The following is a 53,950-nucleotide window of genomic DNA, read 5'->3' as shown; positions in this document are numbered from 1 at the left end:
GGGAGCGCAGGTGGGCGGACAGCTCCGTGCCGTCGTCGCCGAGCCCGCCGAGGTAGACGACGCGTTCCAGGTCCGCGTCGGCGGCGGCCGCGGCGAACGTGCGGGCCGCGGCGGCGTCCTTGGCCTCGAAGTCGTCGGAGTCCAGGGAGTGCACCAGGTAGTACGCCGCGTCCGCGCCGTCGAGGGCCCCGGCGACGCTGTCCGGGTCGAACACGTCACCCCGCACGGGTGCGCCGCCGCCGTCGTAGCGCTCGGGGTGGCGGGTCATCGCCCGCACGTCGTAGCCGAGGTCCACCAGCGCCCGGGCGAGGTGCGACCCGATGAACCCCGACGCCCCGGTCACCACCACTGTCTTCGTCACCTCCACCTGGTACCCCGCGGCCGCGGACAGACCGCAAATCGACGCAGGGGGCTACCCTCGACGGCATGTTGCTCGCGAAGCGGACCAGTGTCTGGCGCGCGCGGTACGAGGTGAGCCAGGACGGTCACCGGGTGGCGCGGTGGGACGGCTCGCTGTGGCGCGGTGGCGGCGACCTCGAGGTGGCGGGGCAGACCTTCCACGTGCGCGGCAACGCGTGGGGCAGCCGCTTCTCGATGCTCGACAAGGCCGGTGGCGTGGTGGCCGCCGCGGACCGGGTCGGCCGCAAGCGGTGGACGGTGACCGCCGGCGGCACCACGTACGAGTTCCAGCGCGCCTCGGTGTGGAGCCAGGCGCAGGACCTGTACGCCGGCGGCCGGCAGGTCGGCTCGGTCCGCAAGGTCAGTTTCTGGGGCAGCGATGTCGCCGTCGACCTCCCCGGCGTGCCGCTGCCCGTGCAGATCTTCGTCCTCGGCGTCATCGTGACCATGTGGCAGGCCCAGGCGGCCGCGGCCGGCGGTGGTGGCGGCGGCTGAGCGGGCGTCAGGAGAAGTGGGTCACCGGGCGGTCCAGGAGTCGGCCGTCCAGGTGCACGTCGACCTTTTCGTTGTAGAAGCTCACCAGGCCCGCGATCGGCAGCAGCGCCGCGGTCGGGAAGTCGTAGGCCCAGGCCAGGTCCTGGTGGACGCTCCCGCCGGCGAGCACCGACCAGTAGTCGCTGGTGCGTCCCTTGTACGGGCACGCCGTGCGGGTCGGTGACGGCTGCAGGCGGGTGAAGTCGACGTCGGTCCGGTTGAGGTAGTACCGCGTCGGCAGGCCGGTCTCGAAGACCAGCACCGGCGACGACGACTCGGCGAGGGTGACCCCGTCGAGGGAGATCCGCACGGCTCGGGTGGAGCGCAGCGCGTCGACCCGGCTGTACGGGTTGCGGGGATGGACGAACACCTGCTCGTCCTCCTCGAACCAGGCGTCCAGGGCGTCCCACTCCAGCCGGGCGAGGCCTTCGAGCGGGCCGTCGGCGTAGACGCGGCCGGCCGCGGGGCGGTCCTGGTCGCCGGCGCGCAGCCCGATGCGGCGGGCGCTGCCGCGCTTGAGCCGCTGGACGTGGTGCTCGTCGACGATGGCGGCCGGGTCGAGGTCGGTGGCCGGGACGTAGTACTGCGGGTAGTGGGGCACCTCCCACACGTACACGGCGCGGGTGGTGTCCAGGACGGTCCGGCCGGCGAGCACGGCGCGCACCCGGCGCGGCACCGGCTCGGTGTGGTCGACCGGCACGATCATCTTCGGGTAGTCGGCTGTCACACCTGTCTGCCTACCACCACCCGGCCGATCCGGTCGCGCATCGGCCGATCTTCGAGGGCCGCGATCGCCTCCTCGACGAGGCGGCTCAGCGGGTAGCGCAGCTCGGCGTCGAGCGCTTCGGCGGCGCTCGTCGTGGCGGCCATCTCGGCCTCGATGACCGGCAGCAGCCCGCGGGCGCGGTCGGTGAGGTGCACGATGCGCTGCCGGGCGTCCGCCCCGGTCTCCAGGCGGACCAGGTCCTGGCGGGCCATCTCCGCGACGGTCTGGCTGGCCGCGGAGTGGGTGACCCCGATCGCCGCGGCCAGGTCGCGGATGGTGGCCGGGCCGCCCTGGACGAGGGTGCGCACGACCGGGGCGAACCTGGGCCGCACCTCGGGCAGGCCGAGGTCGGCGTAGACCCCGGCGACGTCGCCGTCGAGCAGTTCCAGGAGGTGCCGCAGCCGGCTGCCGAGGAATGTCACAGCACTAATATAACAGCGCTGTTGTATCGTGCTGGACATGTACCCGTTCATCGACCCGTACGACGAAGGCATGCTCGACGTCGGCGACGGCAACCTCGTGCACTGGGACGTCGCCGGCAACCCCACCGGCCTGCCGGCGCTCGTCGTGCACGGCGGGCCGGGCTCGGGCTGCGGCCCGCACACCCGGCGCTACTTCGACCCGGACCGCTACCGGATCGTGCAGTTCGACCAGCGCAACTGCGGCCGCAGCACCCCGCACGCCTCCACCCTCGCCGCGGACCTGCGGCACAACACCACCGGGCACCTCATCGCCGACATGGAGCTGCTGCGCGAGCACCTGGGCATCGAGCGGTGGCTGCTGTTCGGCGGGTCGTGGGGCTCGACGCTGATCCTCGCGTACGCCGAACGCCACCCGCAGCGGGTCTCCGGCATCGTCATCGACGGCGTCACCTCCACCCGCCGGCGCGAGATCGAGTGGCTGTACGAGGGCGTCGGCCGGTTCTTCCCCGCGCAGTGGGCGGCGTTCCGCGACTTCGCCGCGCCCGGCGGCGGCGACGTGGTCGCGGCGTACGCACGCCTGATGGACTCGCCGGACCCGGCCGTGCGCGCCGCGGCCGCCGAGGCCTGGTGCGCCTGGGAGGACGCCGTCGTCTCCCTCGAACCGAACGGCGTGCCCGACGTGTACAGCGGCCGCCCCGACGACGCGAAGCTCGCCATGGTCCGTATCTGCACCCACTACTTCGCGCACGCGGGCTGGCTGGAGGAGGGCGTCCTGCTGCGCGAGGCGGACCGGCTCGCCGGGATCCGGGGCGTCCTGCTGCACGGCCGGTTCGACATCAGCAGCCCGCTGGAGACGGCATGGCTGCTCGCGCAGCGCTGGCCGGACGCCACCCTCACCGTCGTGGAGGACTCGGGCCACACGGGCAGCGGCACCATGCGGACGCTGATCCGCGAGGCGCTCGACTCGTTCGTCCGGTGACGATGCCGCCGCCCGTGCGGCGCGGTTGGTGCCGGTGCTCGCGGCGCTTGGCGACGGCGCTCGCGGCGCTTGGGTGCCGGTGCTCGCGGCGCTTGGGTGCCGGTGCTCGCGGCGCGTTTGGCGGCGGCGCTCAGGCGGCGCGTTTGGCGACGGCCTCCCGCCAGATGAGGCCGACGATGCTGGGGCGCACCTCGGTCGTGATGACGGCCATCGCCTGCCGGACGAAGCCGGTGCCGGCCAACTGCCCGACCATGCTCGCCGCGAGGTCCGCCCGGGCGGTGAACAGTCCGTCCGCGACGTCGCGGGCCACGGTGAACCGGGTGACCGCCGGATGGTCGAACAGGCCGGACGGGCGCACCAGGGTCCAGTCCAGGTCGCTGTCGCGGACGAGGGCCTCCATGCGGCGCATGTCGTCGTGCACGGTGCGGCCCATCCGCCGGTTGAACAGCGGATCCATGACCGTGTTGAAGAACCGCTCACCGGTGGGCCGCCACGCCGGGTCCATGACGCTGGAGCTGACCGCGAGCAGCCGCTTCACGCCGTGCCGGTGCATGGCCTCGACGATGGTGGCGGCGCCGCGGGAGTACAGGGTGACCGGCCGCCGGGTCAGCGGCGTGCCGAGCGTGGACAGCACCGCGTCGGCGCCGGCCACGGCCCGCCGCACGGTGTCCGGGTCCAGGACGTCCCCGGCGACGACGGCCAGCCCCGGCCGGGGACGCAGGGCGCCGGGGCGGCGGCTGACGGCGGTGACGTCGTGCCCGGCGGCGAGGGCCTGCTCGACGATGAGGCGCCCGGTCGGACCGGTGGCGCCGAAGATGACGGTTCGCATGCGTTGACCGTGCCGCGGGCCCGGGGCAGTATTCAACTGTGCTGAATAAAACCCGTGGCCGTCCCCGGGGCCGCCCGGACACCAAGGCGCGCATCGCGGCCGCCGCCCGCGAGCTGTTCCTGCGGCACGGGTATCGCGGCACGACCGTCCGCGCGGTGGCCGCCGCGGCCGGCGTGGACCAGGCGCTCATCAGCTACCACTTCGGCTCCAAGCAGGGCCTGTTCGGCCAGGCGCTGGACCTGCTGTGCGTGGAGCCGGCGGCGCTCGACGCGGCGCTGCGCGGCGACCGGGCCGGCCTCGCCGACCGGCTGCTGCTCGCCGTCACGACGCTGTGGGACGCCGCCGACCCCGCCGAGCACCGCGTCGCCGGCCAGGACGACGCCACGATGCGCGTGCTGCGCGACTACCTCGACTGTGACCTACGCGTCCGCATCGCTGAATTTCTCGGCGGCGCCGACGCCACCGACCGCGCCACCGCCGCCGTCGGGGTCCTGGGCGGTCTCATCTTCACCCGGTACCTGCACCCGGTCCGCTCGATCGCGGCGCTGCCCGCAGCGCAGGTGCGCCGGGTGTTCGGCCCGGCGCTGCACGCCGCGCTCTTCCCGCCACCCGCCACGCCAGGCGCCGCCGGGCGCCCCGCGACGCCGCGCCGGGTCGCCACCGCTTGAGGATGCTGAGCGGCCGGCGGTGGCGTCGGGTGGCTGCCGTCGCGGCGCCGGTCAGTCGTGCCTTGGTGCCGGCGTGCGTGCGCGGGCGGCGATGAACGCGAGGATCCGCCGCCACGCGTCGTCCTGCGCGTCGGCGAACCCGTCGAGCTGCCCGTCGAAGAAGCCGTGCGGCGCGCCCGGGTAGACGACGATCTCGTGCGGCACCCCGTGGCCGGTCAGCGCGGCCCCGAACGCGTCCACCTCGGCGGGGCCGATGCCCTCGTCGCCGCCGCCGAACAGGGCCAGGACCGGGGCGACGAGGTCGGCGGCGCGCTGGGTCGGGCCGGGACGGCCGAGGAGGAGGCCGGGCATGCCGTACAGGCCGATCACCCCGGCGAGCCCGAACCGCTCCGCGGCGGTGAGGAACGCGAACCGCCCGCCGAGGCAGAAGCCCAGCGACACCACCGCGTCCGCCCCGGCGGTGCGCAGGTGCGCGGTCGCGGCGGTGAGGTCGGCGAACAGGTCCGCCTCGCGCAGCCGCATGAGGTGGGGCATCAGGGTCGCCATGTCGCCCCAGCCGTCGCCGCGGGCGGCCGGGTCGGCCCCGGCGGACCGGCCGAAGTAGTCGACGGCCAGCGCGGCGTGCCCGTGCTCGGCGAGGCGGGTGGCGAGCTGCTCGTAGAACCCGGACAGCCCGCGGTTGTCCGGCAGCACCAGCACCCCGGACCCAGCCGGCACACCGGGCCGCGCCAGGAACCCGGCGAAGCGGGTGCCGTCGGCGGACTCGAGGACGACCGGCCCGGCCTCGACGCCCGCGTCGGGCCCGGCGAGCAGCGGCGGACGGGCATCAGCCTCGTAACACACGAAAATCTCCCATCGATCGGCGAACCTTCCGCGCCGAACGATAGGAGACATCCACGCACATCATATCAAATTGGTCGATCCAGATCCAGTACCGACGGGTCCGGGCCGGGTCGGCCGTCCGGTCAGTCCTGCGGCGGCCCGTCCAGCAGCGGCCAGACCTCGACCACACCCTGCGCGACCGCGCACGGGGTCCGCGCCACCAGCTCGATCGCCTCCTCCAGCGTCGCCGCCTCGATGATGCCGAAGCCGGCGACGGGCAGCGCGGCGGACATGAACGACCCTTCGACCACCCGCACCCCGGCCGCGTCGTGATTGCGCACCTGCACCGGGGAGCCCGCGATCCCGGCCTGCGCGCCGGCCTCGAGCATGCGCGCGTCGTGCGCGTGGGCCTCGTCGCGGACCGCGGGGTCGGTGCGCTCGTACCCCGACTGGTCGCCGTATCCAATGGTCACGAACCGTGCCATGGCCGCCTCCTCACGTCCCGTCGATCGTATGCGCGGTCCGGTCACGCCGCAGGTCGTGCGCGCGAAAACCGGTTTTCGGCGGCGGCGCGACGGTCGTATCGTCGAGGGGTACGCGGAACGACAACGACACGGCAGGAGCGCGCGATGAGGATCAGGACGGCCACGGCCATCGATCCCGTCAGCGATCGGCCGCGGTGGCGAGGATAGACCGACGTCTCCTCGACGCCGTCCGCCCCGCACGGAGGCGGGCGGTTTTTTTGTACCCCTTGGTGGCGTAGCTCAGCCTGGTGAGAGCGCGGCCCTGTCACGGCCGAGGTCGCCGGTTCGAATCCGGTCGTCATCGCAACACCACGGGAGGTCCACCTCCCGGCGCCCCGTCGAGGCCGAAGTGGTAGAGGCACCTCGCTGATAACGAGGAGACAGCGCGTTCGACTCGCGCCGACGGGACCGTGCCCCGCGCACCGGCTTCGCCGGTGCCCCCCAGTGGGGCAGCTCCGCTCTACCCACACCCCGCAAGACCGGCTCGGTGTTGGGCGGGAAGCGAAGGTGCCTCCGTCGTGGGGCGGTGCCGGCGACAGCCCCACGGCGGTGCGACGGGTCGGCGGTGGCGGGCGGCGAAATCGCGGAAGCGGGACACCGCGGTCGAACCGCGGCCTCGATGTCGGGCTCGGCGTGCCGGTCGGGTCGGGGAAGCGAGGTGCTTGCGGCGCGGCGGTCTCCTGCGCGCTTGCGTGGCCCATGTGCGCGGGTCCGAGCAGGCAGACGACAGCCCCGCGGCGTGACGGACCCGGTCAGCGGTGGCGGGCGGCGAAGTCGCGGAAGCGGGACACCGCGTCGCCGGTGACGGCGGTGCCGTGGCCGAACACGGCGACCTGGAAGTCGAGCTCCGCGAGGCGGACGGCGCTGCGCAGCGCGAGGGCCGGGTCGGCGCTCACGGCACGAGGCGCGGCCCGTACGCGGCCGAACACCGCGCTCGCCGCGTCGCCGGCGAAGAGCACGCCGCCGGCCCGGTCGAGCAGGAACGACACGTGGCCCGGGGTGTGGCCGGGGGTGTGGACGGCGGTGATCCCCGGCACGCCGGTCGGGCCGTCGCCGTCCAGGGGGTGGTCGACCGGCGACGGGGCGGCCTTCAGGAACGGTGCCGACAGGCGCATCACCCAGTGGTGGACGGGTTGTGGCAGCTCGCCGGTGATGACGGCGACGTCGGCGCGGTGCGCGACGACCCGGGCGCCGGTGCGCTGCCGCAGGTCGGCGAGTGAGCCGATGTGGTCGGGGTGCTGGTGCGTCGTCAGGATCGTGTGCAGGTCGTCCAGGTCGTGCCCGGTCCGGCGGATCGCGAGGGCCAGCTTGCCGGCCCGGCGGGGCAGGCCGGTGTCGACGAGGACGAGCCCGTCGTCGACCTCGATGAGGTGGGCGTGGACGTAGCCGGACCTGAGCTCCCACACACCGTCGACGATCCGCCGCACCCCTGGCCTCCTCACGCCGGCATCCAGCTTGCGGGCCGGTGCGGTGGGGAGGCCAGGGGTTGTGGGCGATTCATCCTTCCGCGGCCCCGGGGACCGCGCCGGGCGGTCAGCCCAGGTAGTGCTGCCACGGGCCGGTGATGGCCAGCGTGATGCCGGGGACCTGGATGTTGACGAACAGGACCTTGCCGTCCGGGGAGAACGTCGGGCCGGTGAACTCGGAGTAGACCGGGGCGCCGTTGGAGGTGCCGGTGCTGAGCATGTTGCGGGCGATGGCGTACGTCGGGCCGCCCGGCACCGAGCTGAGCACGTGCGAGGCGCGCACGCCGTCCTCGGCGAGCACCAGGGTGCCCCACGGGGTGACGGTGACGTTGTCGGGGCCGTCGAAGGTCAGGTCGGCGTACTTCGGCGCCGGGCCCTCGCCCTCGGCGGCGGGGTTGTGCGGGAAGTACGAGACGAGCGTGATGGTCTGGTCGGCGTAGTTGAAGAACCAGACCATGCCGTCGTGCTTGGTGGCGTCGGCCGGCAGGTCGTTGGCGCCGAAGGCGAAGCTGTTGACGATGTAGCAGCCCTTGCGGGTGCTCCACACGCCCTCGAACTTCTTGCCGCGGGTGACGGTGCCGTCGGCGAACTGGGTGCGGACCGGCTTGGTGGTGGCGTCGCGGTCGGGGACCTCGACCCAGGTGACCTTGAAGGGCCGGCCGAGCTGGGCGGAGGTCAGGTACGCCACGTCGGGCAGGATGCTGCCGTCGTCGAGGCGGATCTGCATCGCCTCGAGCTTGCCGGCGGTGTCGCTGAGCGTGTTGGCGATGCCCAGGCCGAGCCGCTTGCCGTCGGTCGAGCTCCACCGGTAGAAGAGCCCGTTCGGGCTGCTGGCGTCCTCGGACAGGTACACGTGGCGCAGGTCGGGGTCGATGGCGAGGGCCTCGTGGTCGTACCGGCCGAACGCCTTGATCGGCTTGGGCAGCTGCTTGCCGGACTCGGCCTGCAGGACCTCGAAGACGTAGCCGTGGTGCTTCTCGTAGGTGCCGGTCCGGCCGCCCGCGGACCAGGTGGCGCCGGCGTTGATGGTGGTCTCCTCGCAGGTGAGCCAGGTGCCCCACGGCGTCACGCCGCCGGCGCAGTTGCGCACGGTGCCGGAGATGCCGACCCACTCGCCGGTGCGCCGGCCCAGGCCGTCGGTGGTGATGACGGTGCAGCCGCCCGCGTTGGGGGCGCCCGGGTCGTACACGGTGCCGGCGATGTGCGGCACGCCGTAGACGGACTGGTGCGGGGTCAGCTCGTGGTTCTGGATGAGGGTCAGCTTGTTGTGGCCGTCGGCGACGACACCGGTGCCGTCGTGGTAGGCCGGCGTCGGGCCCTGACCGCCCGACATCTGCGTGCTGCCCTCGCGGGTGACGATCGTGTACGAGAAGCCCTCGGGCAGGGCGAGGATGCCGTTCGGGTCGTCCTTCAACGGCGGGAACGGGCGGCCGCCGGACGACGGGCCACCGCCGGGGCGGTTCCCCTCGTGGGCGGCGGCGGGGTCGGCGAGGGTCGGCAGGACCCCGGCGACGGTGAGGCCGACGCCGGCGGCGGCCCCACCACTGAGAATCTGACGGCGAGAAACAGACACGCTGGCACGCTCCAAAGCGACTGCTGGACGGTTCGTCCAGGAGCCTTGGACACGTGTGCGACGCGCGGCGAAACGCGAGGTGAACCTCAGGCGTCGGTCAGTCCCACCAGAAGTGCCAGGCAGGCGTATCGACCAGGCTCTTCGCGTAGTCCTCGAGCCGGCGGTCGCCGGTCACGTTGTCGGGGCAGAACGCGAAGTGCTCCGCGGCGATCGCCGCGGCCTCGTCGGGGGTGGCCGGCGGCGCGCCGACGCTGAGGAACAGCTCGGCGAAGCCGAGGCCGACGACCCTGGCCCCGAAGCGGTCCTCCCAGCTGCGCAGGACGGCGGAGATGTGGGCGGTGTCGCCGGTGTGGTTGGCCGGGCCGTCCCAGCCGGCGACGGTGGGGGCGTCGGCGCCGCGCCCGGCGGCGACCAGGCCGAGCCGCCACGGGCGCCGCGAGGCGAGCAGCGCCGCCGCCTCCCGGTCGGCGGCCGCGTCGGCGTCGGCGGCGGTGCCGCCCCGCCCGGGCGCCAGGCCCGGCCAGGCGCCGTGCCCGGCGGCGTGGTGCGCCCACCACGCGGCGAGCAGCCCGTCGGGGTCGTGCCCGGCGGGGTCGGACATCTCGCCGGGGAGGAGCTCACCCTCGACCCACGGGCGCGACGCGTCGTGGCCGAGGGGCGTCAGCAGCAGCGGCCACAGCCCGGTGGCGGCGTGCGCGGCCCGCAGCTCCTGCCACAGCCCGGGCGGGGGTGCCGTCTTGCTCAGCCAGAGCACCGCGGGCTCGTCGTCGTCGAGGTCGGGCCGGATGTGCTTGCCGGCGGGCAGCGGCACCGTGAGGGCCTTGACCCGGGCGGGCAGCGTCAGAGGCTTGGCGGACACCGTCCCGACCGTAGTCGATCGGCGAAGCTAAATACATCCGGTGACCGGTGCGCCTGCGTCAGCGCGCCCCCCTGGCCGCCATGAGCAGCTCGACCAGGTCCAGGGCCGCCTCGACGGACCAGACGCAGCTGAACGCGGCGAGCGCCGCCGGCAGCAGCCGCAGCACGCCGGTGGCGGGCCACGGGCGCGGGGTCAGCAGCAGCGACACCCGGCGCGGCACGGTCCCGCGCGGGGTCGCCACGTGCAGCATCGACCAGCGCGTCCCGGCGGCGGTCGCGCCGGTCCCGGCGGTCGCCAGGGCCGCCACGCCGATCGCGTGCGCGACCGTGCGGCGGCTGCCGACCTCCTCGGCGGCCCGCTCGTCGGCGGCCCGCTCGATGAGGTAGTCGACGTGCCGGGCGACCCACCACAGCGCCGGGTGGGCGGCGGCGGCCATCCCGGCGAGGCGGGCGAGGCGGTGGTGCCGGCCGGCCAGGTGCGCCCGCTCGTGCGCGAGCAGCGCGTCGAACTGCCGGTCGGTGAGCAGCTCGCGCATGCCGGTGGTGACCACGACGTACCCGGGACGGCCGGGCACCGCGAACGCCCGCGCCGTCTCGTCGGGCAGCACGACCAGCGGCTCGGCGGGCGCGGCGCGGCCGAGCTTCAGCACGTCGTGGTGGTGGCGCCAGCGGCGGGTGACGGACACGGCGACGGCGGCGGACAGGGCGACGCTGAGCCAGGGCACCCACGGCTCGGCGGCGGTGTCGGCCGTGACGACCCGGGCCGACCACCCGAACGCGTGCCCGACCGCCGGCACCTGGGCGGCCGCCTTCATCGCGAACAGCAGCAGGTTGACGGTGCTGGCGGCGGCGACCACGGCCGCGGACCAGGCGACCGCGAGGGCGGCGGTGGCGGGCGGGAGCCGGTCGGCGAGCAGCCGCACGACCAGGACGACCAGCGGCGGCACCACGACCACCGACCATACGAAATGATCGAACATGGGACTCCGTCCAGACCGGCCGACCTGCGCCCGACTGTAGCGATCCCGCGGCGGCGTCGTGGGGGCGCAGGGTCGATAGAGTCGTGCCGGTGAACGCAGCACCGTCCGCGGGCGACCGGCGGCGCCGGCCCGGGCAGCTCGAGGCGCAGGTGGTCACCGTCCTCGGCGCGGCACCCGGCCCGCTGACTCCGGGTGAGGTCCGCGACCTGCTGGACCCGACCGGCGCGCTGTCCTACAGCGCCGTGGTCACCACCCTGACGCGGCTGCACGAGAAGGGCGCCGTCACCCGGCACCGCGACGGCCGGGCGTTTCGCTACGGGGCGCTGCGCGACGCGGCCGGGCTGGTCGCGGAGCGGATGAGCCGGCTGCTGGCCGAGGAGCCCGACCGCGCCTCCGTGCTGCGCCGCTTCGTCGGCACCCTGGACGACCGCGACGGGGAGATCCTGCGCGCGCTGCTGCGGGAGCACCCGGAGGTTTAGCCTCTGCTAACTTCTACGTCGTGTAGAAGTACGGCGGGAGGTGCCTGGCGATGGTGCTGGACGACGTCCTGCTGGCCCTGCTGGGCGGCCGCGACAGCAGCGCGTGGGAGCTCAGGCAGCGCCACGACGAGATCTTCGGCAGCGCCCGCCGGATGGACATCGTCCGGGTGATGGCGGCCGTCACGCGGCTGGAGCGCTCCGGCTTCCTGCGTGTCGACGCGGCCGTGCCCGCCCGGATGGCCAGCGGCAACCGGCGCACCTGCTCGCTCACCGCGGCCGGGCGCCAGCGCCAGCGGGCCTGGTTGTGCGACCTGACCCCCGAGGTCAGCATCGAGGACGTGTACGTGCGGGGCATGCTCGCCGTGGAGGCCGCCGACGAGGCCACGTTCGACACGTTCGTGCGCAACGGTCTCGCGGTGACCCGTGCGCGGATGCTGGCGCTCGGTGACGACGCGGCCGGCGCGGCGGCCGTGACCCGCGCCAAGGCCGCCTTCGAACGCGAGACCGTCCGGGCCCTCGCCATGTGGCTGCACCAGCTGCCGGACCACCGCTACCCCCGGTCCGCCGCCGGTTGACGGGCGCCGCCCGGGTAACGTCCAACGGGTCGGGCTTCCAGCGGACCAAGGGACGGAGCGGCCCATGGCTCGCCATCACGGCCGGATCGGCCCGCTGCCCACATGGGCCGTCGCGGTCGGGGCGGTGCTGCTGCTCGCCGCCGGCGCGGCGCTGTGGTTCGTCGCGGCCGGCCGCGGCTCGCCCGGCGCCGTCCCGCGCCCGCCGGGCACCGGTGCCGCGCCGGGCTCCCCGGCCGGCGGGTCGCCGTCGCCGAGCGCCGACTGCGCCGCGACGCTGGTGGCGAAGCTGACGCCGGAGCAGCGGGTCGGCCAGCTGGTGATGATCGGCACGCCGATCGGCACGCCGCTCAACGCGGTGCAGCCGATCCAGCGGTACCAGCTGGGCGGCATCTTCCTGGCCGGGCGCAGCACCGCGTCGGCGGCGACGCTGCGGCAGGCGATCGGGCAGCTGCAGGCGGCCGCGAAGCCCGCCGGGCTCGGCCTGCAGATCGGCATCGACCAGGAGGGCGGCCAGGTCCAGACGCTGAAGGGCGCCGACTTCCCGGCGATCCCGTCGGCGGTCAACCAGGGCAAGCTGGACGACGCGACGCTGCGCAGCCGCACGGCGGAGTGGGCCGGGCGGCTCAAGGCCATCGGTGTCACCATCGATCTGGCCCCGGTCGCCGATGTGGTACCGGCGAACGTCGGCAAGGCCAACCCGCCGATCGGCGGCTTCGACCGGCAGTACGGCTCGACCCCCGAGCCGGTCGCCGCCGACGTCGCGACGGTCGTGGCGGCGATCCAGGGCGCCGGGGTCCTCACGACACTCAAGCACTTCCCGGGGCTGGGCCGGGTCCGGGTCAACACCGACACCTCCACCGGTGCCCGCGACGACGTCACCACCGCCGACGACCCGGCGCTGCAGCCGTTCACCACCGGCATCCGGGCCGGCTCGGCGGCGGTCATGATCTCCTCGGCGACGTACCCGAAGCTGGACCCGGCGAACGTGGCGGCGTTCTCCGCGCCGATCGTCACCGGGCTGCTGCGCGAGCAGCTCGGCTTCGACGGGCTCGTGCTGTCCGACGACCTCGGCGCCGCCGTCGCGGTCAGCGGCGTGCCGCTGGGCCAGCGCGCGGTGCGGTTCGTCAAGGCCGGCGGCGACGTGGCGCTGTCGGTGCGGCTGTCCGACGCCGGCCCGTGGACCGAGGCGCTGCTCGCCGCGGCGAAGAGCGACCCGGCGTTCGCCGCCCGGGTGCAGGAGTCGGCGACCCGGGTGGTGCGCGCCAAGGTCCGTGCCGGCCTGGCTCGCTGCGACGGATGACATGCCGGCCACCTTCCCCTCGCACGCCGCCGCCGTCCTGCCGCTGAAGCTCTGGCGGCCGGCCTGGTTCGACGGTGTCGCGCTGGTCATCGGCTCCGCGGCGCCCGACCTGCCGTACGCCCTCGGCCGCAGCGAAGGGCCGCCGTACACCTACGGCCACACCTGGTGGGGCGTGCTCGCCTCGGTGCCGGTCACGGTGGCGGCGACGCGCCTGGTGCGTCGGGCGGCCCCGGAGGTCGCCGCGCACCTGCCGGGGCTCGGCCCGTTCGCCGTCGGTGACTACGGCACGCTCGGCGGCGTGCGGCACCCGTGGTGGGTCACGGCCGGCTCCGCGCTGGTGGGCGCGGCCAGCCACGTCGCGTGGGACCACGTCACGCACGGCTCGGTGTGCGGCACCGCCGTCGGCATCGCCCGGCTCGACCGTGAGGTGCTGCCGGGGGTACCGGCGTGGATGCCGCTGCACCTGGCCTCCAGCGCGGCCGGCGCGGCGGGGTGGCTGGCGCTGTCCGCCCGCCTGGGCCGGCGCCGGCGGCTCGTGGCCTGGCACGGGCCGGCCCCGGCGGTGCGGCGCCGGCCCGCGGTGTTCTGGGGCGCGGCCGCGGCCGCCGCGACGGCCGGTGCGGCGGTGGCCGGGCTGGCGCCGGTCCGCCGGGCGCGGATCGTGCCGTTCCTGCCCCCGCTGCCCCGGCCGTCGGTGCTGTCCGGCCAGCTGCTGGGCATCGCCGCGACGGCGCTGATCGCCGCCGCCGCGGCGCACCGGGCGGTGACCGGCCGCGGTGCCGGTTCCGTCAGGCGGGCCGGCGGCGGGCCACGTACACGACGTTGACGGCGTAGCGGTCGGTGCCGGGCAGCACGCTCGCCGCCGAGTCGACGCCACGGGCGATACGGTCCAGGCCGCGCCGTTCGTACCAACCCTGGGTGAGCATCGAGAAGCCGCGCCGTTCGATGATCTCGAAGCCGTGCCGGCGCAGCAGCCGCTCGACGTCGTCGTGCGACAGCTCGGCGAACCAGCGCTGCCCGCGCAGCCGGCGGGCCCGCAGGTGCCGCAGCGAGCGGGCGTTGCCGTGGTTCTCGATGACGAGCAGGCCGGCGCCGGCGTCCGGCAGTGCGAGGGCGGCGAAGGCGAGGGCCCGGTCGCGGACCGCGTCGTCGACGTTGAGCAGCAGCCGGAACATGGTGACCAGCGCCGGCCCGTCCGCCGGTGCGGGCCGGGGCACGGGGCCGTCCGCCGCGACCGCGTGCAGCTGCGCCCGCGTGCCGACCTCGGCCGCCTTGGCCAGCATGTCGGTGGAGGTGTCGTACCCGTGCGCCTGCCGCACCAGGCCGTGCAGGCTGCGGATGGCCCGGCCGGTGCCGCAGGCGAAGTCGTGCTGGACGGGCCGCTGCGCCGGGAACGCGCGGCGGACCAGTGCCCGCAGGTAGGCGCGTTGCCGCTCGTTGATCCGTGACGCGTAGCTGCCAGGTGCGTAGGTGACGTGCTCGTACTTGTCGACCGCGCCGGTGTCCTGGAACACCTGCGCGTAGTTCGTGCCCAAAGCTGATCCCCGTTCGGTCGGTACCGCTACCTCTGCAACTGCTCTGTGACGATGCGGATACGGGCGGTAATCAGCCTTGCGTGAGTGTTGCCGCCGGATCCGGCGCGGCAGGGGTGGATATCGTGAGCCGGTGAGGAAGCCACGGCGGGCGTGGGGGTCGCTGGAGGGCGACACGATGGCGGTGCTGTGGGCGGCGGACGGGCCGTTGACGCCGGCGCAGGTGCGGGCGGCGCTCGCCGGCCGCCGCGACGGCGCCGGCCTGGCCTACAACACGGTGCTGACGACCCTCACCAGGATGCACGGCAAGGGCCTGCTGCTGCGCCGGCCGCCGCGGCGCCCACGAGCAGGCCGGTCTGGTTGGCGCTGCCGTGCAGGCCGGCGGCGCGCTCCAGCGGCACCTCGCCCAGGCCCGCGGCGCCGGGCACCAGGACCTGACCCGCGCAGTCGGCCGTGCCGCGGACCGCGCCGACGGCGGCCACCAGGCCGGCGAGCGCACCCAGCGGGAGCAGGCCGATGACGTCGAGGGCGGCGACGGCGCACAGCACGACCGCTGCCGCGGCGTTGCCCAGGACGTACGTCCGCCGGGCGCCGGCCCGGTCGACCAGCGGTCCACCGAGCGCCTGCATCGCGACGTACGGTGCCAGCTCGGCGAAGGCGATCAGGCCCGTGCGGGTGGCGCTGCCGGTCGAGGTGAGCACCAGCCAGGGGATTGCCAGGGCCGACATCGACGTGCCCAGCACCGAGACGAGCTGAGCGACCAGCAGCCCGGTCAACGGCCGTCGTGACGCCGGCTCCATCGCGGCCTCCCCCATGCGCGGCACCCTTGCCGTCCACCACAGGTGGAGCGGCTGTGATTTGTAAGTACGCTGAGGGTATATACGCGGCGTATACTCTCAGCGTATGGTGGTCGCATGAGCGTTCCCCTCACGCTGCTGGGGCTCCTGGAACGGGAGCCGAGCCACGGATATGACCTCAAGCGGGACTACGACACGTTCTTCGGCCGCGGCAAGCCGCTGTCGTTCGGGCAGGTCTACGCCACGCTCAGCCGCCTGGCCCGGGACGGCAAGGTGGTGATCGGCGACGTCGAGCCCGGTGAGGGGCCCGACCGCAAGCGGTACGTCATCACCAGCGCCGGCGCGACCGAGGTCGACTCGTGGCTCACCGAGCCGGTCGAGCCCGAGCCGCACCTGCAGACAGTCCTGTTCGCCAAGGTCGTGCTGTCGCTGATGCTGGGTCGCTCCGCCGAGGACTACCTCGACCTGCAGCGCAGCGCGCACCTGCGCCGCATGCAGGAGCTCACCGACATCAAGCGCGCCGGCAACCTGGTCGACGCGATGCTCGCCGACCACGGCCTGTTCCACCTCGAGGCCGACCTGCACTGGATCGAGACGACCGTGGCCCGGCTCGACGCGCTGACCAGGGAGGTGCGGCGATGACCGCGATCATCGAGGCCCGCGACGCGCACCTGGCGTTCGGGCAGACACCGGCGCTGCGCGGCGCCACCCTCGCCGTCGGCGACGGCGAGATCGTCGCCGTGATGGGGCCCAGCGGCTCCGGCAAGTCCACCCTCCTGCACTGCCTCGCCGGCATCCTGGTGCCGGACCGGGGCGAGATCCTGTTCGACGGCGCCCGTGTCGACCGGCTCGACGAGACCCGCCGCAGCACCCTGCGCCGGGACCGGTTCGGGTTCGTGTTCCAGTTCGGCCAGCTGGTGCCGGAGCTGACCGCGGAGGACAACGTGGCCCTGCCGCTGCTGCTCGGCGGCGCCCGCCGCGCCGACGCGGTCCGGCGGGCCCGTTCCTGGTTCGCCAGGCTCGGCCTGGACGGGCTGGAGCAGCGCCGCTCCGGCGAGCTGTCCGGCGGCCAGGCGCAACGCGTCGCGCTCGCCCGGGCGCTGGTCGCCGAGCCCCGGGTCCTGTTCGCCGACGAGCCCACCGGCGCGCTCGACTCGCTCACCGGCGAGCAGGTCATGGACCTCATGGTCGACGCCGCCCGCGCCAACGGCACCACCGTCGTCATCGTCACCCACGAGGCCAGGGTCGCCGCGTACGCGGACCGCCAGGTCATCGTCCGCGACGGGCGCGTGCACGCCCTCGCCGGCGCCCGGGGCGCGTCGTGATCCGCTTCGGGCTGCGGCTCACCCTCGCCGGCGGGCGGGAGGCCGCCGTCCGGCTCGCCGTCATGGCCGGCGCCGTCGCGCTCGGCGTGTGGCTGCTGCTGAGCACGCTCGCCGGCGTCAACGCGGTCGACGCGCAGTTCGCCAGGTTCGCCGCGCTGAGCCCGCAGCCGGGCGCCGCCGCCGATGCGCCACTGTGGTGGGCCGAGCGCGGCGACTACTTCGACGGCCGGTCCATCACCCGCATCGACGTCGCCGTGACCGGCACCGGCGCGCCCGTACCGAAGGGCCTGCCGCGCCTGCCCGGACCGGGGGAGTACTACGCCTCCCCGGCCCTCGCCCGGCTGATCGCGGCGACCCCGGCCGACCAGCTCGGCGCCCGGTTCCCCGGCCGGCAGGCGGGCCTCATCGGCGCCCCGGCGCTGCCGTCGCCGGACAGCCTCACCGCCGTCGCCGGCGGGACCCCGGACGTCGTGTCGCAGCTGTACCACGCCCGCCGCGTCACCGCCTTCCCCACCGAACCGCCCGGCATCCCCACCGCCGCCGTCGACCTGATCCTGTCCGTGGTCGCCGGCGGCCTGCTCTTCCCCGTGCTCATCTTCATCGGCACCGCGACCCGGCTCACCGCCGCCCGCCGCGAGCAGCGCTTCGCCGCGATGCGCCTCATCGGCGGCACGCCCCGGCAGATCTCCGTCGTGGCCGCCGTCGAGGCGACCGTCGCCGCGCTGCTCGGCACCGCCGCGGGGTTCGCGCTGTACTTCGCCTTCCGCGTCCAGCTGGCCCGGATCCCGTTCACCGGCATGCCGTTCCACCCCGACGACGTGACCCTCGGCCCGCTCGTCGCCGCCGCGGTCGCCGTGGGCGTGCCGGTCGGCGCGGCGCTCGCCGCCCGCGTGGCGCTGCGCCGGGTCCGCATCTCCCCGCTCGGCGTGGTGCGGCGGGTCACGCCGAAGCCGCCGCGCTGGTTCCGGCTGATCCCGCTGCTGCTCGGCGTCGCGGAGCTGGCGTTCTTCATCGGCCGGGTGCCGGAGGACTCCACGGCGCAGGTCGCGGTGTTCCTGCCCGGGCTGCTGCTCATCATGGTCGGACTGGTGCTCGCCGGACCGTGGCTGACGATGGCCGGCGCGCGCCTGCTCGCCCGCCGGGCGCAGCGGCCCGCCACCCTCATCGCCGCCCGCCGCCTCGCCGACAACCCGGCCGCGGCGTTCCGCGCGATCAGCGGCGTGGTGGTCGGCCTGTTCGTCACCACCGTCTCCGTCGGCATCATCCAGACCCTCGCCGCGGAGCGCGGCACGCACGTCGACGACCTCGCCGCCTCGACGATGGTCGCCCGCTTCGAGCGCGACCCCGACACCGTCCCCGCGCCCGTCGTCGCGGCACTGGCCGCCGGCCCCGGCGTCCGCTCCGTGACGGTGGTCCGGGACAACCCCGTGTACGACACCGACTACGCCGGCGTCGCGTCCTGCGCCGACCTCGCGCGGGCGCCGCAGTTCGGCCGCTGCGCCGACGGGGCCGAGGTCGCCCTGGTGTGGGAGGACTTCATGGGGTACCGCGCCGCGCACGGGCCCGGCGTCGTCTGGCCCGCGGCCGCCCTGACCGCGGCGCAGCTGGCCGCGCGGCCGGTCATCTCCGTCGTGGTCGGCACCGACGGGTCCACCGCCACGCTGGAGCGCGCCCGCACCGCGCTGCAGCTGGCGTTCCCCGACCTGCGGATCATGCCGGCCACCGACTGGGACCGGGCGAACGACCAGAACTCGCAGCTGGCCGGCTTCGAGCAGCTCGCCGCCGTGGTCATCCTCGCCAGCCTGCCGATCGCCGGGTGCAGCCTCGCGGTCAGCGTCATCGCCGGTCTCACCGACCGCAAACGGCCCTTCAGCCTGCTGCGGCTGACCGGGGTGCCCCTCGGCGTGCTGCGGCGGGTGATCGCCCTGGAGAGCGCCGTGCCGCTGCTGGGCGCGGCGGCGCTGGCGATCGGGGCGGGGCTGCTCGGCGCGCAGCTGTTCCTCACCGCGCAGATGGGCTACCACCTGCGGCCGCCGGGCCTCACGTACGGCGCGATCGTCACCGGCGGGCTGCTGCTGTCCCTGGGCATCATCGCCGCGACGTTCCCGCTGCTGCGGCGCATCACCGGGCCGGAGACCGCCCGCAGCGAGTGACACCCTCCGCCGCCGGGGCGGGCGATCGGCGCCCGCTTCGGCGGTGCCCGTCCCGGTGGGTGCCCCGTTTCGGTGGGTGCCCGTTTCGGCGGGTGCCCGTTTGTTCAGGTCAGGCCCGCCTCGGTGAGGGCCCGGGCGACGATGCGGGCGGAGCCGTCCGAGTACTCCCGGACCTCGTCGCGGGCGGCGGCCGCCGGCACGATCCGCCGGTGGCCGACCTCGTGCGCCGGCCGCCAGTCCCCGACGAGGACCTCGGCGCACCAGAACGAGCGCACCAGCACCAGGCCGAGCTCGTGCCCGGCGACGCACTCGGAGCGCACGTGCCCGAGCAGCCGGGCCTCGGCGACACGGACGCACGCCTCCTCCCGCATCTCCCGGCACAGGGTCTCCAGGTCGGTCTCGTCGCCCTCGGGCCGGCCGCCCGGCAGTCCGAAGTGGACACCGTCGTGGCTGATGAGCACCAGCTCGGCGCCGGCGAGACAGACGCCGTTGGCGCCATGGGCCCGGCCGGCCGGGCGCTCGCCGGGCGGGTGCCACGACACCAGCCAGTCCTGCCCGTTGCCGCGGGCGGCCAGCGGTGCGCCGTCGGTCGCGGGCGCGGTCCGCCCGAGCGGGTTCGGCTGCGGCATCAGCCCAGGCTATCGGCCACCGTCGACCTACGATGTCCCGATGGCGTTCTACCTACCGCTCGGCGACGGCCGGTTCGAGTCCACCGAGCACACCCGCGGCCCGTGGGACCCGGCCGCGCAGCACGCCGGGCCGCCGGCGGCGCTGCTGGGCCGGGCCGTGGAGTCGGTGGCGCCGCCGGGCATGCGGGTGGCGCGGCTGACGTACGAGATCGCCCGCCCGGTGCCGATCGCCGTGCTCGAGGTGGCCGTGCGGGTGGTCCGGCAGGGCCGCAGCGTCGCGCTCGTGGAGGCGTCGATCGACCCCTTCATGAGCTGCTCGGCGCTGCTGATCCGGGCCGGCGAGGACCTGGTGCCGGCGGCCACGCCACCGGTCGCCGTCCACCTCGACGGGGCGAGCGTGAAGCCGCTGTACCCGACGACGCACGACATCGGCTACCACACCGCGATGGACTTCCGCTTCTCCGAGGGCTCGTTCCTGGAGCGCGGCCCGGCCACCGCCTGGATGCGCATGCGTGAGTCCCTTGTGGACGGTGAGGAGCCGAGCCCGCTCAGCCGGGTGCTGGTCGCCGCCGACTCGGGCAACGGCATCAGCAACGAGCTGGAGCTGAACAGGTTCCTGTTCGTGAACGCGGATCTGACCGTACACCTGCTGCGTCACCCTCTCGGGGAATGGGTGTGCCTGCGCTCGGCCACGTCGATCGACGCCGCCGGGATCGGGCTGGCCGACACCGCCCTGCACGACCAGCACGGGCCGATCGGCCGGTCGGTGCAGAGTCTTTTTGTCGCACCGCGGCGGTAGGGTGATGTTCGTACAGATGATCGAAGGATGGCGTATGGTGATCGAATGACGGAGGGGATGCTCAGCGAGCGGCAGCAACGTGTCCTGTCGGTGATCCGGGGCTGGGTCGAGGAGCACGGCTACCCGCCCACGGTGCGCGAGATCGGTGCCGCGGTCGGCCTGGTGTCGACGTCGTCGGTGTCGCACCATCTCAAGTCGCTGGAGCGGCTGGGGTTGCTGCGCCGGGACGGGCGTTGGCCGAGGGCGATGGACGCCCGGGCCGTTGACGCGGACACTGGCGCGCCCGCGCCGGACGACGACGGTGTCGTGGTGCCCGCCGCGGACCGCTTCGGCGGTGGGGCAAGGGCTGGACTGCCGGCGGGGCCCGCGGTGCCGGTGCCGGCGCGAGCCGGGGGTCGTGGTTCCGGTGGGGTGATCGGGGGCGGCCAGCTGGACCCGGGCGTCAGCGTGCCGGTGCTCGGTGCGATCGCCGCCGGCCAGCCGATCCTCGCCGAGGAGCAGTCGGACGACGAGCTGACCCTGCCCACCTCCATCGTCGGCCACGGCAGCCTGTTCGCCCTGCGCGTCAAGGGCGACTCGATGATCGAGGCCGCCATCTGCGACGGCGACTTCGTCGTGGTCCGCCGCCAGCCCGTGGCCGAGACCGGCGACATCGTGGCCGCGATGATCGACGGCGAGGCGACCGTGAAGGTCTACCGGCTCCGCGACGGCCACGTCGACCTGGTGCCCCGCAACCCGTCGTACGACGTCATCCCCGGCGACGAGGCGGTCATCCTCGGCCGAGTCGTCAGCGTGCTGCGCCGCCTCTGACGCCCGCCCGACTCCGCGCCATCTCAACGAGGGGATCGTGGAGATGGCGCTGCTGGCCTGCCTCAGCCTTCGTCGCCGGGGCGGCGCCACAGCCCGGTGCGGCGCCGCAGGCACGGTGCGGCGTCACAGGCCCGGGGCGGCGCTACAGCCCGGGGCGGCGTCAGAGCCCGGTGCGGCGCTACAGCCCGGGCCGCGCCGCGCCGGCGGTGGTGCCGGGCGCCGTCGCCGGCGGTGGAGCCACCGGCGGGCAGGTCGCGCTGCGGGCGACGGCTGTGACTCTGGCGTGCATCCTGCGCTGGTCTGCCCGCGCCGCGCTGGTCTGCCCGCGCCGCGCTGGTCTGCCCGCGCCGCGCTGGTCTGCCCGCGCCGCGCTGGTCTGCCCGCGCCGCGTCGCGCTGGTCCGCGTCGCGCTGGTCCGCGTCGCGCTGGTCCGCGTCGCGCTGGTCCGCGTCGCGCTGGTCCGCGCCGCGCTGGTCTGCCCCGCCTTGCGTCGCGCCGCCTCGTGGGTGTCGTGTCGTCGCGGGGTGCCGTCTCGTTCGTGTCGCTCAGTTTCGTGCCGCGCCGGCCTGGTTCGCCTTGTGCTGTGCCGTCTTGTGCCGCGTCGTGCCATGCCGCGCCGCCGCTCGTGTCGCACCGTCCTGCTTCGCCGTGGGTCGTGCGTGCCGTGCTGTGCTGCGGTCTCGTGTCGCGTCGTCCTGACCCACTGCGTCGTGCTCGCCTGCGTCGCGCTCGCCTGTGCCGTGCTCGCCTGTGCCGTGCTCGCCTGTGCCGTGCTCGCCTGTGCCGTGCTCGCCTGTGCCGTGCTCGCCTGCGTCGCGGTCGCCTGTGCCGTGCTCGCCTGCGTCGCGATCGCCTGTGCCGTGCTCGCCTGTGCCGTGCTCGCCTGCGCCGTGCCTTGGCGCGTCATCCTTCTGGCCGCGTCGCGCCGTGAAGGCTCGGCGCTGTCCTGTCGTGGACTTGCGCCGCGCTGTCCTGCGTTGTCGGTCTCGGGCGTGGCCGGCGTCCGGCGGTGCCCGGGGGGAACGAGGGTGCGCGGGGCAGGGCGGTCGCCGACGGAGGTGAGGGTTGCGTTCTCAGGGGTCGACCGGGGCCGGTCCCTGATGCCGGCGAGGGTCGCGAAGGCGCAGGCTTGAAGCACAACGAAGGAACGTGGCGTGAAGGAGCGAGAACGATGGAGACCGTGCACCAGTCGATGCGACAACAGGGCCTGGTCCGGCCGGCGCGGGGCCGGGTGCTCGGCGGCGTGTGCGCCGGGCTCGGGCAGCGCTTCGGGATCGACCCGTGGCCGGCGAGGCTGCTGTTCATCCTCATCCTGCTGCTGATTCCCGGCAGCCAGATCCTCGTGTACCCGATCCTGTGGATCATCATGCCGGCCGAGCCGGTCGCGGTGACGCCGCCGGCTGGGACGATGTGGGCCACGCCGGTCGACTGACGGCGCGGCGGGCCGGCGGCGGCGCGCTCAGCGGTCCGGTCGGGTGTAGCGGTGCTTCACCTGCGGCGGGAAGTACTCCGGGTCGCCGGTGGGGCGCAGCTCGACCCGTGGGGTCTGGTACGCGGGCGGCACGTAGTTGGCGAACTCGCTGTTGAGCCGGAGCAGCTCCTCCCGGATCGCCCCGGCCAGCAGCCCGGCCCGGTCAGGGTCCGCGGAGGTGGCGCCGGGGGCCAGCTCGGCCACCACCGACAGGTGGCGCTCCTCGTCGTCGCCGGAGACGACCTGCAGCACGAACTTGCCGGTCACCCAGTCGCTGATGCCGGGGCGTTCCAGCGCCACCGTGACGTTCTCCGGGTAGATGTTGGCGCCGAAGTACGAGACGGTGAACAGCGACCGGCCGAAGACCCAGACGAACGGTAGCCGTGGCGCGGCGGCGGCGTCCAGGCCGGCCGCCGGGTCGAAGCCCAGCCCGCGGCAGAACGAGAGCATCGCGTCGAACGGCAGCAGGCCGCCCTCGTCGGCGATGTGGTAGCGGACCAGCGGGATCCCGCCGTCGCCGGTGAACAGCAGCGTCCCGTCGTGGTGGGTCTCGAAGTAGCGGGTGGTCGGGTCGTACTGCACGAGCGTCGGCAGCCGCGGGTCGCCGAACAGGTCGCGGGCGGCGTCGGGGCGACCGGCGAGGAAGCGCCGGATCGCGACGCTCAGCGGCGTCTCGGTGCCCAGGACGCCGGCGTCGGCGGTGCCGTACAGCGAGACGGAGTCGGCGAGGGGGTCGGTCATGCCGGCCCGGGAGCCGACGAGCGTGCGCCACTCCTCGCTGAACACCTCGCCGGCGAGCAGCAGCCGGATGCGGTACGCGGGCCAGTCCACGCCGCGCTGGCGGCCGGCGTCGACGACGTTCTTCACGAACGGCGGGTAGCCGGCCAGGACCACCTGCTCGAAGTGCGGCCCGAGCTCCCGCACGACCCGCAGGATCTCGTCGAGGTTGTTGCCGGGCGTGGCGACCGTGATGGGGTACCCCTTCGCGGCCAGGTGCCGGCAGGCGGCGGCGGTGTACATGCCGCCGACCCAGGAGCCCAGCGCGAAGCAGACCACGACCAGGGTCCGCCGCCGGTCGGCGCGGAAGCTGCCGGCCAGCGCCTGCTCGAACCGGCGGGCGACGACCAGCTCGTCCAGCACCGAGCGCGGCCACACGGTCGGCTCCCCGGACGACCCCGACGACACGGCGACCGTCTCGGCGGCGTCGAGCCGCCCGTCGCGGCACAGCTGGGGCAGCGGGTACCGGCGGTGGTACTCGGCCTTCGTCAGCAGCGGTACCCGCGCGAAGTCGTCCGCCGAGACGACCGCCGCCGGGTCGACGCCGTGCGCGTCCAGGAACGAGCGGTAGGCGGGGACGCGGGTGGCGACGTCGTGGAAGAGGCGCAGCGCGGCCCCGGCGCCGTCGTCGGGGGTGCCGGCCGCGCCCACCAGCGGTGCGGCGTAGAAGTCGCGCAGCCCGGCGAGCACCCGTTGGGCCCGGTCATCCATGGTGAACCCCGTCCTTCGAGCTCAGGCGGCGATGTGGTGGGCGGCGGAGAGCCGGCTCGACAGCTCGGCGCTGCGTGCCGCGAACGGCCGCCAGTGCTCCGGGGTGCGGTCCAGGTGCCGCCGCGCGTCGGCCTCCCGGCAGGCCCGCTGCGTCCAGGTGGCCAGGCGCCCGCCCCGCACCTCGAAGCGGACGAGGAGGCCGTCGGCCCAGCCGTACACGTCGCTGTCGGGATCGGTGGGCACGGTCGCCTTCTGCTCCGCGACGAGCCAGTCGATCGCCTCGAGCTCCTGCTGGATCCGCTCGGCGAGCTCGAAGGCGAGCCCCGCCGCCGCCCGGTCGCGCTGCTCGACGAGCAGGCGGTGCACCGCGTCCACGGCGTCCGGGCGGCGCTGCAGCACGGCGACCGTGGCGGCCAGCAAGGTCTCGCGGTCGGCCGCGTCGACGCCGCGGATGCGGGCCATGTCCCGCGCGGCGCCGGTGAGGCGCTCGTCGGTGTACCCGAGCGGCAGCACCCGGCCCAGCCCGGCCACGGCCAGCCGCGCCTTCGTCCCGCCGAGGTACGGGCCGAACACGTCGGGGCCGCGGTCGGCGCCGAACGGGCCGTGGTCGACCACGAGCCGGGGCGCGCCCCGCCGGTCGACGCGCAGGTAGATGGGGACCTCGAGGCCGCCGCGGACGCGGTTCCAGCGCGGCTTCGAACGCTCCAGCAGGTTGCGCTCCAGCCACGCCGCCTCGTGGACGGAGTCGCAGGCGACCGCCTCGACCCGCACGATCTGCGCGACCATCCGGGACAGGTGGCGCCGGCCGCGCAGGCTGGTCCAGTAGGAGCCGACCCGGTGCCGCAGCTCGGTGGCGCGGCCGATGTAGAGGACCCGGTCGCGTTCGTCGCGGAACCGGTACACACCGGGCGTGTTGGGCAGGCTCGCTGCCGCCGTGCGGGCCGCCGTCGTCACGCCCGGCATTCTACGGTCCGCGTCCGTGCGGCCCCGGCGCCGTCGCCCCGGGCGGGCTGCCGCAGACTGCTGGGCATGCCGGAGATCGTGCAGCTGCTGGCCTCGCCGTCGCACCGGTACGTCGGCCGCCCCGCCGACGGCCCGCTGCCGGCGCCGCCGGGTGAGCTGGTCGACGAGATCCGGATCCGGGCCGGGCTGGGTGTCGTCGGCGACCGGTACTTCGGCAAGGAGGCGCACCGGCAGGCGAGCGTGACCGTCATCGCGCGCGAGTCGCTGCCCCCGGGGGCCGGGCTGGTCGAGGTCCGGCGCAACATCATGGTGGCCGGGCTCGCCGTCGACGACCTCGTCGGCGCGGTCCTGACGCTGGACTCCGGCGACGGCCCGGTCCGGCTGCTGGTCCGGCGGGCGGCGCACCCGTGCGCGTGGATGGACGTCATGGTCGGGCCCGGCACGTGGAAGGCGCTGCGCGGCAAGGGCGGCGTGCGGTGCGAGCCGCTGGACGACGGGGTCCTGCGGGTCGGCCCGGTGGCGGTCACCGTGCGGCGCTGAGCTCCCGGCGGATGGCGTCGAAGTGCGGCGAGCGCACCAGCTGGCGCCACGGCAGGAACAGCGGCTCCGGCAGGTCGTCGAAGTCGTGCCAGGCGAGGTCGGTGCACTTGTCGGGCTCCAGGATCGCCGGCTCGCCGGCGACGTGGTCGCTGAGCATCCAGACGGTGACGTAGTGCCGGCCCTCGCCGGGGAAGACGTCGTTGGTGACGGCGCCGAAGCGGACGTTGCCGATCTGGACGCCGGTCTCCTCGGCGACCTCGCGGACCGCGGTGTCCTCGAACGACTCGCCGAACTCGAGGTGCCCGCCGGGCACCGACCACGTGCCGGCGCCGTGCGCGCCGCGGCGGCGCCCCATGAGGAACCTGCCGCCGCGGCACACGAACACGCCGATCCCGACCCGGACCCCGGCCGCGCTGTTGATCACGGCGGTCATGCTACCGGCGGCCCGGCACCCCCCGCGCCTCACGCGACGTCGCCGTGGCGCGGCCCACCGCGTCCAGCTCGGCGAGGGCCGTGGCGTCGAGCCGGACGGCCGCGGCCGCGACGTTCTCCTCCAGGTGCCCGACGCGGGACGTACCGGGGATCGGCACGACGACGGGGGAGCGGTGCAGCAGCCAGGCGAGGGCGACCTGGGTGCGGGTGGCGCCGACCCGCGCGGCGACCCGGGCCACCGCGTCGCCGCCGCCGGTGGTCAGCGGCGCGACCGGCAGCCACGGCAGGAACGCGATGCCGTGCCGCTCGCAGTACGAAAGGACCGCCTCGGACCGGCGGTCGGTGAGGTTGTACCGGTTCTGCACGGCGGCGACCGGCACGATCCGCGCCGCCTCGACGAGCTGCTCGACGGTCACCTCGGACAGCCCGACGTGCCGGACCTTGCCCTCGTCGCGCAGCCGCCGCAGCGCACCCGCCTGTTCGGCGAGCGGCACGGTGGGGTCGACGCGGTGCAGCTGGTACAGGTCGATGCGCTCGACCTTGAGCCGCCGCAGGCTCAGCTCGGCCTGCTGGCGCAGGTACTCGGGGCGGCCCAGCGGGATCCACTCGCGGCCGAGGTTGACCTGGCCGCCCTTGGTGGCGATGACGACGCCGTCGCGGTACGGGTGCAGCGCCTCGGCGACGAGCTCCTCGTTGGCGCCGAAGTCGTACGCGTCGGCGGTGTCGATCAGGGTGACGCCCAGCTCGACGGCGCGGCGGGCGACGGCCGTCGCGGCGGCGCGCTCCAGGGACGCGGGGCGGCCGGTGAGCCGCATGGCGCCGAACCCGAGCCGGTGCACCGGCAGGTCGCCGCCGATGGTGAAGGTGGTCTGCATGCGATCCACCCTGCGACCCGGCAATGATTAGGACAAGTGACAGGTTATGGACCCGATCGCGTAGCATCGCTACGGTGTTGAACCTGGAGCGGCTGCGCGTCCTGCACACCGTGTGGACCACCGGGTCCGTCGGCGGCGCCGCCGCGGCGCTGCACGTCACCACCTCCGCGGTGTCGCAGCAGATCGCCCGGCTCGAGCGGGAGGTCGGCCAGCACCTCGTGGAGCGGCAGGGGCGCGGCGTGCGCGTCACCGAGGCCGGCGCCGTGCTCGCCCGCAGCGCGGCCGAGGTGCTCACGCTCGTCGAACGGGTCGAGGCCGGCCTCGCCGGGCACCGCGGCGTCGTCGCCGGCCCCCTGGCGGTCGCCGCGTTCGCGACCGCCGCCCGTGGGCTGCTGCCCGGGGTCCTGGCGCGGCTGCGCGCCGGCTGGCCCGACCTGGACGTCGCGCTGAGCGAGCAGGAGCCCGACGCGGCGGTCGCCGCCCTGCGCCGCGGCCACCTCGACGTCGCGGTCGTGCAGGACTGGGCCGACGACGTGCTCGCCGTCCCCGAGGGCCTGTCCCGGCGGCACCTGCTGGACGACCCGTTCGACGTGGCGCTGCCGGCCGGGCACCCCCTCGCGGGCCGGACCGCGGTCGCCGTCACCGACCTCGCCGGCGAGGACTGGATCGGCTGGAGCGCGGGGCAGATCTGCCACGACTGGCTCTTCGCCACCCTGCGCCGGCACGGCGCGCAGGCCCGCATCCGGCACACCGCGTCGGAGCACTCGACCCAGCTGGCGCTCGTCGCCGCCGGGCTCGGCGCGGCCGTGATCCCGCGCCTCGGCCGGGACCCGGTGCCGCCGTCGGTGCGCATGGTGCCGATCGACCCGCAGCCCACCCGCCGGGTGTTCGCGCTGTGGCGCGACAGTGCCGCCGCCCGCCCCGCCGTCGCCACCGCCGTCGACGTCCTCGCCGAGCACGCCGCCCGCCTCGCCGCCGCGGACGTGGACACCGGCCGCTGAGCAACACCGGAGAGGCGGCGCCGGGAGGCGGCACGGCCGGGCCCGCCGTGCCGTGCAAGCCCGTGGCGGTTACGCTCCCCAGCCATGGGAGCGACGGGACTGGTGGCGGCGGTGCTGAGCGCGGGACTGCTGGCGTTGCCGGCACCGGTCGTCAGCCCGTCGGTCAGCCCGTCCGGCGCGGGTCCGTCCGGCGGTCCTGCCGTGACCACGTCCAGCGGTCCTGCCGTGACCACGTCCAGCGGTCCTGCCGTGACCACGTCCGGCGGTGCGGCGGTGCCGTGCCCGTACGCCACGATCCCCACCATCCCGCCGACCCCGCCGTCTCCCGTGCGGGACCCCGCCGCACCCGTGGTCGGCGGCGGGCAGCTCGGCACGACCGGCCTGGCCGTGGCGGGCGGCACCGCGGCGCCGCCCACCCTGTCGGCGATGTCCTGGGTGGTCGCCGACCTCGACAGCGGCGAGGTCCTCGGCGCCTGCGCGCCGCACCTGCGCCGCCGGCCGGCCAGCGTGCAGAAGCTGCTGCTCGCCGCGACCGCCCTGCCGAAGCTCGACCCGGCGCTGGTCGTGGAGGCCACCGCCGAGGACCTCGACCTGCCCAAGGACAGCTCCGCCGTCGGCATGATCATCGGCGGGAAGTACCCGGTCTCCACGCTGTGGCTCGGGCTGCTGCTGCAGTCCGGCAACGACACCGCCAACGCCCTGGCCCGGGTGGCCGGCGGCGACGGCGGGGTCGCCGCGACGGTCGCCGCGATGAACGCCGAGGCGCGCCGCCTCGGCGCCGACGACACCCACGCCGTCACCCCGTCCGGCCTGGACGCCCCCGACCAGCTCACCAGCGCCTACGACCTGGCCCTGATCGCCCGCGCCGACTTCGCCCGGCCCGACTTCGTCAAGTACGACACCACCCTGGTCTTCCAGTGGCCGGCGCAGCCGCCGAAGGACCCCAAGGGTTTCCAGATCCAGAACGAGAACAAGCTGCTGACCAGCTACGACGGCGCCATGGGCGGCAAGACCGGGTTCACCGACGAGGCCCGGCACACCTACGTCGGCGCCGCCCAGCGCGGCGGCCGCCGGCTCGTCGTCACCATCATGGGCGCCGAGATCGTGCCCGCCCGCGCCTGGAAGCAGGGCACGATGCTGCTCGACTGGGGGTTCGCGCTGCCGGCCGGCACGTCCGTCGGCCACCTCGTCACCCCCGAGGAGGCGGCCGAGCTGCACCGGCCGGCCCCGCCCTCCTCGGCGCCCGCCGCGGCCCCGGCCGCGCTGCGCACCGGCACCGGCTACTCGATCTGGCCGACCGTGCTCGCGGTCGCCGCGGTTGCCCTGACCGCGGTCGCCGTCGCCGCGTACACCGTGATCCGCCGTCGCCGCCGCGCCTAGGATCGCGGGTATGGGCTTCGACCGGCTGGACCTCGGCGTGCCCGTGCGGCGCGTCGGGCTCGGGCTCGCGGCCGTCGGGCGGCCGGGGTACATCACCCTGGGGCGCGACCGTGACCTGCCCGCGGACCGGTCGGTCGACGCGCTGCGGGCGCGCAGCCACGAGCTGCTCGACGCCGCCTACGCCGCCGGGGTGCGCTACGTCGACGTGGCCCGCTCCTACGGGCTGGCGGAGGAGTTCCTCGCCGGCTGGCTCGGGCAGCGGCGCGACGTCGTCGTCGGCTCCAAGTGGGGGTACACGTACACGGCCGGGTGGCGGGTCGACGCGCCGGTGCACGAGGCCAAGGACCACGGCGTGGCGACGTTCGACCGGCAGCTCGCCGAGACGCTCGACCTGCTCGGTGACCGGCTCGACCTGTACCAGATCCACTCCGTGACACCGCAGAGCACCGCACTGACCGACCGGGCCCTGCACCGGCGGCTCGCGGAGCTGGCCGGCCGTGGCGTCACCGTCGGGCTGTCCACCAGCGGGCCGCGGCAGGCCGAGGCCATCCGCGCCGCGCTGCGCGTCGAGGTCGGCGGCACGCCGCTGTTCCGCACGGTGCAGGCGACCTGGAACCCGCTCGAGCCGTCGGCCGGGCCGGCCCTCGCCGAGGCGCACGCCGACGGCCGCGCCGTCATCGTCAAGGAGTCCCTGGCCAACGGCCGCCTCGCCGACCGGGACGCGGCCGTCATCGCCGCGGCGCTGCGCCGGCCGTGGGTGAGCGTCGTGCTGTCCGGCGCCGCGACCACGGCTCAGCTCGCCGCCAACCTGCGGGCGCTGGACGCGCGCGGCGAGGAGCCGCTCCCGGATGCCGAGCCCGCCGAGGTGTACTGGCAGCGCCGCGCCGCGCTCGCCTGGTCATGACCGCGGCAGCCACTCCTGCCAGGCGCCGACCGCGGCGAACCCCTCGGCCGCGTACAGCCGCTCGGCCATCGGGGTGGCCTGCAGGCTCGCCGTGGCGAACCCGCCGTCGCGGGCGTCGTGCAGCGCCCGGCGCAGCACCGACCGGGCCAGCCCTCGCCGCCGGGCCCGCGGCAGGGTCGCCACGAACGACACGTTGACGTCGCTGCCCACCGGGATCAGCACCAGGCACGACTCGTGCCCGGCGGACGCGTAGGCCCGCAGCCCCGGCACGCCCCGCACCAGCGTCTCGTCGGTGCCGGTGATCGCGGCGACCACGCCCGGGTCGGCGTCCGCCACGACGCCGGGGGACCCGTCCGCGGGATCCGCGCCGGGCGGCAGGTCCCGCAGGTCGCACCGCATCGGCACGGTCGTCTCGTCGCGCCGCATCCCGGCGGCGGCGAGGACGGCGGCCGTGGCGCCGTCCGCGGACCACACCGCGTATCCGGGGATGCCGGTGTACAGGCCGGCGAGCGCGGGCAACGCGGCCGGATCCAGCAGGACCGCGTTGCACAGCACCGGATGGCTCGGGAACCGGGCGGCGACGAACCCCGCACCCCGCACCACCGACGCGTCGGGGTGCGGCGTGGCGAGCGCCTCCCACGAGCCCACCAGCGACGCGAGGTACCCGGCGAAGGCGTCCATGTCCGTATTCTGCGCCGGGCCCGCGCCGCCGGCCCGCGGCGGTCAGCCGCGGATGGTGAGGCCGACCGGGAACGGGTCCTGGTCCGGCCGGCCGAAGCGGGCCGGGCGGTAGCCGCGCACGGCGCCGGACAGGTACACCAGCAGCGCGCCGACGAGCAGCGGGTAGAGCACGACGATGTACATCAGGGGCAGCAGCATGCCGGCGAAGACCCAGAGCATCACGTTGACCACCGCGTAGATCGCCAGGCGGGACAGGCCGCGGTTGATGGCCCGGTCGCCGGGCGTGTTGCCGCGCACGACGTCGATGAGGGACTTCACCAGCAGGGCCAGGCCGACGAGGATGGCGATCAGGCTGGCCTGGAAGGTGCGCGGGTCGAGGACGTCGACCTTGGCGCCGTCGGTGTCGGCCTGGATGGCCTCGGCGAAGACGGTCCGGGCGCCGCGCAGGTCGGCCCGCACCAGGTCGGCCTGGGTGAGCGACGCGCTGGTGAAGTCGGCGCCGCGCAGGTCCGCGCCGGTCAGCTCGGCCTGGCTGAGGTCGGCCTCGGTGAACGTCGCGTCGCGGGCGTCGACGGCGTCGAGGTCGGCCTGGCTGAGGTCGGCGCCGTCGAAGTGGGCGCCGCGCAGGTTCGCGCCGGTGAGGGTGGCCTGCACGAGGTCCGCATCGCGGAACGAGGCGCCGTGCGCGTCGACGCCGGACAGGTCCTCCTGCCCGAGGTCGAGTCCGTCCAGCACCGCGTCGTGCAGGTCGGCGCAGGTGAGGTCGGGCAGGCCGTCGAGCGAGGTGATGTGCTGGCCCGCGAGCTGTGCCCGGTTCTCTGGGCACTTCGGCCCGCGGACCGGCTCGGCACCGGCGGGGGTGGCACCGGTCGTGGTGATCGCGGCGATGATCAGCAGCGCGCCCATGGCGCGGGAAAGGCGGGAGAACGGCACGGCGACAGCATCGACGGTCGTGGCACCCCTTCGTCGCGCTCCGTCAGGATGGCGACACGGTCGCGCGGATCACGTGACGGCTCGCGGACAGCTCCGCGCGGCGTCACCGCTCCTCGAACTGGCGGATCAGGTCGCCGACGCTGCGCAGCCAGCCGCGCACCCGGGGGACCCACGCGTCGCCGCCGAGCAGGACGACGGCCTCGCCGCCGAGGAAGGACAGCCCGATGAGGCCGGCGACGTCGGCGGGGCGCATCGGGCCGAGGGAGCCGAACCGCTCCTCCGCCTCCTCGGCGACCTGGACCAGCACCACGAACCACGCCTCGAGCATCGTGGTCACCCGCGCGGCGACCTGCGGGTCGGACCAGCCGGCCGCGATCATCTCCTGCAGCACCCGCACGTAGCCCGACGCGAGGTCGTCGTCGAGGAAGTCGCACGCCTGCTCGTAGCGCTTCCAGAGCGGGGTGTCCGCGCCGTACATGCGGACCTGGCGCTCGACGAGCTGCCGGTTCTCGTGGTCGAGCAGCGCGAGGATGACGCCCTGCTTGCCGCCGAAGTGGTAGTGGATCTGGCTCAGCGGCACCCCGGCCTGCTCCGCGACCCGGCGGGTGGACAGGGCGGCGTAGCCGTCGGCGAGCAGGCACGCCCGGGCGGCCTCGATGATGCGCGCGGCGGTGGTCACCGTCGTCCCCCTCTGTCGGCTGCCTGATAGGTGCTTGTCGGTCGGTCGACCGAATGTTAGCGTCCGGGCAGTCGGTCGGTCGACCGAACGAGAGGGAGGTGTGGCATGGTGCGCAAGGCGTTCGCCCTCGGGTACGGCGCGGTGGCCTATCTGGCCTTCGTCGCGACCCTGCTCTACACGATCGGGTTCCTCGCCGGCGTCGGCGTGCCGAAGGGCATCGACGACGGCGCGACCGGCCCGGCGTGGCGGGCGCTGCTCGTCGACGCGGCGCTGCTGACGCTCTTCGCGGTGCAGCACAGCGTCATGGCGCGGCCGTGGTTCAAGCGGTGGTGGACCCGGTTCGTGCCGCCGGCCGTCGAGCGCAGCACGTACGTGCTGGCCGCCACCGCCACGGTCGCGCTGCTGCTGTGGCAGTGGCAGCCGCTGCCCGGGACCCTGTGGTCGGTCGGGCCGGCGTGGGCGCGTGGGGTGCTGTGGGCCGCTTACGCGTTGGGCTGGGTCGTGCTCGTGGTCAGTACGTTCGCCGTCGGGCACTTCGACCTCTTCGGCCTCCGGCAGGTGCTGGACCGGGCGCGCGACCGCCGCTACACGGAGCCCGGTTTCCGTGAGCCGCTGCTGTACCGGCTGGTCCGCCACCCGCTGATGGTCGGCTTCCTGATCGCGTTCTGGGCCGCGCCGGACCTCAGCGTCGGCAGGCTGGTCTTCGCCGTGGCCGGCACCGGCTACATCATGGTGGGGGTCCGGCTGGAGGAGCACGACCTGCGGGCGCAGCTCGGCGAGCCGTACGAGCACTATCTGCGGCGGGTCCCGCGCTTCGTGCCCCGCCTGACGCGTTGAGGGGAGGGCCAGGGCGATGCGCGCGCGACAGGCCGACGCCGAGGGCTGGGTCGAGCACGACGGCGTGAAGATCCACTACGAGGTGCACGGGGAGGGCGGCCCCACGATCCTGCTGCTGCCGACGTGGACGCTCGTGCCCAAGCGGATCTGGAAGCTGCAGCTGCCGTACCTGGCCCGGCACTTCCGGGTGGTCACCTACGACGGCCCCGGCAACGGCCGCTCCGACCGGCCGCTGACGCCGCGGTCGTACGGGCAGGCCGCCCAGGTGGCCTACGCCCTCGCGGTGCTCGACGCGACCGGCACCGACCGCGCCGTGCTCGTCGCGCTGTCGCGCGCCGTCAACTGGGCGCTCGAGCTCGCCGCCGAGCACCCCACCAGGGTGCACGGCACGGTCGCGATCGGCGCCTCGATCGCGCTCACCCCGCCGAGCCAGGCCCGGGCCGCCTCCGGCGGGCTCGACGACCAGCCCGCACCGGACCTGCCGCCGTCCGCCGTGCCGCGGCTCGGCACCGACCCGGCGAGCCACTGGCGCAAGTACAACCGCCGCTACTGGCACACCCACGCCGAGGACTTCGCCTGGTTCTTCATGGGCCAGTGCTTCACCGAGCCGCACTCGACGAAGCAGATCGAGGACGGCGTCGGCTGGGCCCGGCAGACCACCGGCGCCGTCCTGGACGTCGAGAGCCAGGCCGACCGGCCCGGCCGCGACGCGCTCGAGGCGTGGTGCGCCCGGATCGCCGGCCCGCTGCTGATCCTGCACGGCAGCGCCGACCGGGTCGTGCCGCTGGAGCGCAGCGAGGCGCTCGCCGCGCTCACCGGCGGCGAGCTGGTCGTCATCGACGGCGGCGGGCACATCCCGATCGCCCGCGACCCGGTCCAGGTCAACCTGCTGGTGCGCGGCTTCGCCGAGCGGTTCCGCCCGCCGGGGCCGGCGCGCCGGGTGTGGCGGCGTTGGCAGTCCGGGCCGCGGCGGGTGCTCTACCTGTCGTCCCCGATCGGCCTCGGCCACGCGCGCCGCGACCTGGCCATCGCCGCCGGGCTGCGCGAGCTGCGGCCAGACGTCCAGATCGACTGGCTCACCCAGGACCCCGTCACCCGCATGCTCGCCGGCGCCGGCGAGCGGGTCCACCCCGCGAGCGCTCTGCTGGCCAACGAGTCCGCGCACGTGGAGAGCGAGTCCGGCGAGCACGACCTGCACTGTTTCGAGGCGCTGCGGCGCATGGACGAGATCCTCGTCGCCAACTTCATGGTCTTCCACGACCTGCTCACGCACGAGCGCTACGACCTCGTCGTCGGCGACGAGGCCTGGGACGTCGACCACTTCCTGCACGAGAACCCGGAGCTGAAGCGCTCGGCGTACGCCTGGCTCACCGACTTCGTCGGGTTCCTGCCCATGCCGGACGGCGGCGAGCGGGAGGCGCTGGTCGCCGCCGACTACAACGCCGAGATGATCGGCCACATCGCCCGGTACCCGCGGCTGCGCGACCGGTCGATCTTCGTCGGCGACCCCGAGGACGTGGTGGACGAGCCGTTCGGGCCCGACCTGCCCCGCATCCGCGACTGGACCGTCGAGCACTACGACTTCGCCGGCTACGTGACCGGCGCGACGGGCACCACCGGCACCGACCCGGCCGCGCGGGCCGCGTTGCGCGCCTCGCTCGGGTACCACGACGACGAGCGCGTCTGCGTCGTCACCGTCGGCGGGTCGGGCGTCGGCGGCCACCTGCTGCGGCTCGTGGCCGCCGCCTTCCCCGAGGCCGCCCGGCGGGTCCCCGGCCTGCGGATGATCCTGGTCGCGGGCCCGCGCATCGACCCGTCGACGGTGCGGGCCGCGGCAGGGCTGGAGGTGCTGCCGTACGTGCCGTCGCTGGACCGCCACCTCGCCGCCTGCGACCTCGCCGTGGTCCAGGGCGGCCTGACCACCTGCATGGAGCTGACCGCGGCCGGCCGCCCGTTCATCTACGTGCCGCTGCGCCACCACTTCGAGCAGCAGTTCCACGTCACCTACCGGCTGCGCCGGCACGGCGCCGGCCGCCGGATGGACTACGACACGCTGACCCCGGACACGCTCGCCACGGCGATCGCCGAGGAGATCGACCGCCCCGTCACGTACCGTCCCGTGCCCGCCGACGGCGCCGCCCGCGCCGCCGCCATGCTCGCCGAGCTGCTCTGAGACCGGTCAGGAACCGGTCTGGGACCGGTCTGGGACCCGGGCGATTTGGCGTCGGGGCACGGCGGCTGCCAAGCTGCCGTGCATGACCGCACCGAAGCTCATCGAGACGTCGCCGGGCAAGTACTCGCTGCTGCTCAACGCGGGGACGACCGACGTCGACGCCGTCGTGGAGGATCTCGGGCACGAGCCCAGCGGGTACTTCTGGGCGGCGGTCGCGCGGCTGCTGGTCAGCACGGAGGCGCCGGCGCTGGAGGGCCGGTTCTCCTACGACCCCGAGGCCGGCATGTTCTGCGCGTACGGCACCGACCGGGCCGCGCTGGAGGCGCTGGGCAAGCTGATCGCCGCCGTGGCGAGCGACGCCGGGCAGGCCCGGAAGATCGTTGCCCTCGCGCAGGCCAAGGGCGTCGACCTCGACGACTGAGCGGCGGTAGGCCCCGGCCGGTGGGCGCCGGCCGTGGCACGCGGTTCGTCCTGAGGCTGGGCGGCGCGCAAGTTGATCTATGAATCTCGATTGATGGTGCATTGACGGTAGTACAAAGGTCACTGAGTGCAATATGGTGACCTCACGGCGTCGCGCCCGTCGATGCGTCACAGCCGAACAGGTCATCGAACAGCGTCTTCCTGCACATGGTGAATGCGACCAAGGATTCGAACCGCCATCAGTCCCGCTGCGTCACTTCGGAGGAGCCGTGCCTCGCGTCCGTCGGATCGTCACAGTCTTATCCGCAGCCGCCCTGCTCACGCCCATGGTCGCCGGAGCGCCGGCGCACGCGCAGGACGGTGACGCCGTCGCCTCCGGTGGCTACGCCGCCGTGATCAGGCGCACCAGCTACGGGGTGCCGCACGTGCTGGCGTCCAGCGTCGGCAGCGCCGCGTTCGGGCAGGCGTGGGCGTACGCAGAGGACCGCTTCTGCGACCTCGCCGACCAGATCGTCAAGGTCCGCAGCGAACGGTCCCGGTGGTTCGGCCCCGGGCCCGACGGCGTCAACCTGGCCACCGACTTCGCCTACCAGTCCCTCGGCCTGGTCGACCGCGCCCGCGACCAGTTGACCCGGCTGCAGCCGGAGGAGCGCGACGTCCTCAACGGCTACGTGCGCGGCTACAACGCGTTCCTCGCGGCCACCGGCGCGGCCCGCGTACCGGGCTGGTGCGCCGGCCAGCCGTGGATCGGGCCGATCACCGCGGTCGACGTCCTGGCGTACCAGCGCAACATCGCGATCCTCGCCAGCGGCGACGCCCTGCTCGCCCCGATCGCCATGGCCGCGCCGCCGTCGGGCGCGCAGGGCGCGCTGCCGATCGGCGCCGCCGTCACCACCGACGGACTGCGGGGGCTGCAGGAGCAGCGGGCCCTGTCCAGCAACGGGTGGGCGCTCGGCGCCGACAAGTCCCAGACCGGGCGGGGCATGCTCGTCGGCAACCCGCACTTCCCGTGGGAGGGCGAGCTGCGCTTCTGGGAGTCGCAGCTGACCGTGCCCGGCAACCTCAACGTGTACGGCGCCAGCCTCGGCGGCCTGCCCGGTGTGCAGATCGGGTTCACGGACAAGGTCGCCTGGACGCACACGATCGCGGAGGGGTCGCGGTTCACGTTCTACTCCGTCGACCTGGTCCCCGGCGCGCCGACCACGTACCTGGTCGACGGCCGGCCCGAGCCGATGACCGCCAAGCAGGTGACGATCCAGGTCAACCAGGGCGGCGTGCTGCAGCCCGTCACCCGCACCATGTGGTCGACCCGGTACGGCCCGGTGCTGGACCTGTCCGCCATCGACCCGGCGTTCGGCTGGGGCACCGAGACGGCGTACACGTACCGCGACGCCAACATCGACAACGACCGGCTGCTGCGGGTGTGGCTCAACATGGCCCGCGCCACGGACGTGTCGGGCCTGCGCGCGTCGATCGGCCGGGACCAGGGCATCCCGTGGGTGAACACGATCGCGACCGACTCCGCCGGCAACGCCTGGTACACGGACTCGTCGCCGACGCCGAACCTGTCCGCCGCGTCGATCGCGGAATGGGCGGCGCACCCGCTCGGCGCGCTCAACGGCAGCGACAGCGCCAACGCGTGGGTGGTGCAGCCGGGGGCGCGCTCGCCCGGGCTGATCCCGTTCGCCCAGCAGCCGCAGCTGCAGCGCCGCGACTACGTGTTCAACGCCAACGACAGCCACTGGGTGCCGAACCAGAACCGGTTCCTGACCGGGTTCTCACCGTTGCAGGGCCTCGAGGGTACGCCGCTGTCGGCACGCTCCCGGCAGAACCTGCGGCTGATCAACGGCACCGCGAAGTTCGACCTGACCGGCCTCGGCACCGCGATCCTGTCCGGCGACTCGCTGACCGCCGCGGAGCTGGCCGGGTACGTCGTCTCGGCCTGCCGCGCGCAGGGCACCCGGCCGGTGGACGTCGACGGCACGCCCGTCGACATCAGCGCCGGCTGCACCGCGCTGGCCGGCTGGGACCGGCTGTTCGAGCTGCCCAGCCGTGGCGCGGTGCTGTGGCGGGAGACGATCGGGGCGGTGCTCGCGCAGTACCCCGACGCGCTCACCGTGGCCGGCCCGCTGTTCGGCGTGGCGTTCAACCCGGCGGACCCGGGCCGCACCCCGCGCGGCGCGCCCGCCGACCCGGCGCCGCTGCTCACCGGCCTGGCCCGGGCGATGCTGCGGATGCGGGCGGTCGGCCTGCCGCTGAACGTGGCGCTGCAGTCGGTGCAGTACACGGTGAAGGCCGGCCAGCGCATCCCGGTGCCCGGCTCGACGGAGCTCGTCGGCATCGCCAACATGGCGCAGTACGAACCGTTCCCCGGCTCGTCCCGGGAGCCGTTCATGGACCCGGGGACGTTCGTGCCCGGCAGCGACCTGACCGACCGCGGCTACGTGGTGAACTACGGCACCAGCTTCCTGCTGACCCTCGCGTACACGTCCTCGGGCCCGTCGGCGCGGTGCGTCCTCACCTTCGGCGAGTCCGCGGATCCGGCCTCGCCGTACTACGCCGACCAGACGCTGCTGTACTCCCGCAAGCAGCTGCGCGACTGCCGCTACTCGGAGACGTCGATCGCCGCGGATCCGAGGCTGTCGGTCAAGACGGTCCGGGGGTGAGTGAGCGCGACGAACAGGTCGTGGACGGCGCCCGCGGGCAGCGCCGGGTTGCGCGCCAGCTCCGTGCGGACCTGCGGGTCCGGGTGGGTGGTGAGCCCGGCCAGGATCGCGGGCGGCGTCGACGGGTTGCCGGCCAGCAACGGCGCCGCTGACGGCAGCCGCAGGCACGCCTCGAGCGCGGCGGGGGGCGCGGTCTCCTGCCACGCGACGTCCTCGACCGCGCCGGCCGGGCTGTCCGGGTGGGTGGCGATGGCCAGCAGCAGCTCCGGCGGCGCCGACGGGTGGGCGGCCAGCGTCTGGAACAGCGCCGGCCCCCACCGCTCGGCGGCCCGGCGGACCTGGTCGGCGGGCACGCCGCTGTTGCCGATCGCGCGGCGCACGACGTCGAGGTCCGGGTCGTCGGTCAGCGCCGCCCGCAGGTCCCCGGGCAGGATGTGGCTGGCGGCGGCGACGAGCCGGACCTTCGGGTCGGGGTCGGCGGCGAGGGCCCGCAGGCCGTCGACGTCAGGATGGCGGTCGGTGGCGACCCAGCCGGCCCCGGCGCGGCTGTGCCGCACCAGCACGTCCAGCGGGGTGCGCCAGTTGGCCAGGACGTTGGTCCGCCAGGCGGCGTCGCCCGCGTCGTACAGGCGGCACAGCAGGTCGTCCGGGGCCGCCGGGTTGAGCGCGACGGCGGCCGTCACGCGGTGGTCGCCGAGCGCCACGAGCCGCTCGTAGGTGCCGGGCGGCAGGTCGCGCCGGGTGGCGAGCACCCGGGCCAGGGAGATGTCCGGCGCGGCGGTGAACGGCGCGACCGCCGCGGCCGGTGTGCCGTGGTTGCCGGCGGCGGCGAGCCGGACCTGCCGCAGCGCGGCCGCCGGGTCCGGCCGGTGCGGGCAGCCGCGCGGCTCGGGGCTCCCGCCGGTGGTGATCAGGTCGGCGAGGAGGTCGGCCGGCGCGTCGTGCCGCGCGGCGAGCGCGATCCGCACGCACGCCTCCGGCCGGGCGGCCAGGGACCGCACGACGTCCGGCGGCACCCCCACCACGGGACGGCGGCCGCGGCGACCGAGCAGTCCGGGTCGCCGGCCACGGCGCGGGCCACGTCCGGCCGGTCCATCGCGAGGGCGGCGAGGCGGCGGCGTACCGGCGGCTCCGGCCACGAGGCGAGCAGCCGCAGCCACTCGCCGGGCGCGTCGGCGCGGTCGAGGCCGGCGAGCATCGCGTCGGGGTCGTCGCGCGGCACCGCGAGCGGCGGCACCCGCCCCGCCTCGACCAGGGCCAGGAAGGTGGCCCGGTCCCCGGTGCCGGTGAGGGCGTCCACGTGCGCCGCCGTCAGGTCCGGCCGCCGGGCGAGCACCGGCAGCAGCCGCGGGTCCCCGGCCACGACGAGCGCGTCGATGTCGGCGGCGGGCAGCGCCGGGTGCTCGGCCAGCAGCAGCAGCGTCTCGTCGGGCACAGTTGCGCAGACTACCGCCGGCGCCGCTCAGAACCGTTGCGTGCCGACCACCGACAGCAGCCGCAGCCCTTCCTGCGAGCGGCTGCCCGGGGCCGCGGTGTAGAGCACCAGCCGCTGGTCGCGTTCGGTGATGTGCAGGGTCTGGCAGTCCAGCTCCAGCTCGCCGACGACCGGGTGCGGGATCCGCTTCGTCGACGTGGACCGGGGCGGGTCGACCGGGTAGTCGACCCAGCGCCGCACGAAGCCGGGACCGGTCGCGTGCAGCCGCGCGACGAGGGCCGCGACCCCCGGGTCGTCCGGGTACCTGGTCACGGCCCGGCGCAGGTCGGCGAGGCAGAGGCGGGCGTGCTCGTCGATCTGCGGGTCGTCGAAGTCGGTGTACGGGCTGCTGAACAGCTGCCAGATCAGGTTGCGGTCCGCCACCGGCCACACGGTGGGGTCGATGAGCAGCGCGGTCGCCATCCGGTTCCACGCGAGCAGGTTGTACACGGCGTCGATGACGAACGCGGGCGTGTCGTCGAGCCGGTCGATGAGGTGCAGGATGCCGGTCGGCACGTCCCGCGGCGGGCCGGCCGGCGGGTCGTCGCGGGCGCCGACGAGCTGGAACAGGTGCTCGCGTTCGCTGTCGGTCAGCCGCATCGCCCGCGCCAGCGCGGTCAGCACCTGCCGCGACGGCCGTGGCCCGCGGGCCTGCTCGAGCCGGGTGTAGTAGTCGACGGAGATCCCGGCGAGCTGCGCCACCTCCTCGCGGCGCAGGCCGGGCGTGCGGCGGCGCGGGCCCGGCGCGAGGCCGGCGTCCACGGGCCGGACCCGTTCGCGCCGCGCGCGCAGGAAGTCGGCGAGTTGTCGGCGGTCCACCCGCACATCGTGCCCGCCGCGGGCCGGCCCATCCAGGGACCGGCCGGTCCGGGGCTGCGGCCGTGCTCTCCTCGCGGCGCCGCCGCGGCCGCAGGCTGGCGGCATGGACGACACGACGATCGCGCTGGTGACCGGCGCGAACAAGGGCATCGGGCTGGAGGTGGCCCGGCTGCTCGGCCGGGCCGGGGCGACGGTGCTGATCGGGGCGCGCGACCCCGGCCGGGGCGCCGCCGCGGCCGGGACACTGCGCGACGAAGGGCTGACGGTGCATGAGCTGCAACTCGACGTCACCGACCCGGCCTCGGTCGCCGCGGCGGCACGGCGGGTCGAGGAGGACCACGGGCGGCTCGACGTCCTCGTCAACAACGCGGGGATCCTCGTCGGCTGGGCCCGCCCCGCCGACCTGTCCGTGGACGACGTGCGCCTGGCGTTCGAGACGAACGTGTTCGGTGTGGTGGCGGTGACCAACGCGATGCTGCCCCTGCTGCGCCGCAGCCGGGCCGGCCGGATCGTGAACGTGTCCAGCTCGATGGGCTCGCTGACCCGGCTGGCCGCACCGGACAGCGGGATCCCGATGATGGCGTACAGCGCCTCGAAGGCCGCGCTCAACGGCCTGACCGTCGCCTACGCCGCCGACCTGCGCGAGGCCGGCATCACCGTGAACTCGGCCGATCCCGGATACTGCGCGACCGACCTCAACGGGCACACCGGCCCGCGCACCCCCGCCCAGGGCGCCACCGTCGTGGTCCGCCTGGCCCTGCTCGGCGACGACGCCTCGAGTGGCGGGTTCCACGACGACGACGGCCCGGTCCCCTGGTGACCCTGACGCGGGCGGTAATTGCCGGCGGCGCCGCAGTCCGGCGGGGCACCATGGCGCGGTGGGACGCGGATGGTGGCGGCGGAGCAGCCCGGCCGAACTCGCCGTGCGGCGGGCGGTCGCGGACCTGCCGCGCGGTGGCGTCGCCGCGGCCGACCGGCTGCTGACCGTCCTGGCCGGTGTCGCCGCCGGGCGGGACCGCGGGCGCGACCTGGCCGCGCTGCGGATCCTCACCGCAGACCCCGCGGCGCTCGTCACGCTCGACGCCCACGCGCGCCGGTCGGTCGCCGCGGCGGCGGTGCTGTGGGCGATGGCGGCCGACCTCGACACCGCGGCCGCCGGGCCGGTCGCGGTGGCGCTCGCCTCGATGCACCGCGACGGACGGGTCCGGGAGCGGGCCCTGCGGGCGATGCCGGAGCGGCCCGACCCCGAGCTGGCGCCGCTGCTGGTGCTGCGCGCCGCCGACTGGGTCCGGCCGGTCCGCGACCAGGCCGGCCTCGCCGTGGCCGTGCTGCTCGGGCACGACGCCGCGACGTACCTGCCGGTGATGCTGCCCGTCGCGCTGCGGACCCAGGACCGCCGCCGCGCCGGCTTCGTCATGCACCAGCTCGTCGCCGCGATCCTCGCCGCGCCGCCGGCGACCCGCGACGCGCTGGCCGCGGACGGGTCCACCGCGCAGCGGCGCCTGGTCTTCGACCTGTCCCGCGCGCAGGGCCGGCTCGGCCCGGCCGAGCTCGTCGCGGTGGCCGAGGCGGACCCCGACCCGTGGATCCGGATCCGGGCCGCCGAGGCCGCCTGCCGTGACGCGGTGTGGAGCGGCCGGACCGCGGTGCTGCGGCGCCTGGCCGGCGGCGCCCGCGCCGACGTGCGGGGGACCGCGCTCGCCGGGCTGCTGCGGCTCGGCCTCGCCCGCGACGTCGCGGCGCACCTCGACGACCCGGCCGCGCTGGTGCGGGCCGCCGCGCGGGAAGGCGCCCGCCGGGCCGGCGTCGACGCGGCCGCGCACTACCGCGCCGCGGTGTCCGGTGGCACGCCCGCGCCCGGCGCGGTCGCCGGGTTCGCCGAGACGGCGCAGGACGCGGTGCCGCTGCTGCCGCTGCTGGAGCACCCCGACCGGGCAGTCCGCGCGCTCGCCGTGCGGGGCGTCGCGCGGCTCGGCGCGGTGACCCCCGACCGGATCGCGCCGCTGCTGCGGGACCCGGCGCCCGCGGTGGTCCGGGAGGCGTCCACCGCGCTGCGCCCGATCGCCGACCGCCTGCCCGCGGACCTGCCGTGGCAGCTGCTCGCCGACCGGCGCCCGGCGCTGCGGCGGGCCGGGTACCGCCTGCTGAACGGGGGACCGCCGCTGGTGCGGCTGCGGGCCGCGCTGATCCTGGCCGCCGACGTCGTGCCGGACCTCGCCCGGCGGGGCCGCGCCGACGCCACCCACCTCACCCGCGCCGCCACCGACCCGCGCGGTGGCGACAGGCGGTGGCTCGAGGGCTGAGCCCGCGGCCACCCTCGGCTCATCCTGCCGGTCGTGGATCCGTCGGTACGGTGGGGAGGATGACGACAGGGGCACCGGTCATCTTCGGATTCGACGGCTCCGCCGCCGCCCAGCGGGCGGTGCGCGCCGCCGCGCCGTTGCTCGGGCGGCAGCCGGCGCTCGTCGTGACGGTGTGGGAGGCCGGGCGGCGCTTCGACACCTCGACGCTGCCGGTCATCGGGCTGGAGATGCCGCCGACGATCCTGGACCTGCGCACCGCGGCCGAGGTGGACAAGGAGCTGTGCGAGACCGCCGAGCGTACCGCGGCCGCCGGGGCGAACATCGCCCGCGACGCCGGCTTCCTGGACGCCACGGGGCTCGCCGTCGCCGACGACGCGGACGTCGCCGAGACGCTGATGCGCGTCGCCCGCGAGCGGCACAGCCCGGGCATCGTGGTCGGCGCGCACGGCCACCGCAAGCTCAGCGAGCTGCTGCTGGGCAGTACCTCCGACACACTGGTGCACAAGGCGGACCGGCCGGTGGTCGTGGTGCGCGCCTGAGCCGGCCGCAGACCGGCGACGGCCGGTGCGGCGATGTGCCGGCCGCGTCATCCACGACCACGCACCCTCGAGCATCGCCCCCCGGCGCGGGGTGCCACGCTGGGGCGCATGGGTCTGTACACACTGGCGGCGGCGCGCGCCGAGCTCGCCCGGCTACGACCGCTGCTCGACGAGCTCGTCGCCGTGCGCGCCGACACGGCCGAGCTGGCGGCCGCACTCGCCCCCGGCGGGCCCCCGACGACGCTCGGCGGCCTGCCCGAGTGGAAGGCGTCCGCCGCCCGCCTCGACGAGCTGGTCACCGAGGTCCAGCAGGGCGGTGTCCAGCTCAAAGGGCTCGCCCCGCTGCTGCTGGACTTCCCCGCCGACCTCGACGGGGTGCCGGTCCTGCTGTGCTGGCTGGAGGGTGACCCGGACCTCGCCTGGTTCCACCGCGCCGACCTCGGCTTCGCCGGCCGCCGCCGGCTGCCCTGACGAGCGATCCGCCGCCGGCCGTGGACCGCTGCCCTGCCGGGCTACCAGCGGTCCAGGTGCAGCACGGTGTCCAGCGGCTCGCGCGGGGCGGGCCGGAACGTCTCGCCGGTGTAGTAGGCGGTCGGGATGAGCACCCCCTGCCGCACGTCGTCGGGGATGCCGAGCAGCTCGGCGACCTCGGCCTCATGGTCGAGGTGCAGGGTGGTCCAGGCGGTGCCGAGGCGGCGGGCCCGGGCGGCGAGCATGTAGCTCCACGCCGCCGGCAGCAGCGAGCCCCACACGTCGGCCTGGTTGCCGGCGTCCAGCTGCGCCACCTGGCGGCAGGCGAGCACCAGCACCGGCACGTCACCCATGCGCTCGCCGAGCCACGCGGCGCTCTCCCCGACCCGCTGCTGGGTCGCCTGCCGGGCGGGGTCGTGGGCGTAGCGGTCCGGGCGCGGGCCGCCGGCCGCCGCGTACGCCCGGAACGCCCGCCGGTACACCTCGCCGATCGCCCGGCGCTGCGCCGCGTCCGTCACCACGATCCAGTGCCAGCTCTGCGAGTTGGAGCCCGAGGGCGCCTGCAGCGCGATCTCCAGGCACTCGCGGATGAGTTCCATGGGCACCGGCCGGGTCAGGTCCAGGCGCTTGCGCACCGACCGCGTGGTGGTCAGCAGCTCGTCGGGGGACAGCGGAAGCGTCGACACGCGCACCTCTGATGGGTAAGGGTCAGAACGGGCATCTGACCCTAACATCGGTCAGCCGGCGGCCACCGCCGGCTTCGGGCGGGCGGTCCGGTACTGCGGCGGCCAGGCGATGTCGTCGCCCAGCTCGAACGCGGCGCGCTGCGGCCAGCTCGGCTCGCGCAGCAGGGCGCGGCCGAGCAGGATCACGTCGGCCGACTCCTCCTGCAGGATCTTCTCCGCCTGCTCCGGCTCGGTGATCAGGCCGACCGCGGCGACGGGCAGGCCGCTGCGCTCGCGGACCGCGTGGGCGAACGGCACCTGGTACCCGGGCCCCAGGGCGATCCGCTGGGCGGCGCTGTTGCCGCCGCTGGACACGTCGACCAGGTCCACGCCGTGCGTGGCGAGCGCGGCCGCGACGTCGGCGACCTCGTCGACGGTGAGCCCGCCGTCGACCCAGTCGGTGGCGCTGACCCGCACGGCGAGCGCGACGTGGTCGGGCAGGGCGGCCCGCACGGTGTCCACGACCTCGAGCAGCAGCCGGGAACGGCCGCGCAGGTCGCCGCCGTACCCGTCGGCGCGCAGGTTCGACAACGGCGACAGGAACTCGTGGATGAGGTACCCGTGCGCGGCGTGGACCTCGACGAGGTCGTAACCGGCGGCGACGGCCCGGCGGGCGGCGGCGCCCCAGTCCTGCACCAGCGTCCAGATCTCGTCGGTGCTGAGCGCGGCCGGGGAGGCGTACCCCTCGAACGGCACCGGCGACGGGGCGACGGTCGGCCAGCCGCCCTCGGCCACCGGCACGCTGCCGCGGCCGCGCCACGGGGCGAACGTCGAGGCCTTGCGCCCGGCGTGGGCCAGCTGGATCGCCGGCACGGCACCCTGGCCACGGATGAACGCGGTGATCCGGGCGTAGTCGGCGGCCTGCTCGTCGGACCAGATGCCGGCGTCCTGCGGGGAGATCCGGCCGTCGGGGCGCACCGCGGTCGCCTCGGCGATCACCGCCCCCGCGCCGCCGCGGGCGATGCCGCCCAGGTGCACGAGGTGCCAGTCGGTCGGGTGCCCGTCGACGGACGAGTACTGGCACATCGGCGCGGCCCAGACCCGGTTCGGGAAGGTGACGCCGCGCAGCGTCAGCGGGGTGAAGAGTCGGCTCATGTCGCCAGCAACGCCACCGCCGGCGCTTCCTTTCCTGACTATGACGTACGCAACAGCGACGGCACGGCCCGGTCGGCGACCACCTCGTAGACGAGGTCGGTGGTGATGGAGCCGACCAGGGCCAGCTCCGAGGTGATGCGGGCCAGGTCCGGCATGTCGGCGGCGAGGATCTCCGCGACGTAGCACGCCTCGCCGGTGACCCGCACGCACCGCACGATCTGCGGCTCGCGGGCCAGGACCGCGGCGACCTTGTCGTAGAGCGCGCCGTGCACCTTCATCCGCACGACCGCCCGCAGCGGCAGCCCGCACGCGACCGGGTCGACCCGGGCGGTGTAACCGGTGATGACGCCGCGCTCCTCCAGGCCGCGCAGCCGGGCCCGGGTCGCGGACACCCCCAGGTGGATCGTGGCGGCGAGCGCGGTCAGCGACGCGCGGGCGTCGCGCTGCACCGCCGCGAGCAGCTGCCGGTCCACCTCGTCGAGCGCGGTCGCGGGGGTGGGTGCGGTCATCGCGGCAGGCTACCGCAGATTGTGCGGCGCGACGCCCGCGATACCGCACGAACGGCCTCCACCACGGCCGCCGCCGGCCGTAGCGTCAGTGCTGTGACCGAGACCCTGACCTTCCCCGGTGTCGACTTCGTCTACGTCGACGTGTTCGCCTCGACGCCCCTCACCGGCGCGCCGCTGACGCTGGTGACCGACGCGGACGGCCTCACCGACGCCCAGATGCGGGCCGTCGCCCGCGAGTTCAACCAGTCCGAGACGACGTTCGTCCAGTCCTCGCCGGTACCGGGCGCCACACGCCGGCTGCGGTCCTTCACCCCGACGGGGGAGGAGGTGTACGGCGCCGGGCACAACGCGCTCGGCGCCTGGCTGTGGCTCGCCTCCTCCGGCCGGCTCGGACCGGCCGGGCAGGACGCCACGTTCACCCAGCACATCGGCGAGGACGTGCTGCCGGTCCACGTCCGCCACGAGGGCGGCCGGACCGTCGTGGCGATGGAGCAGTCGCCGCCGTCGTTCGGCGCCGTGGTCACCGACCGGGCCGGCCTGGCCGAGGCGCTCGGCCTGAAGGAGGACGACCTCGTGCCGGACCGGCCCGCGCAGGTGGTGGACACCGGCGCCGGGCACCTGCTCGTGCCGGTCCGCGACCGCGCCGCCGTGGACCGGGCCGCCCCCGACGCCGCACGGCTCACCGTCGCGCTGCGGAAGGTCGGCGGGGAGGGCTGCTACCTGTACACCGGCGACACCATCGATGCCGGGGCGACCGCCTACGCGCGGTTCTTCAACCCGGCCATGGGCATCGCGGAGGACCCGGCGACGGGCACGGCCGCCGGACCCCTCGCCGCGCAGCTGGTCGCCGGCGGCGCCGTCACGCCGGACGCGACCGGCGAGGCCACCGTCGTGGTCGAGCAGGGCCACTCGATGGGCCGGCCGAGCCGGATCACGGTGACCGTCGCCGGGACGCGGGTCCAGGTGAGCGGCTCGGGGCTGGTCGTCGCCCGCGGCACCATCGCGCTGCCGGCGGTGTCCTGATGGCCGGCGCGGCGCTCACGCCGCAGGACGAGCGGATGCTGCGCCGGGCGATCGAACTGGCCGGGCAGGCGCGGGCGGCCGGCGAGGCGCCGTTCGGGTCGCTGCTGGCCGGGCCGGACGGGTCGATCCTCGCCGAGGAGCACAACACCGTGCTGTCCGACGGCGACATCAGCGCCCATCCGGAGCTGAAGCTGGCCCGCTGGGCCGCCCGCAACCTGCCCGCCGACGTGGCCGCCGGCGTCACCATGTACACCAGCTGCCAGCCCTGCGGGATGTGCACCGGCGCCATCGACCGCTCCGGCCTCGGCCGGGTCGTCTACGCGCTGGCCGCGGCGCAGCTCGACGCGCTCAAACCGGCCGGTGGGTTCCCGCCGGTGCCGCAGGAGGGCCCGGCCCTGTACCCGGAGGCCCGCGCCGCCGTGGACGGCTACTACACCTGACCGCCGGCCCCGGAAAAAGTCTCCGGCGGTCGTGTCGAAACGGGACCGGGCCGTTCGACGCGTCAGTGAGCGGCACGGAGGGCGTGCCGGTGGCGAGAGGATCGGACATGTCGTTCCAGGCGTACCTCGACAACATCGAGACCAAGACCGGCAGGACCCCGCGGGAGCTGCTCGCGCTGGCGGCCGAGCGCGGCTACGACGCCCCGGCGGTCAAGGCCGGCACGATCGTGGACTGGCTGAAGGCGGACTTCGACCTGGGCCGCGGGCACGCCATGGCCCTGGTCCACGTCATCAAGCACGGCCCGAAGATCCCGTCGAAGCACGTCGGCGGCACCGGTACGCACCGCGACGCCACCGAAACGCTCTGGCTGGACGGCCGGGCGACCCGCCCCGCGTGACCGGTGCTCACCAGCCGATGCGGGTCAGGGCGAGCGCCACGAAGCCACGCAGTGCCCGGAAGTCCCAGCCGGGCACGTCGGCGGGGAGCGGGCGGTCGTGGTCGGCGGCCTCGGCGAGCATGGTCAGCGCCGGCTCAGGGGTGGCGGGGCCGTGCCGGTACGCCAGGGCGATCGCCGCGGTGAGCGCCACCCGCGCGTCAGGGTCGTCCAGCAGCGCGCGGAGGCGCGCGTCGACCCGTCCGCCGCCGGCCGGCAGGTGGGCGAGGGTCAGGTTGGCGCTCGCCCGGGCCGGGCCCGCCGGGACCGCCAGCAGCGCGGCGACCGCGTCCGGCGCCGGTGGCAGCCAGGCCAGCAGGGCGGCGGCGACGGCGGCCAGCCCGGCGTCCGCGTCGCCGACCCAGCCGGTGACGGTCGCCGCGCGGGCGGCCAGCGCCAGGTACGCGTCGCGCGCCCACCGGTCCGGCCCCGACCGGTCCCAGAAGAACTCCTCGGCGGGGTCGTCGTCCGGCCACTCGCCGGCGAGGAACAGGTTCAGCTGCCGGACCTGCTCGTCGGTGATGGCGCCGGCGTCCGGGTACGCGGCGTCGACGTCGAACGGCAGCTGGTCGTCGCGGTGGTCACCGACGGCCACGGCGGCGAGCATGCCGGCCAGGGCCGCCCGGTCCGGGGTCGCCGGATCGTCGACCAGGTCGACCAGGAACGGCACCACCACGGCCGAGGCCTGCCAGCGGGCGCCCTGGTGGTAGAGGTGCCCGAACAGCGCCGAGTACGCCTCCGGCGCCGGGTCCGGCCCGGCCAGGGCGCGCAGGAGGGCCGGCACGTGCCCCGAGGTGCCGTCGCAGCCGTACACGGTGTCCCAGTTCATCCGGCGACCGGGCGGCCGTTCTCGAAGCGGGTGCCGGGGCGCACGTACACGCGGACCACCGTGCCATCATCGCCGTGCGCGGTCGCCTGTCAAGCGGCGAGGATGCACGCCGACCTGCTCGCCATGACCGCGGCCGGCGTCGCCGCCGCGTGGCGGCCCGGTCCGGGGATGGTCGCCGCTACGGTTTTGAACGGTCGGGTAGGTCGACGGGTTGTAGGTGGCGGGCTCCGGCGGCGTGCTGGTGGGCACGCACGATGGTGGTGTCGGTGCCGAGGGTCCAGTCGTCGCCTTCGTCGAGGTCGGCGTCCAGGCGGAGCCGCGCGGGAGTTCGGTGACGTCGTGACGGTTGGCGCCGATCAGCACGACCTGAGGATCGCGGTCGGGGGTCTGTACGATGCGGCGGTGGGCGACGACCTGCTCGACGACTTCATCCGCGCCGATCGCGAGCGCGGCCTGGGCATCTACGGGGTCCACCTGCACCGGGAGGGGCAGGAGCCGGTCGAGCGCCGGGTGCGCTCCGACGACCGGGTCAACCTGTACTCGGTGGCCAAGACGTTCACCTCGGTGGCGCTCGGGCTCGCCGAGGCGGAGGGCCGGCTCACCGTCGAGGACCGGCTCCTGGACCACTTTCCCGAGCTGCGCCCGCTGGCGGCCCCCGGGGTCGAGGACGTGACGCTGCGCCACCTGCTCACGATGACCAGCGGCACCAGCCACGAGTGGTTCGCCGACCAGCGCGTCGACGCCGCCGACCTGCTGCACGAGATCGTCGCCGCGCCGCTGGCCGCCGCGCCGGGCACCCGGTTCGCGTACACGGACTCCGGGCCGTACGCGATCGGCCGGGTCATCGCCCGCACCACCGGTGCCGACCTGCGCGCCTATCTGCTGCCCCGGCTGTTCGCCCCGCTCGACCTGCACAACCCGGCCTGGCACACGTGCCCGCTCGGGTACCCGTTCGCCGCCAGCGACCTGTTCCTGCGCACCCACGAGCTGGCCCGCTTCGCGCGGCTGCTGCTGCAGGACGGGGTGTGGCAGGACCGCCGGCTGCTGCCGGCCGCGTACCTGCGCCGGATGACCGCCGACCCGGCCGACACCAGCGCCATCACCGAGGGCGAGCGGTTCACATACGGCTACGGGCTCGGCGTCTGGCTCGACCGGTCCGGCATGTACCGCATGGACGGCCGCTACGGCCAGTACGCCGTCATCTGCCCGGACGCCCGCGCCGCCGTGACGGTGACCGCCCACTCCGAGTGCGAGGTCGACCTCCTCGAGGCGATCCACACCCTCGTCGTGGACCGCCTCGGCTGAGTCACCCGGGCAGCCACGGGCCGAGCAGGGCGGGCTCGGTGACGGCCGCCTCGACCTGCTGGCGCTCGTCGGCGGTGAGGGCGAGGCCCCGCAGCCGCTCGCCCCAGGCGGGCACCCGCTCCGGCTCGTCGAGCACCGTCGCCAGCTCGATGAGCTGTGCGAGGGCGGTCGCCTGTTCGAGGGGTGGGGCGGTGTCGCCGTGGCGGCGCAGGCCCGAGTTCAGGGCGCGGAAGGCGGCCAGGTCGTCCTGCTTGAACTCGCGCAGGATGCGGGCGTTGTCCAGGACCTTCGCCAGGCCCTGGAGGCGCTTGGATCCGCCGTACTCGACCTCGGCCGGCTCGTCGCGCTGGATGAAGACGATCGAGTTGCCGGACGGGTCCATGACCGTGAAGCGGGACGCGCCGGGGCGGAAGCGGGTGATGCGGGGCAGGCCCTGCACGAGCACCTTGCCGTACGCGTCGCGCATCGCCGCGGTGAACGCCGCGTGGTACGGCGCGACCGCGTCGACCATGACCAGGCAGCCGCCGGTGTGCTCCTGTGCGGGGTCGACGCCGGCGGCGGCGCGCGAGTAGTGCAGCTCGAAGCCGCTCCACCGCACCGCCAGGTACAGGTAGGGCCTGGTCTGCTCGTACGTCACGGCGAAGCCGAGCGCGCGCCAGAAGGCGAGGGTCTCCTCGGGCGCGACGCAGCCGAGCAGCGGCACGGTCGTCTCGTTGGGCTGCACCTCAGTCACGTCATACACCGTAGAGAATTTTGATCCGGGTCGCGACCCCGGCCTGTTGCGCCGAAGGTCGTCGTCGATGTTGGATGACGCGGGGCGGCGGCCAGGTCGGCGGCGGCCCGAGGAGGCTGCGGTGCTCGCACTGCTCGGCCGGTGGACCGCCGGCCACCGGATGTTCGTCCTCGCCGGTTGGGTCGTGATCGCCCTCGCGGGCGCGGTGTTCGGCGGCACCGTCTACGACCGCACCCGGTCGGTGGACAGCCTGCGCCCCGACGCGGAGTCCGCGGTCGCGCAGGCGCGCATCGACCGGCTCGCCCCGGAGGGGGAGCGTGTCGTGGCGGTGATCGCCGGCCGCGACTTCAACGCCACCGCGCTCGTCGACAACGCCAGCCGCGTCATGTTCGACATAAGGGCGATCCCCGGCGTCGCCACCGTCACCGACGCCTACACGGCGGGCTCCGGGCAGGTCGCCGCCGACAACCGCAGCTCGCTCGTCACCGTCGAGCTGCGCCCGGAGCTGAGCGACGCCGAGGCCCTCGCGGTCGCCGACCGGGTCGCGGCCGCCCTGCACCGCATCGACGCGCCGGAGGTCCGCGTCGGCGGCGAGCTGCTGGCCGAGCGCACGTTCGGCGAGCAGGCCGTCAGGGACGCCGCCGTCGGGGAGGGCGTCGCGCTGGTGGTGCTCTGCGGCGTCCTCGCCGTCGTGCTCGGTGGCCTGCTCGTGGGGAGCCTGCCGCTGGTCACCGCGCTCGGGACGGTCGCCGCGACGCTGCTGGCGCTCACCGGGCTCGCCGCCGTCGTGCCGGTCAGCGAGTACGCGGTCAACGTTGTCACGCTGCTCGGCCTGGGGCTCGCGGTCGACTACAGCCTGCTGATCGTCACCCGGTTCCGGGAGGAACGCGCCGCGGACCGCGAGGCGACGGTGCCGGACCTGCTGGCGCGGACCGTCGCGACGGCCGGGCGGGCCGTGCTCGTGTCCGGCCTCGCCGTCGGCGCGGCCCTCGCCGGGCTGTTCGCCTTCGCCGAGCCGCTGCTGGCCGCGATGGCGCTGGGCGGTGCCCTGGTCGTCTGCCTGGCCACGCTCGCCGGGCTGACCCTGGTGCCGGCGCTGGTCGCGCTGACCCACCGGCGGATCCCGGCGCCGCGCCTCCGGGCCGCCCGCAACGGCCGGGGCGCCGCGGGCGGCGGGCTGGCGCGGCTGGCCGGGGCCGCGCAGCGCCGGCCGGTGCTGGTGGCCGCCGCGGTGACCGCCGGGCTGGCCGTGCTGAGCCTGCCGCTGCTCGGGGTCACCCTCGCCAACTCGGATGCCCGGTCGCTGCCCGCCGGCAGTGAGGAGCGGCTCGCGTACGAGGCCGTCGAGCGCGACTTCGCGAAGTGGACCACGCAGCCGGTCACCGTACTGATCGAGGCGAACGCCACCGACCCGCCGGCGGCGGCGCTGCTCACCCGGATCCGCGAGCTGACCGGCGAGGCGGAGCTGGACGTGCGCACCGGTCTGCCGCCGGACGTCACCGTCGTGGACCTGCGCCCGGCCGGCCCGGCCGACGGTGCGCCGGCGCAGCGGCTCGTACGGCAGCTGCGCGCCCTCGACGCGCCGGTGCCCCTCCTGGTTGCCGGGCCGGCCGCGGAGCTCATCGACGCCAGGTCGTCGGTGGCGTCCCGGCTGCCGGTCGCGGTCGCGGTCATCGTCGCGGCCACCGCGCTGCTGCTGTTCGCGCTGACCGGCTCGGTGGTCGTGCCCGTGAAGGCGCTGTGCATGAACGTGCTGACGCTGCTGGCCACGCTCGGCGTCCTCGTCGCGGTCTTCCAGTGGGGCTGGGGCGCGGCGCTGCTGGGCTTCCAGCCGTGGGGCGCGCTGGACCTCACCACGCCGCTGCTGCTGTTCGTGTTCATCTTCGGGCTGTCGATGGACTACGAGGTGTTCCTGCTCGCCCGGATCAAGGAGGAGTGGGACCGCCGCACCGCCCAGGACCGGGCCGCCAACGACCGGGCCGTGCTCACCGGCATCGCCGCCACCGGCCCGGTCGTCACCACCGCCGCGCTCGCCGTCGGGATCGTGTTCCTCGGCTTCGCGCTGGGCGACCTGGTCGCGGTCAAGGAGATCGGCGTCGGCATGACCATCGCCGTGCTGCTGGACGTCACCGTGGTGCGCGGCCTGCTGCTGCCCGCCGTCATGTCGCTGCTCGGCGCCGCGAACTGGTGGCGGCTCGGCCGCCGCCCGGCCGGCCACCATGGGCCGGGCGAGCCGGTCAGGGCCGGAACTGCCGCTCGATGATCTCCAGCAGCGCCGCGTGGGTCGGCGCGTCGGCCGCGACGAGCAGCCCGCCGGCGCCGGTGTGCAGCGGCTCGCCGCGCAGCCCGGTCACCACGCAGCCGGCCGCCTCGCACAGCGCGATCCCGGGCGTGAAGTGCACACTGTCGCGCAGGGCGCCGTCGGTCACGTACGCGGCGCGGCGGCCCGCGGCGACCCAGGCGACGGCGAGCGTGGTGGACACGACCCGCGGCCGGAACCGCTCGCCGAACGCAGGGTCGGCGAGCAGCCGCGCCGGGTGGAAGGCCGGACCGTTCGGAAACGGCGGGTCCAGGTTCACGTCGACCAGT

At 75.2% G+C, this 53,950-nt stretch carries 60 protein-coding genes, 2 tRNA genes and 1 pseudogene (2 of these 63 running past the window's edge); 34 read left to right on the top strand and 29 right to left on the bottom strand.

All coding sequences use genetic code 11. The features are described from left to right. Positions 1 to 361, bottom strand: partial view of an NAD(P)H-binding protein gene (locus tag OP18_RS22810; RefSeq protein WP_081971018.1) — the beginning only. 527 nt of this gene lie to the left of the window's left edge; only the first 361 of its 888 coding nucleotides appear in the window; its start codon is at positions 359 to 361; its stop codon lies beyond the left edge, outside the window. Positions 362 to 426: 65 nt separating this feature from the next. Here OP18_RS22810 and OP18_RS22805 point away from each other — a divergent pair, with 65 nt between their 5' ends. Continuing rightward, entirely contained in the window at positions 427 to 894 is a 468-nt protein-coding gene (locus tag OP18_RS22805) for a hypothetical protein (protein ID WP_033360977.1), read from the top strand. A gap of 7 nt (positions 895 to 901) precedes the next feature. Here the strand turns inward: OP18_RS22805 and OP18_RS22800 are convergent, their stop codons facing one another. Then, the gene (locus OP18_RS22800) at positions 902 to 1,660 is read right to left on the bottom strand and encodes a DUF427 domain-containing protein (protein ID WP_245635498.1); all 759 of its coding nucleotides are present in this window, start codon (positions 1,658 to 1,660) and stop codon (positions 902 to 904) included. After that, the gene (locus OP18_RS22795) at positions 1,657 to 2,121 is read right to left on the bottom strand and encodes a MarR family winged helix-turn-helix transcriptional regulator (protein WP_033360976.1); all 465 of its coding nucleotides are present in this window, start codon (positions 2,119 to 2,121) and stop codon (positions 1,657 to 1,659) included. Before OP18_RS22795 ends, OP18_RS22800 begins: the two co-directional genes overlap by 4 nt. Before the next feature lie 37 nt (positions 2,122 to 2,158). Here OP18_RS22795 and pip point away from each other — a divergent pair, with 37 nt between their 5' ends. Then, positions 2,159 to 3,100, top strand: a complete 942-nt coding sequence (gene pip, locus OP18_RS22790) for a prolyl aminopeptidase (protein WP_033361046.1) — start codon at positions 2,159 to 2,161, stop codon at positions 3,098 to 3,100. Positions 3,101 to 3,230: 130 nt separating this feature from the next. Here pip and OP18_RS22785 read toward each other — a convergent pair whose 3' ends face one another. Then, positions 3,231 to 3,929, bottom strand: a complete 699-nt coding sequence (locus OP18_RS22785; RefSeq protein WP_033360975.1) for an NAD(P)-dependent oxidoreductase — start codon at positions 3,927 to 3,929, stop codon at positions 3,231 to 3,233. Between the two features lie 38 nt (positions 3,930 to 3,967). Between OP18_RS22785 and OP18_RS22780 the strand changes: the two genes are divergently transcribed. Next, positions 3,968 to 4,597 (top strand): TetR family transcriptional regulator, encoded by a 630-nt coding sequence (locus OP18_RS22780; RefSeq protein ID WP_033360974.1) that lies wholly within the window; start codon positions 3,968 to 3,970, stop codon positions 4,595 to 4,597. Positions 4,598 to 4,648: 51 nt separating this feature from the next. On the opposite strand, the gene OP18_RS22775 is transcribed toward OP18_RS22780, so the two are convergent. Together OP18_RS22775 and OP18_RS22770 are read right to left on the bottom strand one after the other, a co-directional pair. Continuing rightward, positions 4,649 to 5,440, bottom strand: a complete 792-nt coding sequence (locus OP18_RS22775) for a dienelactone hydrolase family protein (protein ID WP_033360973.1) — start codon at positions 5,438 to 5,440, stop codon at positions 4,649 to 4,651. A 122-nt stretch (positions 5,441 to 5,562) separates the two neighbouring features. Beyond that, positions 5,563 to 5,904, bottom strand: a complete 342-nt coding sequence (locus tag OP18_RS22770) for a YciI family protein (protein WP_033360972.1) — start codon at positions 5,902 to 5,904, stop codon at positions 5,563 to 5,565. A gap of 268 nt (positions 5,905 to 6,172) precedes the next feature. Between OP18_RS22770 and OP18_RS22765 the strand changes: the two genes are divergently transcribed. Together OP18_RS22765 and OP18_RS22760 are read left to right on the top strand one after the other, a co-directional pair. Beyond that, positions 6,173 to 6,247 (top strand) — tRNA-Asp (locus OP18_RS22765). 30 nt (positions 6,248 to 6,277) lie between these two features. Next, positions 6,278 to 6,351, top strand: a tRNA-Ile gene (locus OP18_RS22760). 344 nt (positions 6,352 to 6,695) lie between these two features. Here OP18_RS22760 and OP18_RS22755 read toward each other — a convergent pair. From OP18_RS22755 to OP18_RS22740, 4 genes are all read right to left on the bottom strand, one after another. Then, positions 6,696 to 7,370, bottom strand: coding sequence for an MBL fold metallo-hydrolase (locus tag OP18_RS22755; protein WP_052387150.1), 675 nt, complete (start codon positions 7,368 to 7,370; stop codon positions 6,696 to 6,698). A gap of 106 nt (positions 7,371 to 7,476) precedes the next feature. Then, positions 7,477 to 8,982 carry an alkaline phosphatase PhoX gene (locus tag OP18_RS22750; protein ID WP_033361044.1) on the bottom strand — a complete coding sequence of 502 codons (1,506 nt, stop codon included), beginning with the start codon at positions 8,980 to 8,982 and terminating at the stop codon, positions 7,477 to 7,479. Between the two features lie 97 nt (positions 8,983 to 9,079). Next, a complete protein-coding gene (locus tag OP18_RS22745; RefSeq protein ID WP_081971006.1) occupies positions 9,080 to 9,841 on the bottom strand; it encodes a DUF4253 domain-containing protein in 762 nt (253 codons plus the stop codon). Positions 9,842 to 9,899: 58 nt separating this feature from the next. After that, positions 9,900 to 10,820, bottom strand: a complete 921-nt coding sequence (locus OP18_RS22740) for a M56 family metallopeptidase (RefSeq protein ID WP_033360971.1) — start codon at positions 10,818 to 10,820, stop codon at positions 9,900 to 9,902. An 89-nt stretch (positions 10,821 to 10,909) separates the two neighbouring features. Between OP18_RS22740 and OP18_RS22735 the strand changes: the two genes are divergently transcribed. From OP18_RS22735 to OP18_RS22720, 4 genes are all read left to right on the top strand, one after another. Next, entirely contained in the window at positions 10,910 to 11,299 is a 390-nt protein-coding gene (locus tag OP18_RS22735) for a BlaI/MecI/CopY family transcriptional regulator (RefSeq protein WP_033361042.1), read from the top strand. Between the two features lie 50 nt (positions 11,300 to 11,349). Further along, entirely contained in the window at positions 11,350 to 11,874 is a 525-nt protein-coding gene (locus OP18_RS22730; protein WP_033360970.1) for a hypothetical protein, read from the top strand. Between the two features lie 64 nt (positions 11,875 to 11,938). After that, positions 11,939 to 13,174 (top strand): glycoside hydrolase family 3 N-terminal domain-containing protein, encoded by a 1,236-nt coding sequence (locus OP18_RS22725; protein ID WP_081971005.1) that lies wholly within the window; start codon positions 11,939 to 11,941, stop codon positions 13,172 to 13,174. Between the two features lies 1 nt (position 13,175). Next, a complete protein-coding gene (locus OP18_RS22720; protein ID WP_052387148.1) occupies positions 13,176 to 14,000 on the top strand; it encodes a DUF4184 family protein in 825 nt (274 codons plus the stop codon). Here the strand turns inward: OP18_RS22720 and OP18_RS22715 are convergent. Then, positions 13,963 to 14,709, bottom strand: coding sequence for a methyltransferase domain-containing protein (locus tag OP18_RS22715; protein WP_033360969.1), 747 nt, complete (start codon positions 14,707 to 14,709; stop codon positions 13,963 to 13,965). The genes OP18_RS22720 and OP18_RS22715 overlap by 38 nt on opposite strands. Positions 14,710 to 14,884: 175 nt before the next feature. Here OP18_RS22715 and OP18_RS60785 point away from each other — a divergent pair. Further along, positions 14,885 to 14,974: pseudogene (locus tag OP18_RS60785) on the top strand (hypothetical protein); the annotation flags it as partial. Positions 14,975 to 14,996: 22 nt separating this feature from the next. Here the strand turns inward: OP18_RS60785 and OP18_RS60780 are convergent. After that, a complete protein-coding gene (locus OP18_RS60780; RefSeq protein ID WP_052387147.1) occupies positions 14,997 to 15,521 on the bottom strand; it encodes an MFS transporter in 525 nt (174 codons plus the stop codon). Between the two features lie 99 nt (positions 15,522 to 15,620). On the opposite strand from OP18_RS60780, the gene OP18_RS22705 reads away from it, so the two are divergent. The 3 genes from OP18_RS22705 to OP18_RS22695 are packed head-to-tail and all read left to right on the top strand — an operon-like array spanning position 15,621 to position 18,981. Beyond that, positions 15,621 to 16,145 (top strand): PadR family transcriptional regulator, encoded by a 525-nt coding sequence (locus tag OP18_RS22705; RefSeq protein WP_033360968.1) that lies wholly within the window; start codon positions 15,621 to 15,623, stop codon positions 16,143 to 16,145. Next, positions 16,142 to 16,828 carry an ABC transporter ATP-binding protein gene (locus tag OP18_RS22700; protein ID WP_033360967.1) on the top strand — a complete coding sequence of 229 codons (687 nt, stop codon included), beginning with the start codon at positions 16,142 to 16,144 and terminating at the stop codon, positions 16,826 to 16,828. Before OP18_RS22705 ends, OP18_RS22700 begins: the two co-directional genes overlap by 4 nt. After that, positions 16,825 to 18,981: an FtsX-like permease family protein gene (locus tag OP18_RS22695; protein ID WP_033360966.1), complete on the top strand. Its 2,157-nt coding sequence runs from the start codon at positions 16,825 to 16,827 to the stop codon at positions 18,979 to 18,981. The genes OP18_RS22700 and OP18_RS22695 overlap by 4 nt, the downstream gene beginning before the upstream one ends. Before the next feature lie 104 nt (positions 18,982 to 19,085). Here the strand turns inward: OP18_RS22695 and OP18_RS22690 are convergent, their stop codons facing one another. Next, entirely contained in the window at positions 19,086 to 19,610 is a 525-nt protein-coding gene (locus OP18_RS22690; RefSeq protein ID WP_033360965.1) for an NUDIX hydrolase, read from the bottom strand. A gap of 40 nt (positions 19,611 to 19,650) precedes the next feature. Here OP18_RS22690 and OP18_RS22685 point away from each other — a divergent pair, with 40 nt between their 5' ends. The 4 genes from OP18_RS22685 to OP18_RS22670 all read left to right on the top strand — a co-directional run bounded on the left by OP18_RS22685 (position 19,651) and on the right by OP18_RS22670 (position 22,651). Then, positions 19,651 to 20,409: a thioesterase family protein gene (locus tag OP18_RS22685; RefSeq protein WP_033360964.1), complete on the top strand. Its 759-nt coding sequence runs from the start codon at positions 19,651 to 19,653 to the stop codon at positions 20,407 to 20,409. A 45-nt stretch (positions 20,410 to 20,454) separates the two neighbouring features. Further along, on the top strand, positions 20,455 to 21,219 hold the full coding sequence (gene lexA, locus OP18_RS22680) for a transcriptional repressor LexA (protein ID WP_211273638.1): 765 nt from the start codon (positions 20,455 to 20,457) through the stop codon (positions 21,217 to 21,219). Between the two features lie 43 nt (positions 21,220 to 21,262). Further along, entirely contained in the window at positions 21,263 to 22,150 is an 888-nt protein-coding gene (locus OP18_RS60775; protein ID WP_389251258.1) for a pentapeptide repeat-containing protein, read from the top strand. 240 nt (positions 22,151 to 22,390) lie between these two features. After that, complete coding sequence (locus OP18_RS22670; RefSeq protein ID WP_033360961.1) at positions 22,391 to 22,651, top strand: PspC domain-containing protein; 261 nt, start codon at positions 22,391 to 22,393, stop codon at positions 22,649 to 22,651. Between the two features lie 27 nt (positions 22,652 to 22,678). Here the strand turns inward: OP18_RS22670 and OP18_RS22665 are convergent, their stop codons facing one another. Both OP18_RS22665 and OP18_RS22660 read right to left on the bottom strand, forming a co-directional pair. Further along, positions 22,679 to 24,178, bottom strand: a complete 1,500-nt coding sequence (locus OP18_RS22665; RefSeq protein ID WP_033360960.1) for a phenylacetate--CoA ligase family protein — start codon at positions 24,176 to 24,178, stop codon at positions 22,679 to 22,681. 21 nt (positions 24,179 to 24,199) lie between these two features. Beyond that, positions 24,200 to 25,132, bottom strand: coding sequence for a GIY-YIG nuclease family protein (locus tag OP18_RS22660; protein ID WP_162189824.1), 933 nt, complete (start codon positions 25,130 to 25,132; stop codon positions 24,200 to 24,202). A 75-nt stretch (positions 25,133 to 25,207) separates the two neighbouring features. On the opposite strand from OP18_RS22660, the gene OP18_RS22655 reads away from it, so the two are divergent. Then, on the top strand, positions 25,208 to 25,681 hold the full coding sequence (locus tag OP18_RS22655; protein ID WP_033360958.1) for a hypothetical protein: 474 nt from the start codon (positions 25,208 to 25,210) through the stop codon (positions 25,679 to 25,681). Here OP18_RS22655 and OP18_RS22650 read toward each other — a convergent pair. After that, positions 25,665 to 26,105, bottom strand: a complete 441-nt coding sequence (locus OP18_RS22650) for a nucleotide triphosphate diphosphatase NUDT15 (protein WP_245635496.1) — start codon at positions 26,103 to 26,105, stop codon at positions 25,665 to 25,667. The genes OP18_RS22655 and OP18_RS22650 overlap by 17 nt on opposite strands. 10 nt (positions 26,106 to 26,115) lie before the next feature. Beyond that, on the bottom strand, positions 26,116 to 26,988 hold the full coding sequence (locus OP18_RS22645) for an aldo/keto reductase (RefSeq protein WP_052387146.1): 873 nt from the start codon (positions 26,986 to 26,988) through the stop codon (positions 26,116 to 26,118). A 74-nt stretch (positions 26,989 to 27,062) separates the two neighbouring features. Between OP18_RS22645 and OP18_RS22640 the strand changes: the two genes are divergently transcribed. From OP18_RS22640 to OP18_RS22630, 3 genes are all read left to right on the top strand, one after another. After that, positions 27,063 to 27,989, top strand: coding sequence for a LysR family transcriptional regulator (locus tag OP18_RS22640; protein WP_033360956.1), 927 nt, complete (start codon positions 27,063 to 27,065; stop codon positions 27,987 to 27,989). A gap of 84 nt (positions 27,990 to 28,073) precedes the next feature. Further along, positions 28,074 to 29,369, top strand: a complete 1,296-nt coding sequence (locus tag OP18_RS22635) for a D-alanyl-D-alanine carboxypeptidase family protein (protein ID WP_081971002.1) — start codon at positions 28,074 to 28,076, stop codon at positions 29,367 to 29,369. Positions 29,370 to 29,379: 10 nt separating this feature from the next. Next, complete coding sequence (locus tag OP18_RS22630) at positions 29,380 to 30,273, top strand: aldo/keto reductase (protein WP_033360955.1); 894 nt, start codon at positions 29,380 to 29,382, stop codon at positions 30,271 to 30,273. Here the strand turns inward: OP18_RS22630 and OP18_RS22625 are convergent. The 3 genes from OP18_RS22625 to OP18_RS22615 form a co-directional block, all read right to left on the bottom strand. Beyond that, a complete protein-coding gene (locus tag OP18_RS22625; protein ID WP_033360954.1) occupies positions 30,268 to 30,954 on the bottom strand; it encodes a GNAT family N-acetyltransferase in 687 nt (228 codons plus the stop codon). The genes OP18_RS22630 and OP18_RS22625 overlap by 6 nt on opposite strands. A 42-nt stretch (positions 30,955 to 30,996) precedes the next feature. Beyond that, entirely contained in the window at positions 30,997 to 31,887 is an 891-nt protein-coding gene (locus OP18_RS52890; protein WP_156089701.1) for a pentapeptide repeat-containing protein, read from the bottom strand. 103 nt (positions 31,888 to 31,990) lie between these two features. After that, positions 31,991 to 32,566, bottom strand: coding sequence for a TetR/AcrR family transcriptional regulator (locus OP18_RS22615; RefSeq protein WP_033360953.1), 576 nt, complete (start codon positions 32,564 to 32,566; stop codon positions 31,991 to 31,993). A 105-nt stretch (positions 32,567 to 32,671) separates the two neighbouring features. On the opposite strand from OP18_RS22615, the gene mddA reads away from it, so the two are divergent. From mddA to OP18_RS22595, 4 genes are all read left to right on the top strand, one after another. After that, positions 32,672 to 33,403 (top strand): methanethiol S-methyltransferase, encoded by a 732-nt coding sequence (gene mddA / locus OP18_RS22610; protein WP_211273637.1) that lies wholly within the window; start codon positions 32,672 to 32,674, stop codon positions 33,401 to 33,403. Positions 33,404 to 33,419: 16 nt separating this feature from the next. After that, positions 33,420 to 35,576 (top strand): alpha/beta fold hydrolase, encoded by a 2,157-nt coding sequence (locus OP18_RS22605; RefSeq protein ID WP_033360952.1) that lies wholly within the window; start codon positions 33,420 to 33,422, stop codon positions 35,574 to 35,576. A gap of 82 nt (positions 35,577 to 35,658) precedes the next feature. Continuing rightward, positions 35,659 to 35,997 (top strand): Imm51 family immunity protein, encoded by a 339-nt coding sequence (locus OP18_RS22600; protein ID WP_033360951.1) that lies wholly within the window; start codon positions 35,659 to 35,661, stop codon positions 35,995 to 35,997. A gap of 325 nt (positions 35,998 to 36,322) precedes the next feature. Then, entirely contained in the window at positions 36,323 to 38,662 is a 2,340-nt protein-coding gene (locus OP18_RS22595; RefSeq protein ID WP_033360950.1) for a penicillin acylase family protein, read from the top strand. Here the strand turns inward: OP18_RS22595 and OP18_RS22590 are convergent. The 3 genes from OP18_RS22590 to OP18_RS22580 are packed head-to-tail and all read right to left on the bottom strand — an operon-like array spanning position 38,602 to position 40,955. Further along, positions 38,602 to 39,630, bottom strand: coding sequence for a hypothetical protein (locus OP18_RS22590; RefSeq protein WP_156089700.1), 1,029 nt, complete (start codon positions 39,628 to 39,630; stop codon positions 38,602 to 38,604). The two genes, OP18_RS22595 and OP18_RS22590, sit on opposite strands and share 61 nt — an antisense overlap. Further along, positions 39,573 to 40,097: a hypothetical protein gene (locus OP18_RS22585; protein ID WP_033360948.1), complete on the bottom strand. Its 525-nt coding sequence runs from the start codon at positions 40,095 to 40,097 to the stop codon at positions 39,573 to 39,575. Before OP18_RS22585 ends, OP18_RS22590 begins: the two co-directional genes overlap by 58 nt. Positions 40,098 to 40,124: 27 nt before the next feature. Beyond that, positions 40,125 to 40,955, bottom strand: coding sequence for a helix-turn-helix transcriptional regulator (locus OP18_RS22580; RefSeq protein ID WP_033360947.1), 831 nt, complete (start codon positions 40,953 to 40,955; stop codon positions 40,125 to 40,127). A 103-nt stretch (positions 40,956 to 41,058) separates the two neighbouring features. Here OP18_RS22580 and OP18_RS22575 point away from each other — a divergent pair, with 103 nt between their 5' ends. The 4 genes from OP18_RS22575 to OP18_RS22560 all read left to right on the top strand — a co-directional run bounded on the left by OP18_RS22575 (position 41,059) and on the right by OP18_RS22560 (position 44,268). Beyond that, the gene (locus OP18_RS22575) at positions 41,059 to 41,775 is read left to right on the top strand and encodes an SDR family oxidoreductase (RefSeq protein ID WP_033360946.1); all 717 of its coding nucleotides are present in this window, start codon (positions 41,059 to 41,061) and stop codon (positions 41,773 to 41,775) included. A gap of 58 nt (positions 41,776 to 41,833) precedes the next feature. Further along, positions 41,834 to 43,258, top strand: a complete 1,425-nt coding sequence (locus OP18_RS22570; protein WP_156089699.1) for a hypothetical protein — start codon at positions 41,834 to 41,836, stop codon at positions 43,256 to 43,258. Positions 43,259 to 43,317: 59 nt separating this feature from the next. Beyond that, positions 43,318 to 43,797 carry a universal stress protein gene (locus OP18_RS22565; RefSeq protein ID WP_033360945.1) on the top strand — a complete coding sequence of 160 codons (480 nt, stop codon included), beginning with the start codon at positions 43,318 to 43,320 and terminating at the stop codon, positions 43,795 to 43,797. A gap of 108 nt (positions 43,798 to 43,905) precedes the next feature. Next, positions 43,906 to 44,268: a DUF2203 domain-containing protein gene (locus tag OP18_RS22560; protein ID WP_033360944.1), complete on the top strand. Its 363-nt coding sequence runs from the start codon at positions 43,906 to 43,908 to the stop codon at positions 44,266 to 44,268. 41 nt (positions 44,269 to 44,309) lie between these two features. On the opposite strand, the gene OP18_RS22555 is transcribed toward OP18_RS22560, so the two are convergent. The 3 genes from OP18_RS22555 to OP18_RS22545 are packed head-to-tail and all read right to left on the bottom strand — an operon-like array spanning position 44,310 to position 46,597. Beyond that, the gene (locus OP18_RS22555; protein WP_245635495.1) at positions 44,310 to 44,954 is read right to left on the bottom strand and encodes a nitroreductase family protein; all 645 of its coding nucleotides are present in this window, start codon (positions 44,952 to 44,954) and stop codon (positions 44,310 to 44,312) included. Between the two features lie 51 nt (positions 44,955 to 45,005). After that, complete coding sequence (locus tag OP18_RS22550) at positions 45,006 to 46,088, bottom strand: NADH:flavin oxidoreductase/NADH oxidase (RefSeq protein WP_033360943.1); 1,083 nt, start codon at positions 46,086 to 46,088, stop codon at positions 45,006 to 45,008. A gap of 38 nt (positions 46,089 to 46,126) precedes the next feature. After that, positions 46,127 to 46,597 (bottom strand): Lrp/AsnC family transcriptional regulator, encoded by a 471-nt coding sequence (locus OP18_RS22545; RefSeq protein ID WP_033360942.1) that lies wholly within the window; start codon positions 46,595 to 46,597, stop codon positions 46,127 to 46,129. Between the two features lie 93 nt (positions 46,598 to 46,690). Between OP18_RS22545 and OP18_RS22540 the strand changes: the two genes are divergently transcribed. The 3 genes from OP18_RS22540 (at position 46,691) to OP18_RS22530 (ending at position 48,458) form a co-directional block, all read left to right on the top strand. After that, positions 46,691 to 47,620: a PhzF family phenazine biosynthesis protein gene (locus OP18_RS22540; protein ID WP_211273636.1), complete on the top strand. Its 930-nt coding sequence runs from the start codon at positions 46,691 to 46,693 to the stop codon at positions 47,618 to 47,620. Then, the gene (locus OP18_RS22535) at positions 47,620 to 48,060 is read left to right on the top strand and encodes a nucleoside deaminase (protein WP_033360941.1); all 441 of its coding nucleotides are present in this window, start codon (positions 47,620 to 47,622) and stop codon (positions 48,058 to 48,060) included. Before OP18_RS22540 ends, OP18_RS22535 begins: the two co-directional genes overlap by 1 nt. A gap of 107 nt (positions 48,061 to 48,167) precedes the next feature. Next, positions 48,168 to 48,458: a DUF4287 domain-containing protein gene (locus tag OP18_RS22530; RefSeq protein WP_033360940.1), complete on the top strand. Its 291-nt coding sequence runs from the start codon at positions 48,168 to 48,170 to the stop codon at positions 48,456 to 48,458. A gap of 7 nt (positions 48,459 to 48,465) precedes the next feature. On the opposite strand, the gene OP18_RS22525 is transcribed toward OP18_RS22530, so the two are convergent. Next, positions 48,466 to 49,323, bottom strand: coding sequence for a hypothetical protein (locus OP18_RS22525; protein ID WP_033360939.1), 858 nt, complete (start codon positions 49,321 to 49,323; stop codon positions 48,466 to 48,468). A 402-nt stretch (positions 49,324 to 49,725) separates the two neighbouring features. Here OP18_RS22525 and OP18_RS22520 point away from each other — a divergent pair, with 402 nt between their 5' ends. Next, positions 49,726 to 50,628 carry a serine hydrolase domain-containing protein gene (locus OP18_RS22520; protein WP_033361031.1) on the top strand — a complete coding sequence of 301 codons (903 nt, stop codon included), beginning with the start codon at positions 49,726 to 49,728 and terminating at the stop codon, positions 50,626 to 50,628. A 1-nt stretch (position 50,629) separates the two neighbouring features. Here OP18_RS22520 and OP18_RS22515 read toward each other — a convergent pair whose 3' ends face one another. Then, positions 50,630 to 51,361 (bottom strand): VOC family protein, encoded by a 732-nt coding sequence (locus OP18_RS22515; protein WP_033360938.1) that lies wholly within the window; start codon positions 51,359 to 51,361, stop codon positions 50,630 to 50,632. A gap of 121 nt (positions 51,362 to 51,482) precedes the next feature. Here OP18_RS22515 and OP18_RS22510 point away from each other — a divergent pair, with 121 nt between their 5' ends. Next, positions 51,483 to 53,624 (top strand): MMPL family transporter, encoded by a 2,142-nt coding sequence (locus OP18_RS22510; RefSeq protein WP_052387141.1) that lies wholly within the window; start codon positions 51,483 to 51,485, stop codon positions 53,622 to 53,624. On the opposite strand, the gene OP18_RS22505 is transcribed toward OP18_RS22510, so the two are convergent. Next, positions 53,599 to 53,950: the 3' end of an inositol monophosphatase family protein gene (locus tag OP18_RS22505; protein ID WP_033360937.1), read on the bottom strand. The gene runs 443 nt beyond the window's last position; 352 of the gene's 795 nt are visible here — the last part of the coding sequence; the start codon falls outside the window, past its right edge — the gene reads right to left on this strand; the stop codon is at positions 53,599 to 53,601. The two genes, OP18_RS22510 and OP18_RS22505, sit on opposite strands and share 26 nt — an antisense overlap.

This window comes from Dactylosporangium aurantiacum, assembly GCF_000716715.1.
GTDB lineage: Bacteria > Actinomycetota > Actinomycetes > Mycobacteriales > Micromonosporaceae > Dactylosporangium > Dactylosporangium aurantiacum.
Note: the sequence above shows the minus strand (reverse complement) of the source record. Positions and strands in the feature narration are given on the sequence as shown.

Coding starts and splice junctions, on each gene's coding strand:
- OP18_RS22535 (WP_033360941.1), top strand. CDS start 47,620: ATGGCCGGCGCGGCGCTCACGCCGCAGGACGAGCGGATGCTGCGCCGG.
- OP18_RS22685 (WP_033360964.1), top strand. CDS start 19,651: ATGGCGTTCTACCTACCGCTCGGCGACGGCCGGTTCGAGTCCACCGAG.
- OP18_RS22740 (WP_033360971.1), bottom strand. CDS start 10,820: ATGTTCGATCATTTCGTATGGTCGGTGGTCGTGGTGCCGCCGCTGGTC.
- OP18_RS22605 (WP_033360952.1), top strand. CDS start 33,420: ATGCGCGCGCGACAGGCCGACGCCGAGGGCTGGGTCGAGCACGACGGC.
- OP18_RS22545 (WP_033360942.1), bottom strand. CDS start 46,597: ATGACCGCACCCACCCCCGCGACCGCGCTCGACGAGGTGGACCGGCAG.
- OP18_RS22655 (WP_033360958.1), top strand. CDS start 25,208: ATGCCGGAGATCGTGCAGCTGCTGGCCTCGCCGTCGCACCGGTACGTC.
- OP18_RS22730 (WP_033360970.1), top strand. CDS start 11,350: ATGGTGCTGGACGACGTCCTGCTGGCCCTGCTGGGCGGCCGCGACAGC.
- OP18_RS22560 (WP_033360944.1), top strand. CDS start 43,906: ATGGGTCTGTACACACTGGCGGCGGCGCGCGCCGAGCTCGCCCGGCTA.
- OP18_RS22525 (WP_033360939.1), bottom strand. CDS start 49,323: ATGAACTGGGACACCGTGTACGGCTGCGACGGCACCTCGGGGCACGTG.
- OP18_RS22625 (WP_033360954.1), bottom strand. CDS start 30,954: ATGGACGCCTTCGCCGGGTACCTCGCGTCGCTGGTGGGCTCGTGGGAG.
- OP18_RS22550 (WP_033360943.1), bottom strand. CDS start 46,088: ATGAGCCGACTCTTCACCCCGCTGACGCTGCGCGGCGTCACCTTCCCG.
- OP18_RS22665 (WP_033360960.1), bottom strand. CDS start 24,178: ATGGATGACCGGGCCCAACGGGTGCTCGCCGGGCTGCGCGACTTCTAC.
- OP18_RS22530 (WP_033360940.1), top strand. CDS start 48,168: ATGTCGTTCCAGGCGTACCTCGACAACATCGAGACCAAGACCGGCAGG.
- OP18_RS22565 (WP_033360945.1), top strand. CDS start 43,318: ATGACGACAGGGGCACCGGTCATCTTCGGATTCGACGGCTCCGCCGCC.
- OP18_RS22635 (WP_081971002.1), top strand. CDS start 28,074: ATGGGAGCGACGGGACTGGTGGCGGCGGTGCTGAGCGCGGGACTGCTG.
- OP18_RS22690 (WP_033360965.1), bottom strand. CDS start 19,610: ATGCCGCAGCCGAACCCGCTCGGGCGGACCGCGCCCGCGACCGACGGC.
- OP18_RS22645 (WP_052387146.1), bottom strand. CDS start 26,988: ATGCAGACCACCTTCACCATCGGCGGCGACCTGCCGGTGCACCGGCTC.
- OP18_RS22670 (WP_033360961.1), top strand. CDS start 22,391: ATGGAGACCGTGCACCAGTCGATGCGACAACAGGGCCTGGTCCGGCCG.
- OP18_RS22595 (WP_033360950.1), top strand. CDS start 36,323: ATGGTCGCCGGAGCGCCGGCGCACGCGCAGGACGGTGACGCCGTCGCC.
- OP18_RS22725 (WP_081971005.1), top strand. CDS start 11,939: ATGGCTCGCCATCACGGCCGGATCGGCCCGCTGCCCACATGGGCCGTC.
- OP18_RS22785 (WP_033360975.1), bottom strand. CDS start 3,929: ATGCGAACCGTCATCTTCGGCGCCACCGGTCCGACCGGGCGCCTCATC.
- OP18_RS22700 (WP_033360967.1), top strand. CDS start 16,142: ATGACCGCGATCATCGAGGCCCGCGACGCGCACCTGGCGTTCGGGCAG.
- OP18_RS60775 (WP_389251258.1), top strand. CDS start 21,263: ATGGCGCTGCTGGCCTGCCTCAGCCTTCGTCGCCGGGGCGGCGCCACA.
- OP18_RS22770 (WP_033360972.1), bottom strand. CDS start 5,904: ATGGCACGGTTCGTGACCATTGGATACGGCGACCAGTCGGGGTACGAG.
- OP18_RS60780 (WP_052387147.1), bottom strand. CDS start 15,521: ATGGGGGAGGCCGCGATGGAGCCGGCGTCACGACGGCCGTTGACCGGG.
- lexA (WP_211273638.1), top strand. CDS start 20,455: ATGACGGAGGGGATGCTCAGCGAGCGGCAGCAACGTGTCCTGTCGGTG.
- mddA (WP_211273637.1), top strand. CDS start 32,672: ATGGTGCGCAAGGCGTTCGCCCTCGGGTACGGCGCGGTGGCCTATCTG.
- OP18_RS22630 (WP_033360955.1), top strand. CDS start 29,380: ATGGGCTTCGACCGGCTGGACCTCGGCGTGCCCGTGCGGCGCGTCGGG.
- OP18_RS22805 (WP_033360977.1), top strand. CDS start 427: ATGTTGCTCGCGAAGCGGACCAGTGTCTGGCGCGCGCGGTACGAGGTG.
- OP18_RS22575 (WP_033360946.1), top strand. CDS start 41,059: ATGGACGACACGACGATCGCGCTGGTGACCGGCGCGAACAAGGGCATC.
- pip (WP_033361046.1), top strand. CDS start 2,159: ATGTACCCGTTCATCGACCCGTACGACGAAGGCATGCTCGACGTCGGC.
- OP18_RS22705 (WP_033360968.1), top strand. CDS start 15,621: ATGAGCGTTCCCCTCACGCTGCTGGGGCTCCTGGAACGGGAGCCGAGC.
- OP18_RS22600 (WP_033360951.1), top strand. CDS start 35,659: ATGACCGCACCGAAGCTCATCGAGACGTCGCCGGGCAAGTACTCGCTG.
- OP18_RS22720 (WP_052387148.1), top strand. CDS start 13,176: ATGCCGGCCACCTTCCCCTCGCACGCCGCCGCCGTCCTGCCGCTGAAG.